57 protein-coding genes and 4 pseudogenes (1 of these 61 running past the window's edge) are annotated in these 57,671 nt (G+C 36.5%); 43 read left to right on the plus strand and 18 right to left on the minus strand.

What is annotated here, in order from left to right; all coding sequences use genetic code 11:
• Positions 1-78: 78 nt before the first annotated feature.
• A pseudogene (locus PV763_RS09180) lies at positions 79-1,485 on the plus strand (potassium transporter Kup); the annotation flags it as partial.
• 66 nt (positions 1,486-1,551) lie between these two features.
• Here the strand turns inward: PV763_RS09180 and PV763_RS09185 are convergent.
• Positions 1,552-1,749, minus strand: coding sequence for a hypothetical protein (locus PV763_RS09185; RefSeq protein ID WP_004282105.1), 198 nt, complete (start codon positions 1,747-1,749; stop codon positions 1,552-1,554).
• Positions 1,750-2,138: 389 nt separating this feature from the next.
• Between PV763_RS09185 and PV763_RS09190 the strand changes: the two genes are divergently transcribed.
• Entirely contained in the window at positions 2,139-2,426 is a 288-nt protein-coding gene (locus PV763_RS09190) for a BrnT family toxin (RefSeq protein ID WP_005006312.1), read from the plus strand.
• Complete coding sequence (locus PV763_RS09195; protein ID WP_004282216.1) at positions 2,413-2,727, plus strand: BrnA antitoxin family protein; 315 nt, start codon at positions 2,413-2,415, stop codon at positions 2,725-2,727. The genes PV763_RS09190 and PV763_RS09195 overlap by 14 nt, the downstream gene beginning before the upstream one ends.
• 92 nt (positions 2,728-2,819) lie before the next feature.
• Here the strand turns inward: PV763_RS09195 and PV763_RS09200 are convergent, their stop codons facing one another.
• Positions 2,820-3,155 carry a hypothetical protein gene (locus PV763_RS09200; protein ID WP_169031081.1) on the minus strand — a complete coding sequence of 112 codons (336 nt, stop codon included), beginning with the start codon at positions 3,153-3,155 and terminating at the stop codon, positions 2,820-2,822.
• A gap of 160 nt (positions 3,156-3,315) precedes the next feature.
• Here PV763_RS09200 and PV763_RS09205 point away from each other — a divergent pair, with 160 nt between their 5' ends.
• From PV763_RS09205 to PV763_RS09240, 8 genes and pseudogenes are all read left to right on the plus strand, one after another.
• Positions 3,316-4,194, plus strand: a complete 879-nt coding sequence (locus tag PV763_RS09205; protein WP_005006303.1) for an S-4TM family putative pore-forming effector — start codon at positions 3,316-3,318, stop codon at positions 4,192-4,194.
• A 20-nt stretch (positions 4,195-4,214) separates the two neighbouring features.
• Entirely contained in the window at positions 4,215-5,225 is a 1,011-nt protein-coding gene (locus PV763_RS09210) for a nucleotidyltransferase (protein WP_420937723.1), read from the plus strand.
• Between the two features lie 199 nt (positions 5,226-5,424).
• Positions 5,425-6,750 carry an ISNCY family transposase gene (locus PV763_RS09215; protein ID WP_420937752.1) on the plus strand — a complete coding sequence of 442 codons (1,326 nt, stop codon included), beginning with the start codon at positions 5,425-5,427 and terminating at the stop codon, positions 6,748-6,750.
• Between the two features lie 121 nt (positions 6,751-6,871).
• Positions 6,872-7,270: pseudogene (locus tag PV763_RS09220) on the plus strand (helix-turn-helix domain-containing protein); the annotation flags it as partial.
• A 252-nt stretch (positions 7,271-7,522) separates the two neighbouring features.
• Positions 7,523-8,104: a LexA family protein gene (locus PV763_RS09225; protein ID WP_420937724.1), complete on the plus strand. Its 582-nt coding sequence runs from the start codon at positions 7,523-7,525 to the stop codon at positions 8,102-8,104.
• Positions 8,105-8,128: 24 nt separating this feature from the next.
• Positions 8,129-9,424, plus strand: coding sequence for a Y-family DNA polymerase (locus PV763_RS09230; protein WP_262444846.1), 1,296 nt, complete (start codon positions 8,129-8,131; stop codon positions 9,422-9,424).
• Between the two features lie 65 nt (positions 9,425-9,489).
• Entirely contained in the window at positions 9,490-9,882 is a 393-nt protein-coding gene (locus PV763_RS09235; RefSeq protein ID WP_420198107.1) for a DUF192 domain-containing protein, read from the plus strand.
• Positions 9,883-9,927: 45 nt separating this feature from the next.
• Positions 9,928-10,710 (plus strand): hypothetical protein, encoded by a 783-nt coding sequence (locus PV763_RS09240; RefSeq protein ID WP_420937725.1) that lies wholly within the window; start codon positions 9,928-9,930, stop codon positions 10,708-10,710.
• Positions 10,711-10,795: 85 nt separating this feature from the next.
• Here PV763_RS09240 and PV763_RS09245 read toward each other — a convergent pair whose 3' ends face one another.
• The 8 genes from PV763_RS09245 to PV763_RS09280 form a co-directional block, all read right to left on the minus strand.
• A complete protein-coding gene (locus PV763_RS09245; RefSeq protein WP_420198109.1) occupies positions 10,796-11,869 on the minus strand; it encodes a relaxase/mobilization nuclease domain-containing protein in 1,074 nt (357 codons plus the stop codon).
• Complete coding sequence (locus PV763_RS09250) at positions 11,869-12,537, minus strand: plasmid mobilization relaxosome protein MobC (protein ID WP_015060290.1); 669 nt, start codon at positions 12,535-12,537, stop codon at positions 11,869-11,871. Before PV763_RS09250 ends, PV763_RS09245 begins: the two co-directional genes overlap by 1 nt.
• 240 nt (positions 12,538-12,777) lie before the next feature.
• On the minus strand, positions 12,778-13,815 hold the full coding sequence (locus tag PV763_RS09255) for a ParB/RepB/Spo0J family partition protein (protein WP_420937726.1): 1,038 nt from the start codon (positions 13,813-13,815) through the stop codon (positions 12,778-12,780).
• A 3-nt stretch (positions 13,816-13,818) separates the two neighbouring features.
• Positions 13,819-14,595, minus strand: a complete 777-nt coding sequence (locus tag PV763_RS09260) for a ParA family protein (protein WP_015060288.1) — start codon at positions 14,593-14,595, stop codon at positions 13,819-13,821.
• Between the two features lie 152 nt (positions 14,596-14,747).
• Positions 14,748-15,128, minus strand: coding sequence for a DUF6573 family protein (locus tag PV763_RS09265; protein WP_420937727.1), 381 nt, complete (start codon positions 15,126-15,128; stop codon positions 14,748-14,750).
• A gap of 361 nt (positions 15,129-15,489) precedes the next feature.
• Positions 15,490-15,804, minus strand: a complete 315-nt coding sequence (locus PV763_RS09270) for a hypothetical protein (RefSeq protein ID WP_420937728.1) — start codon at positions 15,802-15,804, stop codon at positions 15,490-15,492.
• A 116-nt stretch (positions 15,805-15,920) separates the two neighbouring features.
• A complete protein-coding gene (locus PV763_RS09275; RefSeq protein WP_420937729.1) occupies positions 15,921-16,439 on the minus strand; it encodes a molecular chaperone DnaJ in 519 nt (172 codons plus the stop codon).
• Positions 16,440-17,355: 916 nt separating this feature from the next.
• Positions 17,356-18,561 carry a replication initiation protein gene (locus tag PV763_RS09280; RefSeq protein ID WP_420937730.1) on the minus strand — a complete coding sequence of 402 codons (1,206 nt, stop codon included), beginning with the start codon at positions 18,559-18,561 and terminating at the stop codon, positions 17,356-17,358.
• Between the two features lie 1,188 nt (positions 18,562-19,749).
• Here PV763_RS09280 and PV763_RS09285 point away from each other — a divergent pair.
• The gene (locus PV763_RS09285; protein ID WP_420937731.1) at positions 19,750-20,022 is read left to right on the plus strand and encodes a hypothetical protein; all 273 of its coding nucleotides are present in this window, start codon (positions 19,750-19,752) and stop codon (positions 20,020-20,022) included.
• 11 nt (positions 20,023-20,033) lie between these two features.
• Positions 20,034-20,354, plus strand: coding sequence for a hypothetical protein (locus PV763_RS09290; RefSeq protein WP_420937732.1), 321 nt, complete (start codon positions 20,034-20,036; stop codon positions 20,352-20,354).
• 29 nt (positions 20,355-20,383) lie between these two features.
• On the opposite strand, the gene PV763_RS09295 is transcribed toward PV763_RS09290, so the two are convergent.
• Positions 20,384-20,638: a hypothetical protein gene (locus PV763_RS09295; protein ID WP_420198116.1), complete on the minus strand. Its 255-nt coding sequence runs from the start codon at positions 20,636-20,638 to the stop codon at positions 20,384-20,386.
• 534 nt (positions 20,639-21,172) lie between these two features.
• Here PV763_RS09295 and PV763_RS09300 point away from each other — a divergent pair.
• The 18 genes from PV763_RS09300 to PV763_RS09385 all read left to right on the plus strand — a co-directional run bounded on the left by PV763_RS09300 (position 21,173) and on the right by PV763_RS09385 (position 39,863).
• The gene (locus tag PV763_RS09300; RefSeq protein ID WP_005248732.1) at positions 21,173-21,451 is read left to right on the plus strand and encodes a hypothetical protein; all 279 of its coding nucleotides are present in this window, start codon (positions 21,173-21,175) and stop codon (positions 21,449-21,451) included.
• Between the two features lie 283 nt (positions 21,452-21,734).
• Positions 21,735-23,987, plus strand: coding sequence for a type I DNA topoisomerase (gene topA / locus PV763_RS09305; RefSeq protein ID WP_420937733.1), 2,253 nt, complete (start codon positions 21,735-21,737; stop codon positions 23,985-23,987).
• Entirely contained in the window at positions 23,987-24,664 is a 678-nt protein-coding gene (locus tag PV763_RS09310; RefSeq protein WP_420937734.1) for a lytic transglycosylase domain-containing protein, read from the plus strand. Before topA ends, PV763_RS09310 begins: the two co-directional genes overlap by 1 nt.
• Positions 24,665-24,798: 134 nt before the next feature.
• Positions 24,799-25,104 carry a TrbC/VirB2 family protein gene (locus PV763_RS09315; RefSeq protein ID WP_420937735.1) on the plus strand — a complete coding sequence of 102 codons (306 nt, stop codon included), beginning with the start codon at positions 24,799-24,801 and terminating at the stop codon, positions 25,102-25,104.
• Positions 25,104-25,430, plus strand: a complete 327-nt coding sequence (locus PV763_RS09320) for a type IV secretion system protein VirB3 (protein WP_005407440.1) — start codon at positions 25,104-25,106, stop codon at positions 25,428-25,430. The genes PV763_RS09315 and PV763_RS09320 overlap by 1 nt, the downstream gene beginning before the upstream one ends.
• A gap of 7 nt (positions 25,431-25,437) precedes the next feature.
• On the plus strand, positions 25,438-27,900 hold the full coding sequence (locus tag PV763_RS09325; RefSeq protein ID WP_420937736.1) for a VirB4 family type IV secretion/conjugal transfer ATPase: 2,463 nt from the start codon (positions 25,438-25,440) through the stop codon (positions 27,898-27,900).
• A 2-nt stretch (positions 27,901-27,902) separates the two neighbouring features.
• Positions 27,903-28,202, plus strand: a complete 300-nt coding sequence (locus tag PV763_RS09330) for a hypothetical protein (protein ID WP_015060281.1) — start codon at positions 27,903-27,905, stop codon at positions 28,200-28,202.
• Positions 28,203-28,225: 23 nt separating this feature from the next.
• On the plus strand, positions 28,226-29,251 hold the full coding sequence (locus PV763_RS09335; RefSeq protein WP_050049545.1) for a type IV secretion system protein: 1,026 nt from the start codon (positions 28,226-28,228) through the stop codon (positions 29,249-29,251).
• Positions 29,252-29,262: 11 nt separating this feature from the next.
• Positions 29,263-29,964 carry a P-type DNA transfer protein VirB5 gene (virB5, locus tag PV763_RS09340; protein ID WP_420937737.1) on the plus strand — a complete coding sequence of 234 codons (702 nt, stop codon included), beginning with the start codon at positions 29,263-29,265 and terminating at the stop codon, positions 29,962-29,964.
• Positions 29,965-30,117: 153 nt separating this feature from the next.
• A complete protein-coding gene (locus tag PV763_RS09345) occupies positions 30,118-30,933 on the plus strand; it encodes a virB8 family protein (protein ID WP_420937738.1) in 816 nt (271 codons plus the stop codon).
• Between the two features lie 11 nt (positions 30,934-30,944).
• Complete coding sequence (locus PV763_RS09350; RefSeq protein WP_050049542.1) at positions 30,945-31,835, plus strand: TrbG/VirB9 family P-type conjugative transfer protein; 891 nt, start codon at positions 30,945-30,947, stop codon at positions 31,833-31,835.
• Positions 31,835-33,256 (plus strand): type IV secretion system protein VirB10, encoded by a 1,422-nt coding sequence (gene virB10 / locus PV763_RS09355; RefSeq protein ID WP_420937739.1) that lies wholly within the window; start codon positions 31,835-31,837, stop codon positions 33,254-33,256. The genes PV763_RS09350 and virB10 overlap by 1 nt, the downstream gene beginning before the upstream one ends.
• Positions 33,237-34,349 carry a P-type DNA transfer ATPase VirB11 gene (gene virB11, locus PV763_RS09360; protein WP_420199465.1) on the plus strand — a complete coding sequence of 371 codons (1,113 nt, stop codon included), beginning with the start codon at positions 33,237-33,239 and terminating at the stop codon, positions 34,347-34,349. Before virB10 ends, virB11 begins: the two co-directional genes overlap by 20 nt.
• Positions 34,346-36,730 carry a type IV secretory system conjugative DNA transfer family protein gene (locus tag PV763_RS09365; RefSeq protein WP_420937740.1) on the plus strand — a complete coding sequence of 795 codons (2,385 nt, stop codon included), beginning with the start codon at positions 34,346-34,348 and terminating at the stop codon, positions 36,728-36,730. The genes virB11 and PV763_RS09365 overlap by 4 nt, the downstream gene beginning before the upstream one ends.
• A gap of 10 nt (positions 36,731-36,740) precedes the next feature.
• Positions 36,741-37,022, plus strand: coding sequence for a hypothetical protein (locus tag PV763_RS09370; protein ID WP_420937741.1), 282 nt, complete (start codon positions 36,741-36,743; stop codon positions 37,020-37,022).
• Positions 37,023-37,032: 10 nt separating this feature from the next.
• Positions 37,033-38,322: an LPD7 domain-containing protein gene (locus tag PV763_RS09375; protein ID WP_420937742.1), complete on the plus strand. Its 1,290-nt coding sequence runs from the start codon at positions 37,033-37,035 to the stop codon at positions 38,320-38,322.
• Positions 38,323-38,747: 425 nt separating this feature from the next.
• Positions 38,748-39,134 (plus strand): hypothetical protein, encoded by a 387-nt coding sequence (locus tag PV763_RS09380; protein WP_420198173.1) that lies wholly within the window; start codon positions 38,748-38,750, stop codon positions 39,132-39,134.
• 444 nt (positions 39,135-39,578) lie between these two features.
• Complete coding sequence (locus PV763_RS09385) at positions 39,579-39,863, plus strand: type II toxin-antitoxin system RelE family toxin (RefSeq protein ID WP_420937753.1); 285 nt, start codon at positions 39,579-39,581, stop codon at positions 39,861-39,863.
• A 34-nt stretch (positions 39,864-39,897) separates the two neighbouring features.
• On the opposite strand, the pseudogene PV763_RS09390 reads toward PV763_RS09385, so the two are convergent.
• A pseudogene (locus PV763_RS09390) lies at positions 39,898-40,008 on the minus strand (IS6 family transposase); the annotation flags it as partial.
• A gap of 199 nt (positions 40,009-40,207) precedes the next feature.
• Here PV763_RS09390 and PV763_RS09395 point away from each other — a divergent pair.
• The 10 genes from PV763_RS09395 to PV763_RS09440 all read left to right on the plus strand — a co-directional run bounded on the left by PV763_RS09395 (position 40,208) and on the right by PV763_RS09440 (position 51,758).
• Positions 40,208-40,660 (plus strand): hypothetical protein, encoded by a 453-nt coding sequence (locus PV763_RS09395; RefSeq protein ID WP_420937743.1) that lies wholly within the window; start codon positions 40,208-40,210, stop codon positions 40,658-40,660.
• Positions 40,661-40,707: 47 nt separating this feature from the next.
• Positions 40,708-41,907, plus strand: coding sequence for a TolC family protein (locus PV763_RS09400; RefSeq protein ID WP_420937744.1), 1,200 nt, complete (start codon positions 40,708-40,710; stop codon positions 41,905-41,907).
• An 11-nt stretch (positions 41,908-41,918) separates the two neighbouring features.
• Positions 41,919-43,391 (plus strand): efflux RND transporter periplasmic adaptor subunit, encoded by a 1,473-nt coding sequence (locus PV763_RS09405; RefSeq protein WP_420937745.1) that lies wholly within the window; start codon positions 41,919-41,921, stop codon positions 43,389-43,391.
• Between the two features lie 14 nt (positions 43,392-43,405).
• Complete coding sequence (locus tag PV763_RS09410) at positions 43,406-46,537, plus strand: efflux RND transporter permease subunit (RefSeq protein ID WP_016658591.1); 3,132 nt, start codon at positions 43,406-43,408, stop codon at positions 46,535-46,537.
• 395 nt (positions 46,538-46,932) lie between these two features.
• On the plus strand, positions 46,933-47,646 hold the full coding sequence (locus PV763_RS09415) for a HupE/UreJ family protein (protein WP_035363463.1): 714 nt from the start codon (positions 46,933-46,935) through the stop codon (positions 47,644-47,646).
• A 13-nt stretch (positions 47,647-47,659) separates the two neighbouring features.
• Positions 47,660-48,310 (plus strand): hypothetical protein, encoded by a 651-nt coding sequence (locus PV763_RS09420; RefSeq protein ID WP_016658593.1) that lies wholly within the window; start codon positions 47,660-47,662, stop codon positions 48,308-48,310.
• 81 nt (positions 48,311-48,391) lie between these two features.
• Complete coding sequence (locus PV763_RS09425; protein WP_213686869.1) at positions 48,392-49,699, plus strand: MFS transporter; 1,308 nt, start codon at positions 48,392-48,394, stop codon at positions 49,697-49,699.
• A 116-nt stretch (positions 49,700-49,815) separates the two neighbouring features.
• Positions 49,816-51,108 carry a histidinol dehydrogenase gene (gene hisD / locus PV763_RS09430; RefSeq protein ID WP_420937746.1) on the plus strand — a complete coding sequence of 431 codons (1,293 nt, stop codon included), beginning with the start codon at positions 49,816-49,818 and terminating at the stop codon, positions 51,106-51,108.
• 20 nt (positions 51,109-51,128) lie between these two features.
• Positions 51,129-51,563 (plus strand): YqaA family protein, encoded by a 435-nt coding sequence (locus PV763_RS09435; RefSeq protein ID WP_213686871.1) that lies wholly within the window; start codon positions 51,129-51,131, stop codon positions 51,561-51,563.
• A gap of 69 nt (positions 51,564-51,632) precedes the next feature.
• Positions 51,633-51,758, plus strand: a complete 126-nt coding sequence (locus tag PV763_RS09440; RefSeq protein WP_155757095.1) for a YHYH domain-containing protein — start codon at positions 51,633-51,635, stop codon at positions 51,756-51,758.
• Between the two features lie 49 nt (positions 51,759-51,807).
• On the opposite strand, the gene PV763_RS09445 is transcribed toward PV763_RS09440, so the two are convergent.
• Positions 51,808-52,077: a metal/formaldehyde-sensitive transcriptional repressor gene (locus PV763_RS09445; RefSeq protein ID WP_420937747.1), complete on the minus strand. Its 270-nt coding sequence runs from the start codon at positions 52,075-52,077 to the stop codon at positions 51,808-51,810.
• Positions 52,078-52,133: 56 nt separating this feature from the next.
• Between PV763_RS09445 and dmeF the strand changes: the two genes are divergently transcribed.
• Positions 52,134-53,084 (plus strand): CDF family Co(II)/Ni(II) efflux transporter DmeF, encoded by a 951-nt coding sequence (gene dmeF / locus PV763_RS09450; protein ID WP_420937748.1) that lies wholly within the window; start codon positions 52,134-52,136, stop codon positions 53,082-53,084.
• 46 nt (positions 53,085-53,130) lie between these two features.
• Here the strand turns inward: dmeF and chrA are convergent, their stop codons facing one another.
• From chrA to PV763_RS09475, 5 genes are all read right to left on the minus strand, one after another.
• Positions 53,131-54,477, minus strand: a complete 1,347-nt coding sequence (chrA, locus tag PV763_RS09455) for a chromate efflux transporter (protein WP_420937749.1) — start codon at positions 54,475-54,477, stop codon at positions 53,131-53,133.
• A complete protein-coding gene (locus PV763_RS09460; protein WP_420937750.1) occupies positions 54,474-55,400 on the minus strand; it encodes a chromate resistance protein ChrB domain-containing protein in 927 nt (308 codons plus the stop codon). Before PV763_RS09460 ends, chrA begins: the two co-directional genes overlap by 4 nt.
• Before the next feature lie 157 nt (positions 55,401-55,557).
• The gene (locus PV763_RS09465; RefSeq protein WP_420937751.1) at positions 55,558-56,124 is read right to left on the minus strand and encodes a recombinase family protein; all 567 of its coding nucleotides are present in this window, start codon (positions 56,122-56,124) and stop codon (positions 55,558-55,560) included.
• Positions 56,125-56,579: 455 nt separating this feature from the next.
• Positions 56,580-57,011 (minus strand): MarR family winged helix-turn-helix transcriptional regulator, encoded by a 432-nt coding sequence (locus PV763_RS09470; protein WP_004282098.1) that lies wholly within the window; start codon positions 57,009-57,011, stop codon positions 56,580-56,582.
• Between the two features lie 6 nt (positions 57,012-57,017).
• Positions 57,018-57,446 (minus strand): organic hydroperoxide resistance protein, encoded by a 429-nt coding sequence (locus tag PV763_RS09475; protein ID WP_004282100.1) that lies wholly within the window; start codon positions 57,444-57,446, stop codon positions 57,018-57,020.
• A 204-nt stretch (positions 57,447-57,650) separates the two neighbouring features.
• Here PV763_RS09475 and PV763_RS09480 point away from each other — a divergent pair.
• Positions 57,651-57,671: pseudogene (locus PV763_RS09480) on the plus strand (helix-turn-helix domain-containing protein) (its annotated part continues 114 nt past the right edge of the window); the annotation flags it as partial.

Below are 57,671 nucleotides of genomic sequence, written 5' to 3' on the forward strand. Positions count from 1 at the left end.
AAAACAAGCATTTCCCATGCTTATTGGGGAGTAGATTATCACTTATAGGCGTGGTCTAAAATCCTAGAACCACATCACTTTGCCGTTCAAAAACATGGGACTGCAATGATGGGGAAGTTTTTTGGTCCTATTACCCTGTTATGGTTCCTATCTATTGGTGCCATTGGCATTATAAGTATTATTCAAAGTCCATTTGTTCTTGCATTATTCAGCCCACACTGGGCTTTTTTATTCGTTATTAACAATCCTCTTATTTCATTTTTTGTAATGGGAGCTGTGGTTTTAACAGTAACAGGTGGTGAAGCCTTATATGCGGATATGGGACATTTTGGTATTTTACCGATCAAGTTAGGCTGGTTTTTAATTGTACTGCCATGTCTGATGCTGAATTATGCTGGACAAGGAGCGTTACTGTTAAGAGATCCTTCGGCTATCACCAATCCTTTTTACCTGCTTCTGCCTTCAGCCCTTCTATATCCTATGATTATTCTGGCTACTGCAGCTGCAGTGATTGCCTCACAGGCTTTAATCAGTGGGGTATTCTCTATGGCTAAACAGGCAATACAGTTGGGATATCTACCTAGGCTTACAGTTTTACATACCTCCGCTTCGGAAATTGGACAAATTTATATTCCATTACTGAACTGGCTCCTGTTTATCTCTATCACCATCTTGATCTTAATATTTGAAAGTAGCAGCAAGTTGGCAGGTGCTTATGGTCTGGCCGTCACTGTGACCATGTTCTGTGACACACTGTTAGTAGCTTTTCTGGCTTATAGTTACTGGAAATGGAAAACATGGAAAGTCTTACTGTTCATTATTCCATTCGCCTTTATTGATCTGGTTTTGCTGAGTTCAAACCTATTAAAAGTCCTGATTGGAGGCTGGGTACCAGTCGTTATTGCGGTTATTGTTTTTACCCTCATGATGACCTGGAAAAAAGGCAGAGAGATTCTTCAGGACAAACTGCAGAAGGACACGCTTCCACTGAATGTGTTTCTTGAGCACCTTGAACAGACAGGTCAGAAAGTGAGTGGAAATGCTGTATTTTTAACTGGAACGCCTCAAGTCGTACCCCATGCGCTTTTACATAATCTAAAGCATAATAAAGTTCTGCATGAACGTAATTTTTTGGTGACAATCAAGACTTCTGAAATCCCGTATGTTGATGAAGCTAAGCGAATCGTTACTGAAGTACTAGAGAATGGTTTTTTCAGAATAACGATCCATTATGGATTTAAAGAAGAGCCTAATGTGCCTCATTCATTGAAACAAGCTTTTTCAGTACTGGATCTTGAGTATGACTTAATGAATATCAGCTTCTTTGTTTCTAGAGAAAGATTAATTCCAAGTCTGTCCAGCAAGATGTCTACATGGCGTGAAAAGTTATTTGTCGCAATGCAAAAAAATACCAGCCCTGTCAGTGATTTTTATAAAATCCCTTCTAACCGGGTGGTAGAGCTAGGTAGTCAGATTGAAATTTAAGAATTTCTAAAATGAATAGGCACCTTTAAATAAGGGTGCCTATCTGATCAGAATAAATCTTTTACTTTAATTTTCCAATAGTTGACCAATCTCTAAAGCTGAATAACCACGTTCTTTAAAGATCAAAATAATTGCTTTTTTATAATCTTCAGAAGTAGAGGTCTTATATTTTGTTATAAGTTGAATTTCAGAATTAAGCTGAAGGTCATTTTTTATCGTCAACACTTCCGTAGAGACTTTATTAAAAATCTTGAAATTAAACATACAGGCGCTCTTTATCAATATTATAGCGGCCCGACTACAACAAATACCTGCCTTAGCTCAGCTAGACACCCTTGGCTGCAAGGATTACAAATTAGACAAGATTCTGCAAGTTTTGCTCCATTGAAAGTATGAATATTCAACTAAAGAAGGTTCCATTTAACATAATGGGCATTATACGAAATGCCTTTTTAAATAGTTCTATTTATCAAACACTTAATTCAATAAAACCAAAACCAAAAAGATCAAAAAACACACGCTTTAACAACTCGTGTGTTTTTTGATCAACTTTGTCATATTTTGCCACTAATTTTGACCAAAAATTACGCTTTTCAGCTTGAGTGATACAATTTTGTGATACATTATTGTATATACAAATTTGAATGTTTTTTATGGAACAGTATTTCGAATGGGATGAGGCAAAGAATCGAAAAAATCAAAAAAAACACGATGTCTCTTTCGAAACGGCAAGCCTTGTTTTTGAAGATCCATTGAGGATCTCAATCCAAGACAGACATACCGATGGCGAAGAACGTTGGCAAACCATTGGAAAAGTAAAAGGCGTACTAATGCTCTTAGTAGCTCATACCATCTTTGATGAAGATGACTGTGAAATCATACGAATCATTAGTGCAAGACAGGTAACCAAAACGGAGCGAGATAAATATGAGCATGGTTAGATACTCACGCAAAGAGCTGAATGAAAAATTCAGCGACAAGCAAGATGCTGAAATTGAACGCTTGCTTGCTAAAGGTACAGTTCCTGATGATCAGCTAGATCTATCAGATATTCCTGAAATTACTGATTGGAGTAATGCTGTACGCCATAATCAATTTTATCGCCCAGTGAAGCAACAAACTTCAATTCGGTTAGATGCTGATGTACTTGCTTGGTTCAAAGCACAAGGTAAAGGTTATCAAACACGAATGAATGAAATTTTGCGGGATGCCATGCTAAAAGAATTAAAAAATCATCAATAAAAAAGGGAGCCTAAGCTTCCTTTTTTGACTTCGCATAACGTGTATTATGTTAGTTTGAGGTAAATTAAATTATTCAGCTCTAATTACTAATTCTATTTTTCTTTATTACGATTGTATCTACTAGTAGGACATAGAATACTATTTTCTTTAGTGTGAACAACATTAATTAGCTTAGCTAGTTCGTCTGCTTTTTTTTCAAAAGTTTCTTTCCTGTCGAATTTTTGTCTTAATGTTAATGGAAATAGTCCCATTTTTATTAACCGTATTTCATTCTCTAAAGACCCCCAACTTGAGGAAACACTCCACGGATCATTAATATCAATAAATATTTTTTTTCCTTCAATATCATCAATTGCATACAGTTCATGACCATATTTTTCTGAATACTCTTCCTGTAGACGATCAAAGTACTGTTTATCACTATTCATTTCTTATTCCCCAATGCTAAGAATTTCATAAGTAACTAAAGATTACACCAGTAGTTTGAGTTATATAAAGAGAATCATTTTAGGATCTTGTTAATTATTTAAAACTTCATACTCGTTATTCTGTATAATATTATTAAAAATTAGAAACTTAGAGGTTAACTTGATTTCAAAGAAGCAAAATGATCTAGCCAATTTAGAATTACAAGCAGCTGTAAATACTTTATACAGTGACAGTAAATTTCTAATGACAATAAATTTTATCATTAGTGTATGTATGCCATTTACTCTTGGATTAATTGGTATTGTTAAGGATTATTCTATATTCATTTACTTAGCTATTTTTTGTAGCCTCAGTAGTATAGCTTTATCATGTTGGATAAAAAATATAAGAAGCTCAGCAGTACAGATGCAAGAACTATATGATCGCTCTATCTTTAACTTAAAGTGGAACAAACTTTATTTAGGAGAAAAACCCAACAACCGTCAAGTAACGTTATTATCTGAAAAATATAAGAAAAAGTATGGAGATTTTTCAGAATTTTTAAATTGGTATACATCCCCCGCAGCTACTTATCAATACCCTATGGCAATTATCCTATGCCAAAGCCAAAATTTATCTTGGGACATTCCCAACAGAGAAAGATATTACAAGACCGTATTAGCTTTTATTGTTTTACTGATTTTCGTATTTTTTGCGGTAAGTATCTATTATTTTGAAAATATTTCATTATTTATCAAAACACTAAGTGCCTCTATACCTATAGTAATATTTCTATTCTTTCTAGTCCTAGAACATAAAGAAACTGTTAAAGAAGGAAATCGTTTGAATAGTGAAATAGAAGATGCCTTAAACCAACTATCAAATAATAGTGCTACTGATCAAGATGTTATATCTCTTGCTGAAGAGGTACAAAATGCGGTTTATTCATATCGTAAATCTGCTAGACCTATTCCAAATAAATTACATAAATACTTTAAAAATCAAAATGAAACCTTATCTATAAGGAATATTCAAAGATACATAGACAACTATCTTTAATTAACTTTATTGAGATTTATATGGCAACAACAGTTATAAGTGCTTTTAATGACTTCCAGAAAAATATTGTAAATTTAGATTCAGCTACATCATCAAAGGCTCGAAATAGTCGAAATTGGTTATTAGATCAAATTTCAAACTTTCCAGAAAATAATGATAACTTTCCTAACTTATATCCAGAAATCGATATCGGCTTTGGTTCTTTTGCTCGAAAGACTAAAACTAGACCATTAGATGATATTGATCTAATGGTTGGTATCAAAGCCGATGGATGTACATATTATGAAAGATCTTGGGACGATATTGAGTTGAAATTTCCAGAAAACTACTCTGGAAAGTTAAAAAAATATGCGAAAACTCTTGATAGTTCAAGCTTAAGTTCAACACGTATTACCAATGCATTTAAATCAGAATTAAGTAAGGTCAGTCAATATTCATCAGCTGAAATCAAAAGGGATGGAGAAGCAGCAACTCTGAAGTTGAAAAGCTATACATGGAATTTCGATATTGTTCCTTGCTTTTTGACATCACCAGATAGCGATGGAAACTCTTATTATTTAATCCCAAATAGATCTGGAAGTTGGAAAAAAACGAATCCTAAGACTGATAGAGATAGATTATCAGCCGTCAATCAAAATCAATCTGGTAATGTTTTAAATGTAATTCGCATATTGAAGTACTGGAAACAAGAAAAAAGAGTGAACATCGGATCTTATTTATTAGAAGCTATGATCCTGTACTACTATGAAAGTAAACCGAATAATACATGTTCAGAGTATGTTGATTTGGAATTAGAGAACGTTTTTAACTACTTAGCGAATAGTATTATCAATACTGTGGCTGATCCTAAAAATATTCAAAGTAACATCAATGATATAGACTATTATAGTAGATACTCATTGAGCGAGAAATTTAAAACATTCGCCCAACTTTCAAGAGATGCTAGACAACTTGAAAATGAAGGAAAAGATAAAGAATCAATAAATACTTGGAAAAAAGTTTTTGGGTATAACTTCCCTGACTACGGTTAGGATTAATAACATGTCAACTAAAAAATCCTGACAGTGCGTTAGGACTTTTTTTATTTGTATTTAACATAAAATTTCTTATGCGAAATCACATATGTAAGCCCAAAGTAGAAATGTCCGGTTTCTCCAAAGTAAAAATGTCCGCTTTTAGAATATGCACTTTTGCAATTTCCTTAGCGGACGGTTTGATATGTTGGTGTCTATGTCGGATAAAGAACTTAAACGATTGTCGGTCTTGCAGGAAATCTGTGATCAACGCATAACCCTGTCCCAAGCTGCTCAGCTACTTCATATTTCAGAGCGTCAGATCAGGCGTTTATTGCAAAAATACAAAGCTCAAGGCCCAGCTGCATTAGCCCATGCCGGTCGTGGTCAAATCAGCAATTCCAGGCTTCCTGAAGAGCTCAGACTCAAGTGCCTCAATATTGTTTCTGATCAACTTCATGGTTTCGGACCCACTTTAGCGCATGAAAAGCTCACCACCGTTCATGGCTTTGATATTTCAGTGGAAACACTGCGTTCCTGGATGATTGCAGCCGATTTATGGATTTCTCGCGCCAAGCGTCTGAAACGCCCGTATCAGCCTCGTTATAACCGGGACTGTTATGGTGAACTGATCCAAATCGATGGCTCACACCATGACTGGTTTGAAGGTCGAGCCCCTAAATGCTGTCTGCTGGTATTTATCGATGATGCCACAGGCAAATTACAGCATTTACGCTTCTGTGAGTCGGAATCAACCTTTGACTATATGATTTCAACACGTTTGTATGTTGAGCAGCATGGTAAGCCTTTAGCCTTCTACAGCGATAAACATTCAGTCTTCAGGGTGAATCAAAGCAGTAAGAAAGACACCAAGATTACCCAGTTTGGGCGCGTACTCAGCACCCTGAATATCGATATTATCTTCGCTAATTCACCACAGGCCAAAGGCCGTGTAGAACGAGCCAATAGAACGCTTCAGGACCGTCTGATCAAAGAAATGCGTCTGGAAGGCATCAGTTCGATTGCCGAAGCCAATGCCTGGCTACCCTGCTTCATTGAGCAGTTCAATCAGAAGTTTGCCAAGATGGCCTTTAATCCCAAGAACTTACACCGGACTGTCACTGAAACAGCCGAAGAATTAGATGATATTTTTACCTGGCGTGAACCCCGCAGAATCACGAATAGCCTGACGATCACTTATGATAAATGCGTATATCTCCTGGAAAACACGGAAGAAAACCAAAGATTGATTGGCAAGTATCTTGAGTTTCTGGAATACCCGGATAGTACAGTCGCGATTGAATATCAGGGAAGAAAAATCAATTACAGCATCTTCGATAAATTAAGTCAGCTCAACCAGCGAGAGATTGTTGAAAATAAACGTTTGGGTTCTGTATTAGCCCATATTCAACAGCAGCATGAAGAACTAGAACAACAAAATAAACGCAATCGTTCTCAAAAGATGCCAAGCAGACGTGCACAGAAAACAGTAATCAAAGAACGAAATCTGAACCCTGTGCTTGACTTGGAAATGTCTGTATAGGACATTTCTACTTAGGAATAACACACATATGTTAAAACCCATTTAAAGTGTCTATATTCTCACCAATAAAAATGTCTAGTTTATGATGGTTTTCACCATCATGGACTGGATATAAATATAGATGCTGATCAATATGTCTGATAAAGAAATTCAACGTCTTGCAGTTCTGCAAGACGTTCGAGATCATCGTATTACTCAAGGCCGTGCTGCTGAAATCCTGAATCTTTCCACCCGTCAAATAACCCGATTATTGCAGAAGCTCAATCAAGACGGTGTTTCAGGTCTGGCGCATGCCAGTCGTGGTCAACCGGGCCATCACCGCCATGACGATTTATTAAAATCGCAATGTCTTTCCATTACTTCTGAACATCTGCTTGGATTTGGACCCACCTTGGCGCATGAAAAGCTCAGCAGCATATTTGACCTGAATATCCCGGTAGAAACGGTTCGGCGCTGGATGACGGCCAATGACCTGTGGATTCCTCGATCCAAGCGCCTGAAGCGTCCATACCAGCCCCGCTGATTTATGGGGCCATATCAAAATTTAGATATATAAAAAATAAAAAGGGAAGTTCTTATTTCCCTTTTTATGAGTCTTATATGTGTGACCAATAATTCTATCATCATAATTTTTATTCAATTTTTTTAGACTTCTAAAATTTTTCCAGATAATACAATTATAGAAATCTCTAGCTGTTCATCGAATTTATATTGTTTTTTTAATAGCTTAAGAAGTACTATTTGATTTTGTCACAAAATCAAAGGGGCTTGTATGAATTCGAATACAAAAGGTGGTTATAGGGAAGGTTCAGGAAGAAAGGCAATTTATAATGAACCAACTAAGACTATGCGTGTACCAGAATCGCGTATTGTAGAGATTAAAAATTTTTTAGCGGGCAATAAAAAGCCTACTTTCAATGATGTGGCTTCTATTACCTTAATTAATCCTACAACATTTAAACGTATTCCTTTGGCTTCTGAAAAAGTGGCTGCTGGTTTCCCCTCTCCCGCACAGGATTATATTGATAAAACTTTAGATATGAATGAACACCTTGTGAAAAATGAAGCGGCAACATTTGTTGTCAAAGTTGCTTCTCTTTCCATGCGTGACGCAGGCATTGAAATTGATGATGAGCTTCTAGTGGATCGTAGTCTTGAAGCTAAACACGAAGATATTGTTATTGCCTTAATTGACAATGAGTTCACCGTTAAGCGATTAATAGTTGAAGGTGAAAAGTGTTGGCTTAAAGCTGAAAATCCAGAGTATGACGACATTCACCTTAATGATTGCCAAGAATTATTAATATGGGGTGTAGTGACCTTTGTCATTAAGCCATTTAGGAAACATAAATAATCTAATCCTATTGGTCTAATCTACATGGAAAATCTAAATAAGATCTTTGCTTTGGTAGACATTAATAATTGTTATGTAAGTTGTGAACGTGTCTTTAATCCAAGCCTGAATAATAAGCCAGTAATCGTATTGTCTAATAATGACGGTTGTGCCGTGGCTCGTTCACAAGAAGCTAAAGACTTAGGCATAAAGATGGGTGTACCTTTTTTTCAACTCAAGGATCTTGTAGAGCAGCACAACATCACAGTCCTTTCGAGTAATTATGCTCTATATGCGGAAATGTCCCGTAGATTTATAAAAGTCCTAGCTGAATTTGTTACACCTCAAGAACAAGAAATTTATTCGATTGATGAATGCTTTTTAGATCTAACTGCTTATGCTTCAAATTATGATCTAACTGCTTATGCTCATTTAATTCTGGATCGGCTCACACGTTGGCTAGGTTTGCCGGCCTGTATTGGAATTGGTCGGACTAAAACAGAAGCAAAAATGGCTAATCATATCGCTAAAAAGAATAGTTATTTAAAAGGTGTATGTAACCTTGTTTCAATGGACTATTGTTCGATTGAGAGCTTATATCAGTCTATAGAAGTTAGTGAAGTATGGGGTATTGGTAGAAATCATACTAAAAAGCTGAATAGCCTAAGCATTAATACTGTTCTCGATTTTGTCTGTGCTTCCCCCTTAATGATTAGAGATCAATTCTCTGTAGTCATGCACAGAACATTATTAGAATTACAGGGAATTTCTTGCATTGAAATTGAACAAAGTCCTAAAGCAAAAAAACAAATAATAGCAAGCCGTTCCTTTGGCCAGAAAGTTTATAGCTGTGAGGATCTTAAAGAATCGATTACGCTTTATGTTCAGGATGCCGTAAGCCGTTTAAGAAGTGAAAATTTACTATGTGGATGTATTATTAGTTTTGTTCAATCTAATCCATTTGATACTTCTGAGCCTTTTTATAATAAATCTTTGTCTTATGCTTTACCCGATCCATCAGACAATAGTTTATTACTTTCTAAAATTGCTACCTCAATGGTTGATCAGCTATACCAGAAGAATATTGGATTTAAAAAATGTGGAGTTATCCTCACTTGTCTTGAACCTAAAGCTACTCATATTTATGACCTATTCACGGACATGAACAAGATAGAATCAAGTAATAAACTTATGGATTCACTCGATGATATACAGAATAAATTTGGTAAGAGAAAAATAGGATTAGGTGCCAGTATGCTACCTGATAGAAATTGGAATATGTCACGTAATAAGCTGTCTCCCAATTACTTTAAATGGGATCAACTTATGAGTGTTAAATAATTAGTCATGACTAAGATAATTTTTTTGCATGTGACTTGCCACCTGGCTAAAAGGAATAACAGGAATTGAAATTAAAATATGCAGCGTTTATAGCTCTTTTAATAGTAGTGTCTGTTATGGCCTTTAAACAGGTTTATAACCCTTACTTTGATCAAGATAAAGAAGTAAAGACGTTTAGCTTTAATGGAAAAAAATTAACGGCTCTATACCTCTATAGGGAACGTGATCAAGAAATAGGTTTTAAAGAAAATCCTTCATTAAAGCCTTTAGTCTTTACATGGAAAAAGCCGATTTATACCTGTTTTAATATGGTCAATGTACCTTATGACTTAGAGATATTTTTCTTTAATGCAGATACAAGAATTATTGGGTCGGCTGTAATGGAAAAATTTTCCAAAAAACAATATTGCCCAAAAGAAAATATTTTATATGCGCTAGAAGTAGTAAAAAATAAATAGCCATTTTTATAATGTATAAAAGTTTTTTTATTATTAAGGATTCAAATGAGCAATAATAATTTTCAACAGCTATTGTTAGATATGAGAAATTTTTTACAACCTATTGCAGATAAATTTGAAGAAATACAAAAGAATCCTGAAACATCGAAATTTATTCAGAATGTTGATTACTTAGTTAAAAGCCATGAAAGAACATCTCCTTTCATGAAAAAATTATTATCAAAAATGGAAGGAAACTCTAACTTATCAGAAGCACTGGAAACTATTCCTTATAGACAAATTTTTAGACTACTCGCCAATAGTGAGCAAATTGAAAGTGTAAGTATTCTGCACCTTATCAATGATGATCTTTTTCAAATGGGAATATTGGAATGCTTTGATGAGATCCAGATAGGAAATCATTTTAAAAGAAGAAAACAACTGATTGCAGAAGCATTTAAACTTTATGAATTAGAATATTTTTCAGGGTGTCTTTGTCTTATTCACTCACAGTTAGAAGGGATCATTACTGATTACTTAATATTTAAGAATATTATTAGAAAAGAGATAGCTAGCGGTAAAACTAAATTCATCTGCAATTCGGATGGAAAAAATGTAGTTGGACTAGCTAAAAAAATTGAGTTAGCTAAAGATATAAATGAAAATTTTTTAAGATTGGAAAGTTTCCAGTTTGATAATGATCAAAATAAAAAATTTCACAATGAAAGAAATGATCTTCTGCATGGTTCAAATATTGATAACTTCAACGCTGAACGGTGCTTTATTGTCTTTATCTGGATAGATTCAATACTTGGATCAATATATAGAAATGAAGTGATATTAAATTGAATTGATTATATAAAAGGATACACCTAAATATGCTTATCCTTAGTCATGACTAAAAAATAAGGCACATTATTTGTGCCTTATCTTGTTATCTATCTTGTTCTTTCCCCTTGCTCTTTCCCTGTTGAGGATCTGGCTTATTAGATTGAATCTGTGGCTGTGGCGTTGGTTTTTTCACTTCTACCTGTTTCCGTAAATAGTCCACTAGATCAACTGCTAGTTTTCTATCTTGCGGATCTGGTGACTGTGATAGAGCTTTAGTAATTTCCTTGTAATGCGTCAATGCTTCTTTTTCTTGCTGTTTAGCTTTCTGGACACGTTCTGGACTGGCCTTATTTTTACCATATCGCTTAAACGATTTGCCCTGCTCTTTCATTTGTTTAACTGACTGCTTATCACTTCTATTTTTTTGAAGCCTAGCTATACGTTTTGTCGCATTCGCTTCAATCCCTCTGGATCTTAATTTTTCAGCAAAACTTTCTCGCCATTTCTGAAGGTCAGCCTTCCTGATATTTAACCGATCACCTTTTTCAGAAACAGCTTTAACAACAACATGCACATGCGGGTTTTCACTTGGATCTTTTGAAGGGTCATTGGTAAAGGTATGCTGCACCATCATATATTTATGGTCTTTAAAATGTTCCTCTGCAAATTCTTTTGCAGCATCATAAACGCCTTTTTCATCCGTACCTTTCGGCATAGATAACACAATATTAAAAGCCTGCTTATATTTAGATTCTTCATCAGAAATAGGTGTACCTGACATTTGCCAATCTTCAGCAGTATCTTCTATATCATCCTTACCATTAACTTTATTTCCGTCCTGATCAATTCCCTCTAATTGTCCATTCCGTGTGATATATCCCATGTGGGCTTTCACTTTCCCCATAGAATTACCTCCACCAGTAACCTTGACCATTACTTCAGGGGTCTTTTTACTAATTCTATCTAAAGTTGCTTTAACGCTATTTGGAGATGATTTAGGGGCTGATTTAGCTGAATGGCCAGATCCATTTTTAGGCTTAGACAGGTCATTTAAAAAAGTATCTAAACTTTGGGTCTGATTAACACGCCTAACTTTAGATCCATTAAGTAGCTGCTCACCATGAGCAAGCAAGGTGCTTTGCACTTCTCTGGTAGTCTTACTGCTTCCGTTAGCCATTATTCCCATCTCTTTTTATTGCGCTCTAATAGAGTGAAAACATGCCTAACTTGAGCTTTTACTAGCTGATGTACTCGCTCGACAAATTCTCTATCGTAAGATTCATAAATACCCTGATTCATATTCTTAGCCATTTGGTTTAGGTTTCTACCAATCGCCAAAAGCTGACTATTTGATTCGCCAAGTTTAAGAGCTTCTTCCTGGCTAAAGAATATTGAATCTTTTGTGACATTAGCTGTTAAAACCGAAATGATATATTGATTCGGTTTCATGCCGATCTGTGCTGCTTTCTCATTAATGGCTTTCATCAAACTTGGTTTAAGCCTTAATTCTTTGCGTGATGTTTTTTCAAATACATCTATAACGTCTTGCGTTTTTTCTATTTCAGATAACTTTTCCTTGATCATTTTTTTGATCAAGTCGTCTGGATCTACTTCTTCAAACTTAGCTAACTGATAGATTTTTTCGGTTAAGTCCTTTTCCAGATTCAATGAAAAATCTTGTCCTGAATAATTAGGATCATTTTCTTTTTTATAGGCGTTTTCTAAAGCCTTCTGGAAAGGCTCACCTTTCTTGATTCCTTGCTTCTCACACTTAGCTTGCCACCAGTCATAAACAGCATTGCTAACCCTAAATTTTAAAACTTGATCCAAGTTTGATTTCGTCATGATTCCAGTACCTTTATCGAAACTAATATTTTCGATAGCTATTCTGAAAGAATAGTATAACCTTAATTTGTGACACAAATTAAGGTTTTTAACGGCTGCTGCCTATCCTGCCCTAGATTATATCCCTTTATTTTTCCCTCTTTTCTCCTTAGTCATGACTAAGGGTAATCAAGCTAGGTGGTCGGGATAACCCGCCAAAAAAAAACCTTGCATAAGCAAGGTCTTTTTCCATTGGTAGGTTTAGGCTTCTTGTAAATACTCGATTTCAAGGCTGCTGCAATCTACAGATACCTCTGTTCCATCTTCGTATTTGATCCATGCAAAACCCAAAGAAGAAGGCTTTTTATTAAGCATCAGGTTCGCTTGTCGGCCGTCATGAATAACAACTAAAAGCGGTTTTTTGATTTTGTCTGGATCTTCTTCTTTAGCTTCTGGCTGCTCTTTCTGGTTTGATTGATCCATCAGTTTTTTAACTTCAGGTTCTTCAGTCGCTTCAGATTGATCATCCCCATCAAAATTGAAAGATTCATTATCATCAATAATGGCGGTTTGTTCTTGGCTTTCTTGCGCCTGTGGTTCTGATTCTGGATCTGCTTCAGTCGCTTCAGCTTGCTTAGATTCTTTTAACTTTTTAGATAGAGCCTGTACTCTCGATCTGATAATGTCTTGACCATTCTCTAAAGATTCATCTACCCAAGCGTTTACTTCTTCAGGGAATGATTCCCAAAGTTTGCGTAAGTCATACAAAGTCTTTGGAGATTTAAAACCTGCATCATAAGCCTTAGATAAGCACTCTGGCATATCTACTAAAGCTAAGTGAGTTGAAATAAAAACAGGATCTTCATTTAACTTTTTAGCGATTACGTTTTTCTTCTCGCCTTGCTTAATTTTCTTTTGAATGAAAAGTGCAAGCTCAATAGGTGAATGGTTTAGGCGTTCTTTATTCTCCATGACTTGATCATAATCATCATGATCATTATCAACAAAAGCAGGGATAGTTTCCTTGCCAGCCATCACTGAAGCTCTAAAACGTCTAGCTCCATAATTGATGATCCACTTGCCTTGTTCTTTTGGGTGGGGTTTAACACTAATAGGTGTTTTAACTCCACGAGCCTTGATTGATTCGACCATTTTTTGCATCTGATCTTCTGGAAACTCAACACGCGGCTGATCTGGATCTTCAAGAATATCTATAAGTGGAATCTGTTTAGGTGTTCCGTCTGCTACTGGTGCAGGATTACCTAGATCAATACCTTCCAAAGCTGATAAATCTAACATTCCTTAAATCTCCATAAACTTGTTAATGCTTTCAAAAACTGTTTTTAATTCAGCCCATGCGGTAAAACCGCTAGTTTTACCCAATTTATTTGTAGGTATGCCTTGCGCTTGCGCTTCAGCGATTGCAGTCGTTTTTTTAACGAAAGCATAGCTACCATCTGAGTTTTTGATCAGGTACTTTGAAAAATGCTGAACAATAGCTTTTAGGTTGTCTTTCTGGAATGGAGTTGGTTCAACAATATTCGGAAGGATGCCGATTAATTTTAAATTTGGGTTTAGCTTTTGATTAATCGCTTGGATCTGCTTGAGTAATCCACCGATGCCGTCAATAGCTTCCTGATTCAACTGAATTGGACTTAAAACATAGTCACTAACAATTAATGAAGCTACTTGGCGAATATCGGGGTTTGGATTGGTATCAATCAGGCAAACATCAAATAAAGAATCAACTGATTTTAAAAACTTCTGGTAATTGGTGGCAAAGTTGTTATGCAAAGTGCCATTTTTTTCAATAGCTGTTAATTCTGGTGTTGCTTGTACCAAAGTAAAGGCTTCAGGATTTGAAATAGTTTGATCTTCTTTGGTCAGCATGTCGAAAGCGGATACATTAGCTACAGTCACAGCCCCGCCAGTAATCAATGCTTTTGTAGTGTTTTTCTGGTGGTCTAGATCAATGACTAATACACGCAAGCCCAAAGAATTTAAATAGTGTGCATACTGGCAAATGATTGCAGATTTACCCACACCGCCCTTTTGATTTGAAGCAACAACTTTTTTCATATTTCACCTAGTTTAATGGCTTATTAAGGGTCGCCCTATTGCGTCCTTATGCTGTATATTCTAACGTCCACCTGTGGACTTTGCAAGCATTTTCTTAGTCATGACTAAGTTTTTTATCATAAAAAAATCCTCCCATAAAGGGAGGACGTAAATTAAAAATCTTCAGGATAACCGATTGTTATGACTGGCTCTCCTTGATCTCCACCATGTACGTGCAATTCTAAAATATGATTTCTCTTGCGACCTGCGCCTGTGATAATCACAGTAAAACGTACCACACTTGGGCTTAGGTGTGTCTTATATGCTCGGCTCATCCATAAAATGTCATGAATAACGCCCTCTAAGTCATTAAGCCATTTTTCATTTTTTACAGCCTTATCAACTACCGTCCAAAGCGCAGAAGTGAAGCAGATAGGATGCTTATAATGTTCTTTTGCAAGTCCATCTAATTTAGAACTAAGAGAATTGATTGCAACTAGAAAACCATCTTCAATGGCTTGCTGACGTGTATAAACTGAAATATATTGTTCCATGATTTTTAACCTGTTTTATTTCAGGTCGCCCGATGCGTCCTGATAAAATCATTATATCAGTCCACCTGTGGACATTCAAACAAAAACTTAGTCATAACTAATTTTTTATAGGGAAAATTGAGTAGAAAAATATCCGTTTTAATACCTGGCTAAACTGCTTTTTAGATGCTCTTATTTGCGATTCTTTGTCTACTGACAGCCTTTTTTATATATAAAGCTAGGGTTTCCCAGCACCAACCTAAACAGGCTAAAATAAGCGTATATAAAGCAGAACAGATAGACAATTTTTTATGTTTTTTTAGGCAAGCTAAAAACCAAAAAAATCGCCACAAAAAAAACCTCCCATTGTGGGAGGTCTAGCTTAAACGGCTAAGTTATAAGTAATTCTGTAATCTTCAAAGTAACCTTTTTCATTATCTCCCCTTCTGATTCTTTCAATATGAGTAACATTGTGAGCTACTCGGCAATTAATCATGATTTTTTCAATTTCTTGGAATAGTGTTTTTTCATCAAAGATTGGAAACCAAATATTATTATTAGATCCAGTTAAAACCTCATGCCCGCAAAAATGAACCAGTTTACCTGTAGGATAGTTTGTAAAGATTGCAACTATTGAAGCTCGCATAATTAATACCTGTTTTATTTCAGGTCGCCCGATGCGTCCTGATAAAATCATTATATCAGTCCACCTGTGGACAATCAAGCAAAAGATTAGTCATGACTAAGAATAATAAGGCTTGGTTATGACTAAAAATATTGATAAAAAAAAGCCCCCTTTCGGGGACTCATTCATTAAGCGGTTAAAAGTTGTCTTTCTTCTGACATTCTGGTTTTTTTAACTTTCTGGCTGCCGTGTAACTCTCGCATTTGATCTAAAGTCATTCTGCCTCGACCATTTGATTTTTTACCAATGAAAACCCATTTACATTGCACTCGATTCCAGACAAAACCCGCTTCTTTTAATTTTTCTTTGTGCTGCTTAGTATCACCAGAAACCCAAACCCAAACGCCAATAATTTCAATATCTAAACCATCCAGATTAATAATTGCATCAATAGCCTGTTTTACTTTTTTCTCAACTTCAGAGTGTTCTGAACGGCTTGACCAGAAACCACGCCCATTTTCGGAACTATCTTGATACTGATCTTTTGATGCTTCATTAATAATGCGATTTAAAAGCTGTTCATATTCGCTATTAATCTCCTGCATAACTTCGGTTTTACCGCCACGATCAGGATGATTTTTGAAAGCTAGTTTTTTGTATTGAAGTTTTAACTCGTCTAATGATGTAACTGATGAAAAATGTTTCATGTTTAAATACCTGTTTTATTTCAGGTCGCCCGATGCGTCCTGATAAAATCATTATATCAGTCCACCTGTGGACATTCAAGCAAAAAAATTAGTCATGACTAATTTTTTAAATGATATAAATCTATAAAAAATAGCTAGTTAAGTATTCTGTCTGGTCTGCTTTTCTAATGCTTATATTTGCGTTTCTTAGGCTGCTGATAGCCTTTTTTCCACCTTATGTTTAACTACCCCACATCAAACTCACAAACACGCTAGAATGAGCTTAAACACACAAGATGAACAATCGTTTTTCCCTTAGTCATGACTAAGAAATAAAACAATGTTTAGTTAAGATCCCTAGAAGGTAGATCAGAGCAAAGTGTCTACTTTGCGAACTGGCGTAATCAGTTAAATTTTCCCTTCCCTGATTACCGTTGCAAGGGGCAAGTGAAGCCGACAAAATCTGTGATTTTGTCGAGCTGACCGCAGCACCGCAACTGCTCCCATTTGTTCCAGTAGCGGTATATACAAAGCTATCCCGCAGGGTAGCGACCAGATAGCATAAAGATTTTAAAAATAGAGGTTAATAAGAAATAAACTTAATACTTAAACAACAGTTAAATTAAATTTTATTGGCAAAATATAACATTGGTCACAGCAGGGTGGCCAGCTCCTGGATAACATTAAGGTATTGCTTTTATTAAATAGACACTTTTTTAAAATTGGCAAAATATTCCACTTAGGCTAAACGTACATATTTAGTCATGACTAAGGTATCAACTGGCTAATTATTAAATTTTACTATTTGGATGCGAACAGAAAAGATACTTTTTATATAGATTAATAATAATTTTTGAAGGTTTTAAATTGAACCACCATATTGTCTTAAATTAGCGAAGTCTGTTTAAGACAATATGGTGGGTATGCTTTTTAGATATTAATCCTGATCGTCCGTGTCCTGATCGTCTTTCTTATCATTATTGCTATTAGTGATAATACCTCGTTTTGCCTGTAACCAGAAGTAATAATCCATATCTATCGGCTTATGAGCATTAAGCTTATCTAACTTTTCAGTTAATAGAGTTCTCATGATTACCTTAGAAGTATCCTCGTCTAAATTACCTAAGAAATATCCGTAATCCAGTAAAAATTCTTTGCAATTTACTAAGGTGCTGATTTGTTTTGGAGATACCTTTACTGGTGGCTTGAAATGCTTAATTCGATCAGGTGATTTAAAGTGTGAACCATCATCACTAAACGGAATTGCAGCAGCCAGATAGCCCTTTTTCATTTTATCTATAAATTTGATGTGTCCTTGCTCTTTATATTCAGTTTTCAAGTTAAAAATGAACTTAATAGCAACTACTTCCTTTCCATTTTTTACGTTCTCAAAACTGACATTAATATTGCTAAGTTCGTTAATTTCCTCCTGAGCCACATTCAAAACACGGCTTTTAAAATTGGCCAATTCTTTATATTTATCCTCACATTCAAGCATCCATCTTAATTCTTCCAGATCAATAGTGACCTCTGATGTACGCCACATATAGCTCATTAAGATCCGATACAAACGAAGGGAATAGCTCGAATTAAATAAGATAATATGCTTCAGTTCATGGCTACTAAATGACTTAGTTTTTTCATCTACTTTCTTAACTAGATCATAGAAATACTCAAAAAATTCTTTTGCGAATCTAACCTTAATACATTTAGTTGCTTTGTCATAATGGCAATAAGTCATCATTGGAACTTTAGCAGGTTCGTCAGATTCCCCATCTTTAACCAACATAGTTGGGTTATCAAATTTTGTATAAATACGTTTTAAAGCAGTTTCAGCATTTCTCTGAATTTCACGTTTATCTGTTGCTGTAAGCACTTCCTTTCTGGCCATTGGGGAAGTCAATTCTCCAAAGTTTTCGCTGCTCACATAAATGAAGTCGTCATGAGTAATTGAGGTCTTATTTTTAAGCTCATTCTTTCTCACGATGATCATTGCACAGTACATAAGCTTCTCAAGATTGAGATCAATGCTATATCTGGCAGTAGGAAAATCATTGCGGGTCACAACTAAATCGGTCAATTTTGCCCTTGTATTAGATTGTGTATAGTTCTCTAAGCCTTGTGAGCCAATAATTTTCTGCATTTTTTTTGTAAATCCGTTATTCCTTTCGAAATCATTATAACTATACAAGTATATTTATCAAGTATAGTTATTAAATAAGTTTATAAATTATTGTTTTTAAAAAATATATTTATTAAGAATCAGTAAAATTACTTTATACCCCTGTAGTAGTATAAGAAAAATAAATGTTTTTCCTTTTTAAGTATTTTGTTTTATTTCAATTAGTTACGTTGCGACAAAACGTATGGCTATTTTTAACACAAAAACCAGATAAAAAATATTCAATTTTGAATATTTATAACTATTATATAAATATCAATTACTTATGTTGCGACAAAACGTATAGTTATGATTTTAAGCCTATACAAATATCTTTTTTAGCACCAAAAAATAAAAATCGCTCATAAATATAATTATTTATATAAAACAATAACTTAATTGATTAACAAGAATCTAGTTAATTCCTGAAAAATATATATAATCGTATCCAGTACGCATATTCGAAGGTTTGCGACAAAACGTATAGTTATGCGGGGAAGTTGCGACAAAACGTATAGTTTTGAGAGTGCAGCATAGTTTAAGGCTAAAAAATACGCAAAAATATAATTAATTAGAGTTAAACACCTAATTAATTACTGATTTTTAAGAAAAATTTAGCCACCTTTCCTTTGTTGTTGATAAGTCTGCGGATTATTTGCGACAAAACGTATAGGTATGTGACAAAACGTATAGTTATAGCGACAAAACGTATAGTTATAGCGACAAAACGTATAGTTATAGCGACAAAACGTATAGTTGTAGCGACAAAACGTATAGTTATAGGCTTGTAAACTTATGTTTTACAAAAATAAATTAAGGCTCTTAAACTGTTCTAAACACTCCTAAACTCTATCTAAACTCTTTTTAAACCCGATTCTAGTTTTTTTTAAAAAGTTTTTAGAAATGTTTAGAAGATTATTAAAGTGATATTTACATGACAAAAAGGGAAGGGATCTAAAAAAAATATGAGCTTTGATATATACAAACTTTTTACAAAAGTTTTAAATGTTTCATTAAAGTTTTAAACTTTTTGATATATATTAAAAGCGTTTAAAAAAATTGATGTTTTTGTGTCTTTTACACACAGTTACACTTCAGTTACATTTTTAAATTAATTATATTTTGTAAGAGTCCGCACTTCACTTTTAAAAAACTAGGAATCTTGCAGAAATGGCTTTAACGATGAATGACTTGAAAACAGTCGATGACTTCAACGCAAATAACTATGGTGTTGAAATTGGTATGAACGAACAGTTCCAATATTTTGTGACTGTTAAAGTAAATGATGTTGATCACGTCATTCATACCGCATCAGGAAAAATTCGATTCACACGGAATTTACCCTTCTTGATTCAAGAGATCTGTTCAATGTGCAGCAATGCCAAAACAATATCTCTAAACTTTGAAGGCAAGTTATTCGTACTGGAAAACTCATCTAAATAGAGTGACTACTTGTGTATAAAAAATTTATTTTAGGTTTAACTTTAGCTAGTACATCTGCCTTAGTTGCAGCTAAAGATGAAAATTATGGCTGTCGTGCTTTTATGTGCTTTGCTGGCGGTCTTAATGTTTCTGAATGTCAGTCTACAATTAGTGATGTAAAAAAAGATCTGGCTAAAGGTAAAGGCTTTCCTCACTGTTCTTTTGTCAGCAGTAATCAAGACGGATCTGTTGGAGGTGGAGAAGGACAACCTAAAATTTCATCTTATACACATAATAGAAGAGTTTATCTTTATGTAGATGACAAGTTAGTCACTACAGTTAAAAAGTCCTAAGTTTTTGCAAGAAAAAAAGCCTGATTAAATCAGGCTTTTTTTTCTTGTAATTGTTTATAGAAAACTCTTAAAACTTCTTTGACTGCTACACTTTTTCCTTGCTTTTCCCCGCCATAAATATCTTTTAAGTATTCTAAGGCTTCCAGTGCTTCAACATCTTCAGGAACATCCATATTGAAATAAACTGAAAGTGGAGTTTTGGTAGTAGGCTTTTTTCTATATCTTTTTCTGCGATCTAATATCTTTCCTTGTGTTTCTATTTCTGTTCCTAGTTCTTCAGTCATAACTTATCCAATTTAATAAATGTCCACAGGTGGATATTAAGTCCTTTTTAAATAATTTACTACTTATATCGGGTCGCCATTTATGAGAAGTAGCATTGCAATAGTATGTTTTAACGTGGGGTTATAACCCTTTTAATAACCTCATATTATGTACTATTTAAAACCCGCTACTAGATCAAATAGGAGCAGTTTATTTTCTGCGGTCGCCATTTAAAAAGCACAGCTTTTTAAAGCTCACTTGAAAATCAACGGTAATCAGGGAAGGGAAAATTTAACTGATTGCGTCAGTTCGCAAAGTAGACACTTTGCTCTGATATATGTGCTATGGATCTGGATTAGATAGGTAATATAGATGCCTGGATAAACGCTGCAGCTTGCAGCTTTTATCCAAGCATCGAAGTTTTTAGTCATGACTAAAGTAGAATTCAGCTAAAATATTTAAAATTTCTTTAAATTTTTTAAAAAAACTTTACCAAGATTACCTAAATTGATGATAATGCACCATTGTTATGGGTGCTTTAAAAGGTTTTATGGATGACTGATTTTATAAATATTGATCCTGATTTTTCTATTTCAGAGGTGGTGCTAGAGGAATCTAATAAACAAGGATTTATTAAAGAGTTAATTATTAATGAATTTGAGGGTGGATTTTTTATCACAGCAAAACTGGCATGGTCAGGCCAAAAGGTTTGGACTTTAACAACAAGACGAGAAAAAGATAAAGCTAGGATCTTTAAGGATCTGACTAGGCTTAATGATTTCTTGAAAGAAAAAATTTATACAGAAGAAGTAAAAATAATAAGAATCAAGTAAAAAAATACAAAAGCCATTTCCAATATGGTATATTTTGGATTATATACTTTAAAGCTCTAAGATGGGATTTAAGAAAATGGCTATAAGTTTAAATAAATATGGAAATTTTTTAAAATTTTTTCTAGTTATTTCATGTGTTTATCTTGTGTGCTTCATGCCACAAGATGCACTACTTTTAGAAATCCTTGTAGATTTCACTAAATTTCAGGTAGTTGCTTTCTTATATTCATCTTTTCTTTGTGGGCTTTCGAGTTTCCTAAATTTCACAATTTGGAAATAACCCATGAATCTTGTAATCGTTGAATCTCCTAACAAATGTTCAAAAATTGGAAGTTATTTAGGATCTGATTTTAAAGTTGTGGCCAGTGTTGGCCATGTTCGGGATCTACCAAGAAAAGGCTTAGGTATTGATATAGCCAATGATTTTGCAATGGAATATTCATTTCTTCCTGATGCCAAAGTTAATGACAGAACTTTTGACGGTGGCGAAAAACGTATTGAAAAAATAAAAGCCTTTTTGAATAAAGCAGACAAGATTTATTTAGCTACCGATCCAGACAGGGAAGGTGAAGCTATTTCATGGCATTTAAAAGAATGTTTAGGTCTGGAAGATGGTCAATTTGAACGAATAGAATTTAATGAAATTTCAGAAAAAGCTATTAAAGAAGCCATTAATAATGGGCGTGGTTTAGATTATCAGCTTGTATATGCTCAAGAAGCACGTAGGGCTTTAGATCGTCTGGTGGGCTATCTAGTTTCCCCTATTGCATCTAATCTTATGGGGCAGCCTTCATCTGCGGGGCGGGTACAATCTCCTGCTGTTTTAATCGTTGTCCTTAGAGAAATCGAAATCCAGAAATTCAAAGTTACTAACCACTTTGGCGTTAATTTGAGTTTTGATAAAGAGCCTAAAAAATGGATCTCGCAATGGGTTACAACGGAATTTGTAACTGAGGATCAGCCTTATGTTTTAGATCGTTCCTTAGCTGAAGAAGTTGCAAAAACTAAGAAAGTTAAAGTTTTAAACTGCACTGAAAAAACAGAGTATTCAAATGCTCCTTCTCCTTTCTCTACAGCCCTACTTTTACAAGCTGCTAGTGTAGCGTTAGGCTTTAGCCCTCAACAAACAACCAAAGCAGCACAGGCATTATTTGAACAAGGGGCAATTACTTACATTCGGACTGACGGCCTAAACATAGCTGATGAAAGTATAGAAGAAATCTTTGCTTATGCTAATGAACATCAATTTTCTTTACCTGAAAAGCCTAATAAGTTTAAGGAAAAAGATGGGGCGCAAAACGCCCATGAAGCAATCCGACCTGTTCACATAACTGATAACGATCTAGGAAAGTCACCAGAACAAAAAGCTTTATATCAATTGATTTGGGAACGTACTATTTCAAGTCAATTGGCCAAAGCTGAATATAAAGCCGTTACTTTGGAATTACTGTCTGAAGATGGAAAATATAAGTTCCATGCTAAAAGCCGTGAGCTAATAAAAAAAGGGTGGAGGGTTTTTGGTAAAGACTGCCTGAATGAAGATGAAAACGAGCCTTCAGGCGTGGTGCCGGTCTTAGAAGTTGGTTCTGTAGTTGATGTTGAAAGCGGTGAAGTTATTGCAAAACAAACTAAGCCACCAAAACGCTATACAGAAGCTTCACTAATTAAAAAATTGGAAAGCTGCGGGATTGGTCGCCCTTCTACTTATTCATCAATCATGGCCAATATTCTGAATAAGGGCTTTCTGGAGGTAGAAAAGAAAGTCTTAAAACCAACTAAATTAGGGAATGATCTAATTGGTAGTCTGTTAAAAGCTAAGTTTAGCTTTCTGGATCTGCACTATTCAAAAGAGATGGAGTTGCAGCTAGATAAAATTGCATCTGGTGAAACTTCATATAATTCGGTTGTTTCTGCCTTATACACTCAACTTGCTCAAGAGCTAAGTACAGCTTCAAAACTGACAGCTATAAACGCAATACCTTGTCCAAAGTGTAAAAGCCAGTTGAAAAAATTTAAGAATACTAAAACCAATCAATTTTTTTGGATTTGTAGCAATGAGGACTGTAAGCACTCGATGAATGACGACAAGGGTAAACCAGTCGAAAAAGTTATTCATTCATGCCCTAAATGTAAAATAGGTCGCTTAAATAAATTCCAAAATTCGCAAACTAAAGAATTTTTTTGGATCTGTAATGATCAGGAATGTAAGCACTCGATGGATGACAAGAAAGGTCAGCCAGTAGAGAAAATCAAATATCCTTGCCCTAAATGCTCAACGCCATTATTCAGATCCAAAAAAGAAGGTAAAGATCCGATCTGGTTCTGTCCTAATCGAGAAACAGATTGCAAAGTCTTTTTGCCTGAAGTTAATAAAAAGCCACTTCTTGAAGTCTATTCATGTCCTCAATGTGCCAGTGATTTAAGACGGATCAAGGGGGCAAATGGCTATTTTTGGGGGTGTACCAACTATAAAAATGGGTGCTCCGCTACTTATCCAGATCAAAAAGGTAAGCCAAAATTTGAGGTGAAAAAGTAATGATTGATTTCGTAGTTTTGGCACAACAATGTGCGCCACAAGTTGATGTAAATATTGCGTCTGCAATTGTTAAATCTGAATCCTCATTTAATCCTTTTGCGATAGGGGTTAATCGTGCCGCAGGTCTTAAAAAACAGCCGACTAGCTATGAAGAAGCTGTAACTGTGGCCAAAAGATTAATTAGCCAGGGACGAAATATTGATGTTGGTTTTGCTCAAATTAATAGTGCTAATTTCAAAAGACTAAATCTTAGTGTCGAGCAAGTTTTTGATCCCTGCACTAATCTAAGCGCAATGCAATTTATCTTTAATGACTGCCGAAATAGGGCAAAAGGCAAAGATATTTATAAAGCTATGTCTTGCTATAACACTGGCAACCATTCATCAGGATTTAGAAATGGGTATGTAGCGAAAGTATCAAGAAATTTGAATTATTTTGCTAATGGTTCACTCAATACCATGCCTGTAAAATTCAATCCTCCCTCACCTCCTATGAATAGCTCGGAACAGCTTGCATATTTTGCTACTAATGCAGATATGCCTAACTCCAGTGGATATACCGAAAATACAGAACTTCAAAGCCTTCCAGTAGTGGAGAAACGGCCTTCATTTTTCTTAACTAATGGCATATATTTTAAAGAAAAAGAAAAAATTTTAAAATCTTCTATGATCTTTTAAAATATTTTCAAAAAGTTTAAAACTTAGTGTAATATATTAAATATACAGTGCCAATAAACAATATTTGATTTTCCAAAAATATTGTTCTTGGTACTTAATGCGCTAGGTCTTAATTGCTTCACTTGGAGAAAATAATGAAAGCAAATCAAACGCAAATAACAACGACTAAAACGACTGGTATCAAAGCAAGCGTATTGATGTTGTTCATGACGTTAATCTCAAGCCCTGCTTTTGCTCAAATCTCAAAAGTTAATACGGTTATGTCAAATGTTCAGTCAGTCTTAGCGGGTGTGGCTGTAACTATATTTACCATCACTATCATGTGGGCTGGCTTTAAATTGGCTTGGCAACAAGCAAAGTGGTCAGACATTTCTAACATCGTTATCGGGGGCATTTTGGTAGGTGGTGCTGCGGGTATCGCTGCTTGGCTGATTAACTAATGTCGAATTTTTCTGATCCAATTTTCAGGGGTTGCACTCGTCCTGCCATGCTTTTTGGCGTTCCAATGTTGCCTTTTTTGTTGGTGACGGGGGTAGCAATTCTTTTAGCGGGTTGGTCTTTTTATCTACTTAGTGCCTATGTGACTTTATTTATAGCAGCTATTTATGTGCCTATTTACTTCTGGATGCGGGCAATAACAAAAGTAGATGACCAACGATTAAAGCAAGTATTGATGCGGTGGCGCATAAGAGGGAAACAGATCCAGAACCATCAAAAATGGGGGGCAATCTCATTTTCGCCACTTAAATTAAAGAAAAGGAAATAACAATATCATGCGTTCAAAACAGCAAGTTAAAGATAGCGCAAATGCTGAAGTCCCAATTTCAGACTATCTGCCGTTTGGTAATCATGTTTCCAACAATGTTATTAAGCTTAAAAATGGTGAATACATTGCTACATGGAAATTAGAAGGCATTTCGTTTGAAACAGTTGAAGCCGATATTATTAGAATCCGTAAAGAAGGATTAAATAATTTTTATCGTGCTTTAGGTGGCGGTCACTTTGCTGTTTGGACGCATAAGATTCGTAGGGGAGTTAATGAACGTCTAAATGGCGTTTATGAAAATGATTTTATTGCTGATTTTAATGAAAGATATTATCAGCAGTTTCAGGGTGAAAAGAATAAACAGATGGCTACTGAATTGTATTTAACAATTCTTTATCGTCCTGAAATTTCCAGATTAACAAAGATTTTTAAGAGTAAAGCTAGTCGTGATCCAGTAGCCCTGAAAAAGCAGATTAAGCGGGATCTGGATATTTTGGATGATGTAGCAAAACAGGTTGAAGCAAGTCTATATCACTACAATCCAGAACGTCTGGCGACCTATACCAAGAAAGGTTTTGTCTACTCCGAAATGTGTAATCTGCTTGGTTTTTTAACTAATGGAGTTTGGGAAGAAATCCCTTTAAGACAAGCTAATCTTGATCAATATATTCCAAGTAGTCGCTTGTTCTTTGGTGACAAAAACGGCTATTTACAGATCAAACATCCTGAAGCGCAAAAATATGTAGGCTTTCTGGATATTCAAGAATTTCCACGTTTATCAGAATCAGGAATGTGCAATTCCATCCTGTATGGAAACTATGAATACATTGAAACTCAAAGTTTCACGGTTTATGGCAAGCGTGATGCTGTAGATAAATTGAAAACAATTAAAGGCCAACTAAATTCTGTAGAGGACGTTTCAGATCAAGAGATTCGTGATATTGATCTGGCTATGAGTGAAGCTAATAGCGGTAATTTCCAGTTAGGCGAATATCACTATACGCTTGCGATTTTTGGTGATTCACCAAATCAAGTTGCTCTAAATGTTTCGAGTGCCAGAACTGCTTTATCAGATGAAGCAGGGTTCAAAATGGCTGTAATTGATACTGTTCCTGAATGTGCATGGTTCTCGCAATTAGCGGGTAACTTTAATATGCGTCCAAGAGAAGCATATCTCACAAGCCTAAATTTTTCTGCTTTAAGCCCTTTTCATAACTTCGCAAGAGGTAAGCGTGACGGCAATCCTTGGGGTGAAGCACTAGCTTTATTTAAAACTCCAAGTGGCCAACCATTTTACTTTAATCATCATGTCAGCCCTGATAAGCAAGATTCTACAGATGACAAGATGCCAGGTAATACGTGTGTCATTGGAACAACTGGTGTGGGGAAAACAACCCTAGTCATGGCCATGATGATGTTTGCTTGTAAGTATAAAAATCTGAAGGGTGTTTTCTTTGATAAAGATAGGGGCGCAGAAATTGGGATTAGACGGATTGGGGGGCAATACTATGCCTTAGAGCGTGGTGTACCAACTGGCTTTAATCCGTTGCAGCTACCACCGACTGAAACAAATATTCAGTTTGTAGAAAAGCTTGTAAAAATTCTGGTAGGTGGCGTTCGTAATGCTGCCGAAGATCTGGAAATCAGTCAGGCTGTTCGTACCATTATGCGTGATGATATGCCGTTAGAACTCCGCAGACTTTCAGCTTTATATATGAATTTGAAAGTAAATGGCGGGGGCGATTCGCTTCAGGATCGTTTAGCGAAGTGGTGTAACACTGCTGATCATGACGGAAATTTATCTTGGGTCTTTGATAATCCATACGATACTCAAGACTTTTCTAAAGCCAAAATGCCAATCTTTGGTTATGACTACACGGAATTTTTAGATGATCCTGAAGTCCGTACACCAATCATGGCTTATCTATTACACATCACAGATTCATTGATTGATGGTAGTCCGTTTATTTACTGGATGGATGAGTTTTGGAAGCCATTAACAGATGAATATTTCAAAGATTTTGCCAAAGATAAGCAGAAAACTATTCGTAAATTGAATGGTCTAGGTGTCTTTATGACGCAATCCCCAAGTGACGTTTTAGATTCTGACATTGGTAAAACAATGGTTGAACAAAGCGTTACTCAAATCTTTTTACCTAATCCTCGTGCTGATTACGATGACTATGTAAACGGCTTTAAGGTCACTCCGCAAGAATTTGAAATTATTAAAGAGCTAGAAGAAAACTCACGCATGTTCTTAGTTAAGCAGGGTAGTCGTTCCGCACTCTGCAAAATGGATCTAGGCGAAATGCGTGACGTTTTACAGATTATTTCAGGCTCTAAGGACAATGTAGAACTTCTCGAAAATCTCATGAATGAAGTTGGTGAAGATCCTAACGATTGGGGCGAACTTTTATTACAACGGATCGCAGAACGTAAAAAATTAATTTCAGAAAAAGGAGTTGCTTAGTCATGACTAAGTTTTTAGCACTATCAAGTTTGTTGGTTATTTCTACTTTAACAACTGCATGTTCTGATGATAAGGAACAGGTTAAGCAGTTAAAAGAAGAAGTGAAGGCTGCACAACAATTAAAACCTCAAGACTTAACTGCTGAACAGCAAGAAGAACTGAAGCAGCGCAAGGCTAGAGCATCCCAAAAGGGCAATATTCTTGATGAATATGATCCTTCTGCACCTCAAAAACCAGTAAAAGCAGAAACCAAAAAAGGATCTGGAAATATCCTTGATGGATATAACCCAGATTCAAAATAATTAAGGATTTATAGGGGATTGCAATGGCAATTATTACTACATTAGAAACAAAAATTGATTCTCTATTAGCAAGTTACGTGACAGGTGTTAGTAGTAATATCGCTTCTGCAATTGTTCCTATAGCTTTGACTGCTGCAACAATTTATATCCTGATCATTGGCTACAATATTGCGACTGGTGCACAAGAAGATTCTATTTATACCGCTTTATGGAAGTTTTTTAAGATCGCTTTTGTTGGTGGAATTGCTTTAAGTGCTGGAGTCTATCAATCCTTTGTTGTTGAAGCTATTAACGGATTGGCTATCGGTTTAATTCAGATTGTTAGTCCAGGTGGTGAAACTTCGTTAGGAGCTTTACTGGATCAAGTGAGCGTTCCGTGGGGTGAATTAATCCAAAAATTAGGTGAGGAAGCTGAATCAGCTTCTGGCGTTTTCCCTGATATTGGCTTGTATTTATCTGCTGCTGTTGTTTCTGTCGCTCAATTCCTATTGTTCTTCATTGGTACTGGCCTATATTTACTGGCAAAAATCAGTCTGCAACTTTGTTTAGGCGTTGGTCCCATATTCATTCTGTGTGCAATGTTTCCTGCTACACAAAAATATTTTGAAAGTTGGCTTTCTCAAACATTGAGCTATGTTTTCACCATAGGCTTTATCACCGCAATTATCAGTATGCTCTTTGCTTTCGTTTCAGGCATGTGTACGCAAATCGCTAATAACTTTGATGCGGGTGACATTCTTACTTCTGTAGTTTCCCTCTGTATTGTTGCGGGAACTATTGTAGTGATCATGTGGAACATTCCAACGATGGCTTCAGCTATAACAGGTGGGGCGGGTGTTCAAGGTGTCGGTCGTGCTGTAGCTCAAGCAATTACTAAAGGTCGTGGCGGTAATAATTCAAAATCTGATAGTGCTTCAGCTACTCCTACCACTGGGGGAAGTGTTCAAGGGAATTCTAGCAGCTCTAATAATTCCAATAGCTCGAATGCAGGAGGATCTAAGCCGTTATATCAACGACACACTCTCTCTAACCTCAAAAGAAACAAATAGGAATTTTTCTAATGAAAAAAAAATTGTTAGCTTTGGGTTTAGGTTCATCTTTGTTTATTAGTGGTCAAGCCAATGCTACAGGTATTCCTGTCATTGACGGTGCTAACCTTGTTCAAGCTGTTCAAAATATGGCGGCTTGGGGTGAGCAATACAATCAGATGGTGAACCAGATCCAACAGGCAAAACAGCAATACGATTCCATTACTGGTATTCGTGGTTTCGGTGATGCTGTCAATAATCCATATCTTAAAGACGTGATTCCAAGTGATGTTGCTGACATTTATAAAGGCATCCAACAAGGCGGTGTCAATGGTATGACTTCAGCAGCTAGAAACATTCGTGATGCCACAATGGTTTATGACTGTGCTTCAAGAACTGGCCAGAACTATAAAGCCTGTCAAGCTGCATTAAATAACAATGCACAAACACAGGCTTTAAATCAGCAAGCGTTAGGCGTTGCGGATCTGCGTACTGAACAGATTGATAATCTGCGTAAACAGATCAATAACACTACTGATGCTAAAGCTATCGCTGAGTTACAGGCTAGGATTCAAGCGGAACAGTCACAAGTTGCTAATGATGCAAACCGAATTGCTTTGATGCAGGCGCAGGCGCAAGCTCAAAAAGATGCAGCACAACAGCTTGAAATTGAAGGCCGATTAAAACGTGCTGCCCAAAAAGGCAACATTCTTGACGGCTACTCTGGTAACTAAACTTTTAAAAAAAAGCCCATTTCTTTTGAAATGGGTATTTTTTTTGCAATTTTTCAGAAAACATTGAACTTATAAAACCAAAATATATTATTTTGGTTTACGATTTTTATATTTTTTGGCATACTTAGAGAAATAACTCTAATAGGGTCTATCATGAACAAACTTAAAAAAGTATCTGCTGCTGAAGAAGCTAAAAGCTATGAAAAAGCTATGGATTGGGAAGCAGATCTTATTGCGATGCGGGCTAAGTCAGAACGTAAAGCTTGGACTATTGCAAAAGTCGCGGTGGGCGTGGCCGTCTTAGAAGCCATTGGATTAGTGACATTAGCTCCAATGCGCCAGACTGTACCTGTTGTTTTCACAGTAGATAAAGCTCAAGGAAATGTTGAATACGTGGGCGTTGTTGATGATCAGCAAGTAAAAGGCAAACAAGAATTAATTGATAAAAATAACATTACTCGTTATGTAACCGCCCGTGAGAGTTATTTCTATCCGTTATTACAGCCAGATTATGATTTAGTCATGACTATGAGTAGTAATCAGGTCGGTAATGACTTTGCTTCACTCTATGAAGGTGATAGTGCAAGAGATAAAAAATACGGTAAAAAATATGAATTAAAAGTTGATGTGATTTCTGTCCAGACTAATCAGGATGAAACAGGTTTTACTGCTAGTGTCCGCTTCACTAAGACTTTGCATTCAGTCGAAGCTAATCGTGATGAACAGCCACAATATTATATTGCAAGTATTCGATATGAATATGCTCCGAACAATCTAAATAAACTGGTAGAAAAAGATCTAATTAAAAACCCATTCGGCTTTAAGGTCGTGGGCTATCGTGTCGATCCTGAACTATCTCCTAACAGACCTGTAGCGCAAGCTGCGGTTGTTGAACCTAGTCATCAAGTCTATGTTCCGATTCAACAAGGCGGGGCTGCTGTTCAGCCACAAGCTCAACAAGGAATGTAAAGGATCATTACATGAAAAAATTAATTCTTGCTTTGGGTTTGGCGGTGCATGGGATCTCTTATGCAGCAATTACGCCTAAAGCTTTGCCTACCGATTCACGTATTAGAACAATCAATTATGTTCCTAATGATGTTTTTCGAATTACTGTCAAAAAAGGCACTGTAACCCGCATTGTATTAGGTGAAGGTGAAAGAATTTTAGAGCGTGGTGCTGCTACTGGATACCCTTCAGACTGTGAAAAGGATGACACCAATTGGTGTATTTTTGCTGATACTGGATCAAATTTAGTATGGGTGAAGCCAAAGGATAAGGCTACTCGGAATAACTTAGAGTTACGCACTAATAAGCGTGATTATAGTTTTGATTTTCAAGTTCTAAATAATGCCAAAGAAAAACCGATGTATCGTGTTGTCTTTAAATACCCACAAGAAGAAGAAAAACGGAAGCAGGAAGAAGCTCAACGCTATAACGCTTATGCAGCACAATTAAAAGAAGAAAGCCAACTTACTGAATTTTTGGTTTTACAGCATCGTTTAGCCAATGCTGCGCCTGTCCCTAAAAACTGGAATTATCGTCAAGCTGCAAACAGCAAAGGGAAGCATTTTGTTCCTGAAATGCTATTTGATGACGGTCGTTTTACCTATATGCGATTTAAAGGAAATACTGATATTCCAGTCGTATTTATTGAAGGTACGGAAGGGGAAGAAAAAGTTAATTTCCATATCAGTAAAGAAGATCCAAAACTTTTAATTGTTGAAGCTCTAGCTAAAAAATTTGTTTTACGTCAAGGAAAAGGCGTAGTGAGCATTTTCAATGAATCTTATGATCCTGTCGGTGTTGCTCCTCAAGATGGCACTACTGTAGAGGGTGTTAAACGTGTCATTACTGGGGATATGAACTAATGAATATTAATGATCAAAAACCATTAGATGATCAACAAGCTCCTGATGAAGAATTTAACGAATCAGAAAATGGCATTGTGTCTGTCAATGAACGTGGGGATCAGGAAGATGGAAAAGGTAAAAAAATAGCGTTTATTGCAGTTATGGCGGTACTTTTTGCTGTTATAGCGGTCTTTGCCTATAACTTCTTTTCAGATAGTAGTGATGCTGAAGAAGCAGCCCAATTAAAAGAAAATCAGATAGATCCAAGCCTAGATGCTTCAGCTAAAAGAAGGGATTTTACTAATACTGATCCTATGCCAATGGATGCGGGTCAAAATGCTCAATTTCAAAGCCTAAATGCCTGTCAGGATCAAAGTATTCCTAGACAGCTAACAGACAATAACGGCAATGCTTTAACTTATAAAGGCATGTTGGTTTTTCAATGCCAAAATGGTCAGCAGATTTTAAGACAGCCTGAAGCTGCGCCAGTAGTTGAACAGCAAGCAGCAAATCAACAACCTGTAGTAATTCAGCCACAGCCACAACAACAAGCTCAATATGTACCTTTAAATAATGGAAGCCGTTACGGTGGCGGGATCTTTGTTAATCCTTCACAACAAGGCGGGGCGGTTGGCCAGCCGTCAAGCATGAATCATCAAGCAGCTTATAACCAAGTAACAGGCATGATGAAACAGTTTGAACAGGATCAGAATAGTAATAGCCGTTCTGGTAATTTCTCTGGATCTGGTTTGATGTCTTTAGCGCATGATGATGAACCTATGCAGCAGCATCAGCCACAACAAGCTACAACTAACATGGCTAGTCATTCCTCTAATAAAGTCCAGGCTAGGTTTATTGGGGATCGAAATTACTTAATTGCTAAAGGTCGTGTAATCCGTTGCAACCTGTCAGTTAAAGTCGTTTCAGAAATTGGCGGTATGGCTTCATGTGTCCTTCCACAACCTGTTTATTCTGATAATGGTCGTGTAGTCCTTGCTGAAGCGGGATCTGAAGTCATTGGAGAATACAAAAGTATTGCAGCACAAGGTCAAAGACGTTTAGGTATCATCTGGTCACGCTTAAAAACTCCGCATGGTGTTATTGTCGATATTGATTCTCCCGCAGCAGACCATTTAGGAACAGGTGGTTTAAGTGGTCGAGTAGATAACCGTTGGGGCGCACGTATCGGTGCAGCGTTTATGCTTTCTTTAGTTCAAGACGCTATTGCTTACGGTATTTCTAAAGAAACAGGCGGGAACAATAGCACTCCTTATATGCTTCAAAACACTTCAGACATGGGTAAATCAATGGCTGAAACAGTGTTGAATGAAACAATCAATATCAAGCCAACAATTTATAAAAATCAGGGTGATGTAGCTTCAATTTACGTGGCCAAAGATATTGATTTCAGAGGTGTGTATGAACTCCGCGCAAAATAATGTTTTAAGCAAGGATGTAATGGTTAGACAGCTATTACTTCCATTAGAAAAATTCTTAAAAACTAAAGGGGTGACTGAAATTGCAATTAACGCACCTAACGAAGTTTGGACGGAATCTAATAAAGGATGGGAAAAGCATTCTATAAATCTGGAAATTGCGCAAATAACAGCTTTAGCTAATGTTATTGCTACCTATACCAATCAACGGATTGGCCAAGAAAACCCTATATTATCTGCTCAATTGCCTGATGGAGAGCGTATTCAGATTGTTCTACCGCCAGCCATTGAAAATGGAACGGTATCAATGACAATCCGTATTCCTGACGAGTCAAACCGATCATTTCAGGAATATAAAGATCAAGGCTTTTTTGACCACTTCAGATATGGGAAATCTAAAGAGTTTGAGCAGTTTAAACCTGTATTACGTACTGAAGATATTAAGCTAGTCCAGTTTTTAGAAAACAAAGATCTTGAGGGATTTTTTAAATTCGCTGTTCAATGTAAGAAAAATATTGCAGTTGTTGGTGATACTGGTTCGGGTAAAACTACTTTCATGAAGGCAATTTGTCAGTACATTCCTAAAGATGAACGTCTTGTTACTATTGAAGATGTACGTGAACTTTTTGTTCCACATGAAAACAAGGTTCACCTACTTTATTCTAAAGGTGGTCAGGGTAAAGCTAAGGTAACTCCATCTGATCTGATCGCTAGTAATATGCGTATGAAGCCAGACCGTGTATTACTTGCTGAATTACGTGGTGGAGAAGCTTTTGACTTTCTGAAACTGCTTACAACTGGTCACAGTGGATCTATTACAAGTTATCACGCTGAAAGCTGTTCACTGGCTTATGATCGCTACGTCTTTATGTGCAAAGAACATGAACAAGCAAATATCTACGATGCCACTACACTAAAGGAATTAGTTGCTTTAACCATTGATATTATTGTTCATGTTGAAGTGAAGAAAAAATACGATGATGAAAGTAATTTAATAGGTAAAGAACGCTTTATTTCTGAAATCAAATTTGATCCTGTTTCTAAAGTTAAGGCTCAATTTGGTGATGCTGAAATTATTGTAGGGGATAGGGCGTGAATAAAAAAATCCTGATCCTACTCCTTGCAATTTTTCTAGCGGTCGTTGGTTTCTTTATTACTAAATATCTGGCCGGTGTTCTTTATTACTTAGCTAATAAGACCAATCCATTTCCTGAAGTGAATCTGACAACATGGGGATATTATTGGGATTTATATGCACACAATGTACCTGCACAAAAGAAAAAGCTGCAAGGTGCCTTGATCGCTTCACTATTTATCACTTTTGTTCTCCCTGCTTTAGTCATTGCTAGTCTGTTTAATAAAAAACAGTCGTTACACGGTGATGCCAGATTTGCCACAACAAAAGAAATTCAGAAATCTGGATTGATGGGAAATAAGGGAATTTTAGTAGGGAAATATCATAATAAATATTTAATGCTTGGCGGTCAGCAATTTGTACTTCTGGCTGCTCCGACACGAAGCGGTAAAGGTGTAGCGATTGTTATTCCTAACCTTCTAAACTATTCGGATAGTGTAGTTGTACTAGATTTGAAGCTTGAAAACTTCCTATTAACTTCTAAATTTCGTGCTAAGAATGGCCAGAAAGTCTATCTATTCAGCCCATTTTCTGAAGATCTAAAATCTCACAAATGGAATCCATTTGATACCGTTAGTCATGACGAAAATTTTAGAGTAGGTGAAATTCTTGCTATTGGTCGAAGTTTCTACCCTGTGACTGGTGATGCTAAAACCGATTTCTGGAATGACAATGCTAATAACTTATTTCTTGGCCTAGCCCTATATCTATTTGAAACTGAAGATCTGCTTGTAACTATGGGCGAGGTTTTAAGACAGAGTTCAGGTAAAGGTAAGCCAATTCAGGATCATATTAGATCTATTATTGATGAAAGAGCGCAAAGTGATAAACCGCTTAGTGATACTTGCCTAGATGCTTTAAACCGTTTTTTAAGTTCACCAGACAATACGCTCGGTAACATCATTTCTACTTTTACCTCACCTTTAACGATTTTTGCGAACCCGATTGTGGACGCTGCAACTTCATCAAGTGACTTTAAACTTGAAGATGTACGCAGACAAAGAATGTCTATTTATTTTGGTGTTCAACCTAACCGCTTAGGGGATGCTAAGAACTTAATTAATCTGTTTTATTCACTCTTAATTGATGTGAATCTAAAAACACTGCCACAACAAGATTCATCTTTGAAATACCAGTGCCTAGTCGTGAATGATGAAGCAACGGCTGTCGGTAAAGTAGCGAAAATTGCAGACGCTAACTCATTTATTGCGGGTTATAACATTCGTTTATTAACAATTATTCAGTCTATTGGCCAGTTAGAGGACGTTTATAAAACTCAAACTAGGGGGCTTGTAACTAACCATGCTTTGCAGATCGTTTACCCGCCTAGAGAACAACGAGATGCTAATGAATATAGTGAAATGCTTGGCTATTTCACTTTTAAAGCAAAATCTAAAGGCCAAAGCCGTTCTATGGCATGGGGGCAAGGTGGCTCTAATTCAGAAAATGAATCAGATCAAAGACGAGCTTTAATGCTCCCTCAAGAGTTAAAAGAATTGTCGCAAGATAAAGAAATTATCTTTATGGAAAATACAAAACCTATCATGTGTGAAAAGGCTAAGTATTTTAATGACAGTGCTTTTGTGGATCGCCTAAAGTCCGTTTCTCCTAGCATGAAAGCAATTAAAGGTTTTCCAACTCACAAGCAATTAGAAAAAATTGCCTTTGAGGATCTGGAACTTTCAATTCCTATTCCTGATTTAGACGTAAAGCTGCATAAGGCAAAAATTGAAAAACGTATAACTGAAATTACTACAGTAGAACAGGCTGAACAGATAGATATTTCTAGCTTAGTTATCCCTGAATTTAAGTTAGATAAAACAGTTTTTGAAGATCCTGAAAATCCACAACCTGAAGAATGTCTACAAGTGGTCGATCAATTCTTTGGGGCTGTTGAATGGGAAGAAGATACTGAAGCGCAAAATATTGTCGATGACTTCTTTAGCCAGGTGGAAGCTAGTGCTGAAAATCCAATAGAAAACCTAGTTGCAGTAGATGAACCAGAACAAACGGAAAACCTTATTGCAGTTGATGACACTGAATTTAGTCATGACGAAATGGAAAATCTGGTTGCAGCAGATGAATCAGATCCTCTGGCCATGATTGCAGAAATGGAAAATCTGATTGCAGTAGATGAACCAGAACAAGCGGAAAATCTAGTTGCAGCCGATGAATCAGATCCTCTAGCCATGATTGCAAAAATGGAAAATCTGATTGCAGTAGATGAACCAGAACAAGCGGAAAATCTAGTTGCAGTCGATGAAGGTCAAAACGGAGCTATAGAAAATTCAGATATTGATGACGTTTATCAGGCGTTTTCAGACCAAGTTAATTCTAAATAAGGAAACTATCATGAAAAAAATCTCTCTTACATTAATCAGCCTTGCCCTATCTTTTTCAGTTGTGGGCTGTACTTCAAATAAAGCCGTGACCAGTCCTAATGGCTTTTCATCTAAAGCGGTTAATCAGCCTGACACTGTAAAAAACTATATGCAAAGCATAGCTGTATATCAGCAAAATAAAGATTTAAGCACTGAAACTGAAAGAAAAATTGAACTTCTAACAGACAAATATATTCAAACCAAAATGATTATTGACGAAGCAGCACGTCGCCAAAATATTTCTAATCAATAAGGACTTGATCATGACTGAAGCAAACAAGGTCGATAAACCTAGTTTTAATAAAGAACAAACAGGCTATACCAAACTTGGCCAGACGTTAGAAACAAATCAAGCTGAAGTCAATTCGATTGAAAAAGCTGAAAATATAGATATTTCAAAAAGTACAAAAGGTATTAATCAAGATCCTGAAGAAACTAAGGTAACTGATACCAAAAAGCTAAAAGCTGATGACAGTAAAGAATCTAGTGAAGAAGGCATACCTAAAGCATTGCTCAATAAATATTATGTGGTAGATGACAAATATCACTTTAAAAGTAATCCTGAAAAAGTAGCTTTTGAAGATTCTGGAAAAGCTTTAAAAACCACAATTGATGATAAACATATTGCTGCTTCAATGGTGGAGGTAGCAAAAGCTAAAAAATGGGAAACAATACAGGTTAAAGGCTCTGAAGAATTTAAACGGAATGTATGGCTGGAAGCTTCAATGAAGGGCATGACAGTAAAGGGTTATGAACCTCGTGATATTGATCTAGCCTTGCTCAATGATATGAAAAAAGAACAAGGTAAAGAGGTAGTTCACAATACTATTGAAAAGGGTAATGAACGCCAGAAAGAGAAGCCTTTAAATGAGAAGGATAAAGTAGATCCTGCACAGGAACGGAAGGAAAAAATTAATAACCTGTCAGAACAGGAAAAAGCTTTACTGACAGTTTTTGATAAAAAAATGAAAGCTGACGGTTTCACAGAAAAGCAGCGCACAGCCAGTATAGACGTTGCGGTTGAACAGCTTAATCAGAAAAAAATGCACGTTGGAAAATTGGTAGATCATGGTGAAGCACCTTATAAGCATGATCCTAAAAATAACAGTAGCTACTACGCCACTATTGAAAATAGTAAAGGTGAAAAAAGTACAATCTGGGCGAAGGATCTGGAACGTACTTTGAAAGAACAAAATATCATTAAGAATGATGATATTGTCCTGACCTATAAAGGGTCTAACAAAGTCGAAGTGAATACTAAAGAAATTGATCCTAAAACTGGACTGCCAACAGGCGCAAGAGTTCAAACATTGGCAAATAAAGGGAAGTGGGAAGCTCAAAGCTTGAGTAAATTGAAAGAAACAACTGAAAAAGCTTTAACCAAAAATGATAAAACTAAGCTTCAGATTCAACATAATGCCGATATTCAAAATCAGAAATTTCATCAGCCAAAATTAACGGCTTATGATGCCAATGCTCCAAAACAGCAGCCAGTACAGCAGCCACAAGTTAAAACTCAAGAGAGAAATAAAAATAAAGATATATCTCGATAATCTAGGCCACGAAAACACCCATTACGGATGTTTTTTTATATCTCGCTAATAGATCAAATGGGAGTAGTTCATTTTCTGCGGTCGCTATTTAAAAAGCACAGCTTTTTAAAGCTCACTGGAAAATTAACGGTAATCAGGGAAGGGGAAATTTAACTGATTGCGTCAGTTCGCAAAGTAGACACTTTGCTCTGATATGTCTGCTATGGATCTCCAATAGATAGGTAGAATAGATGCCTGGACAATAGCTGCAGCTTGCAGCAATTGTCCAAGCATCGGGATTAGACGTTTTAGAGATTATGGACCAGACAATAACATTGGCAGTCCATGATCTACTAAACCAATAGAAGGTTAAACTTTGGATATCGCTTGTATTGTCCACCTGTGGACTATATAATCAAATTTAATCTGATTAAGGACGGTAAATAATGACAAATGCAGATTTTAAACTGCTAGTTGAATCATTGGGGTTCTATAATGCTGAAGCAGTAAGGGATTATTTCAAAGCTATAGGCTTTAATGAATCTATTAACGTCCGACCAATCCAATATTGGTTAAATGGTAAGAGTGTAGCTCTCAATATGCCGATTCCAGACGATGTGGTTGAGCATTTTAAGCAGCTTGAACAAATGAAAATTGAATTATCTAGCCAAGAAAAATTTAAGAGAAATAGCTTTCTCTACAAAGATAAATATTTAATGTGGGAAAAATTCCCTGAATTAAATGGATTGCCTTGCACATACCTTAACCAATTAATGGTTCTGGTGAATATGCTTCATGGTTATAGAGAAATGCAGTATTGCTCAAGCTACTAAGGATCATGGAATGAAAAATCAGGATCTTTCTATTGTCGAGTTAATTAACAAATGCAATAAAATTGTCTATACGATCTGCGGATTATTAGTCTCACTAACTGCCTTATCTTTTGCCAGATAATTTCTGAATTTTAGTATCCTTTATCTTTTAATCTTACTTATTCCATTCTTTGCACTTATGTACTGGATGATAAAAATTACCGAGGAAATAAAAATGAGAAAATTTTAAAAGAATCTTCTTAAGAAATGAGTAAATCGTATAACTCATGATCTAGTCTAGGAGAGTGGTGGTAGTCCACTATGTGAGTTAATAAGATTTTAAGTAGTCATCATCGATTTATAAGATATTGAATATCGCTCTCAGAGCAGCAATTTATTCGTAATTAAGTATAATGACGAACTCAATTACCCTCATTGCTATAAGCTCCAGATCTCAAGTCACGCATACATAAATCACATTATTACTTTACAGCAGAATGGGAAAAACTCCCTAGCGCTATACGAGATCAATTTAAAAAGAAACTAGCCAAAGTCATAGAGCAGCCCCATATTCCAAAGAATATGCTTAGAGGCGATCTTGTAGGCTGCTACAAAATTAAATTATTAAAGGCTGGAGTTCGATTAGTTTATCAAGTCAAAGATGATCAAGTAGTTATCCTACTTATCACTGTTGGAAAACGAGCTGACAGCATAGTTTATGACGAAGCAAAAAAGCGTATTAAAGACTAAAAATGGGAGCTAGTACACTCGGAAAAATTCTGAACTCAGCTAACATTTCCTGAAGTTCACGATCGCTAATGCCATATTTACAATACCAGCGCACAGCCCAAAGAATGATTCCGCCCTGAAAATGCCGACCATAGAAGGGATTCATACACTGAAACTTTAGCTAAAACAGTCTTCAGCTTACCATTCGTGGTTATTTGCAACAGTGCCATAAAAATTATAAAATTCAATTTTTTACTCTTATTTCTTTGTAAAAAGAATACAATTAAATTTTTTTCTTACGGAAAGATTTACTTTTAAAGTTCTATTCAGTATGCTTTTTGCGAATCTTGAGATGATTTTTTCGTATGCCAAATAATAAGTTTTCAAAACTTATTCTTGTGTTTGTCCTGTTTTTGTTTGCTATAACAACGACGGGGATTTACACTTGGGCGCCAGTTTTGGTTAAAAATCTCGATCATCATCATGAAGTGGTTATTTCAGCCGATACTGCTGCAGACTCTAGCCAATGGTCATTAGCCCATGTTGATGAACAGCCAGCTATAGCGCAAGAAGATACAAAAAATCACAGCTGGAAAAGTTATGATGAACCGCAATTTCATCATACGGTAAAACCGATTCAAGCAGTTGATCAGGTCTCTATAGATCCTGTTTTCCTCATTAGCTTTCTGCTACCTCTTATCCTGTTTTTCCTGCATTATTTTGAACGTTTGATTCGAATATTTGATGTCAGAAAGAGACTAGGTTTTTTATGTAATTCTTACACATATTCAAAGTCATTAATCGTCCTTAGAAATTGATTTTCCTATACAAAAAATAATTTTCATTTTTTTGTATAGGTAGAATTATGTCTAAAAAAACACAGCTTTTTATAGCCTGTGGTCTAGCAGTAGCATCGATATACGCAAATTCAGCGTCAAATTATGCACAGCTTCAACAACAGGTCATTGCAAATGACTCTATATTAAAGAGTTTGCAAAATTCCCAAACTGCTTTTGACGTGAATCAAAAGTTTGCTGGCAAATTGAATAATCCAATATTCAATGCCGAATTGGATAATCTTGGAAATTCCAAGTTGAAGGAATTAGATGGTCCTTCAACCATGATTGGCTTATCTCAAGAGATTCCACTCAATAACAAACGTGCATTACGTCAGCAGGTTGCAGGTCTTCAAGGCACTACCAACGAATACGAAATTGTAAAACGACAGGCTGCCTTAAAAGCTGATTTACGCATTTGCATGTCAAATTGGTTTGTCGCATCGCAACGTGCGCAGATATATGCGACAGAAAGCAAACTCAATGCACGTCAAGCAAATGTATTGAATGAAAAATTGAAATTCGGCCGAGTCATTCCATCCGAAGTTCAACTCAGTGCAGCATTGTCTTCTGAGTCTAAATTGCGTCATTCCAATGAGCTAAAAAAGATTCAGTATCAAAAAAATTTATGTTCTAAATTCATCCCAGATTTACCTAGCCAAGCCGTTGAAGTTCCTTTAACAATTAACTTTTCTGACAAAACCAGTTTAAGCGAGCGTGAAGCAAGTTTAAAAAGTCAGCTTGCAAAATCTCAATTTGAGTTAGCAAAAAAAGAAGCTGTACCTGATATCACGGTAGGTGTTGGCGTTCGTAACTATCAAGAAACCAATGACAAGGTATTTCTAGTATCAACGTCCATACCACTTCCCGTGTTTAACCGTAATAACGGCAAAATCGCTATTGCTCAAGCAGAGCAAAATTATGCGGAGACACGTTCAGTACTCACTGCACGAAACACAAAAATTGAATTAGAAAATAAACAAATTCAGATTTCAAATCTGATTGATGCCATACATCAGTATGACAAAACCTTGCTTCCTGCGACCAATGAAAGTCTTCGTATTGCTGAAATGGGTTATCAGGCAGGGAAAATTTCACTGCTTGAATTTAATAGCATTAAACAAATTTGGCTGGATAAGCATTTGGCACGTTATGACCTGTGGTTGGCTTTGCAAAATGAAATTGCCGAAGTTGAACGCAATTATGTCACTGACTTGGCGAAGGAATAAGGGGAAATACAATGAATCAGCCTAAGAATACATTGATCGCTTCAGGGGCAATTGCATTACTGGTCGTGCTTTGTGCGATCGCTTGGTACAAAACATCAAACAAGCCTGTGACATCTGGGCATGGGGAGGCTGTCGAAGAAAAAGTGGCAGTTCCTGGAGATGAAAAAGGGCCTCATGGCGGTCGCTTATACCGTGATGGTGATTTTGCGGCAGAGGTGAAAATTTTTGAAGAAGGTGTAGAGCCTCACTTGCGTGTGTATGGTTATTTCAAGGATGAACCATTAAAGCCATCTGAGCTCCAAGCCAATATTTATATTAAACGTTTAGATGCCGAGCAAAACATCAGTTTTACACCGGAAGGTGATTACTTGATTGGCAATGAAATTGTCTATGAACCACATTCATTTCTAATGGTCGTTAATGTGAGTTATCAAGGCAAAAAACATAGCTGGAAATGGGATACCAAAGAAGGCCGTGTCACGATGCCAGACTCAAGCTTAAAAAGCAGTGGATTAGAGGTGCTGAAGGTTCAGCCGATGCAATTTGAAACTGCGTTGGAGCTTAAAGGTGAATTGAAGTTTCCAGATAATTTTGAAAGCCTTGTGACACCAAAGGCAAGTGGCACATTGCTGAAAACCTATCGCTCGATTGGAGATAAAGTCAATCAAGGTGATTTGCTAGCAGTGGTGCAAAGTCAGGAACTGATTCGTATCTCTGCAGAACAAAAAATTGCGCAAGATAATTTACAATTTGCCCGAAAAAAAATGGAGCAGGAGCGAAGCTTGTGGCAAAAACGTGTTTCACCAGAAGTTGACTATATCAATGCGAAGCGTGAATACGATGATGCACTTGTCCGTGTGAATGAACAAAACAGTTTAATTCGTTCTTATGGCGGGGCAGGAAACGGTACGATTGAAGTACGTGCTGCTATGTCGGGTACAGTCCTAGAAGTTCTTGGAGCTGTGGGGGCAAATGTGAACCCATCAACACCACTTTTCAAGATAGCCAATACATCTCAGCTTTTGGCTGTTGTCAATGTGCCAGCAGATAAACTGAATTTGATAAACCCAAATAACAAAGTAACAGTAAAAGCTGAAGCACCGAATACGGAAGAAGCGCTAGGACGTATTAAATATATTAGTGATGTTATTGATCCTAAAACTCGTACTGCACAAATCTTTGTCGAAATTCCGAATCAGTTTAAATGGCGTTCAGGTCAGTTGATTAGCGCTCATATTTTTGAAAAAGAAAGTATGAAAGCCATGGTGATTCGTGAAGATGCTTTACAGAACTTCCGGGATTGGGATGTGGTGTTTATTCGTGTAGGGAATGATTTCGAAGCTCGTCCACTAGAGTTGGGGGATAAATTTAATGGTTTCATCGAGGTGAAATCAGGTTTAAAACCTGGACAACTTTATGCAGCAGGCAATTCTTATTTACTAAAAGCTGAGCTAGGTAAATCTGGCGCTTCTCATGATCACTGATAAGGGGAGCGACTATGTTTGATCAAATTGTAAAATTCTCGATAAGAAGTCGATGGTTTGTACTTTTGACCTTCTTGTTGATTGGTGCATTAGGCGTTTATAACTACTTTAAACTGCCTATTGATGCCGTACCTGATATTACCAATGTTCAGGTTCAGATTAACAGTGAGGCAAAAGGGTTATCTCCACTTGAGATGGAAACTCAAGTAACTTATCCAATTGAGACAGCCTTGGCTGGTATTCCAAATCTTGATTACACGCGTTCAGTGTCTCGATATGGTTTATCGCAAGTTACTGCAATCTTTGATGAAGGCACTGATATTTATTTTGCACGCCAATTGGTGAATGAAAAACTACAAGGTGTAACTGCAAGTTTACCGGGTGGTATTTCTACATCGATGGGTCCTGTGTCTACAGGTCTTGGCGAAATTTTCATGTATACCGTGGAAAACAGTAAAGATAGTCCAAATCCTTTATCGCCAACAGAACTTCGTACTCTTCAAGATTGGGTGATTAAACCACAATTACGAAATGTCGAAGGTGTCAATGAAATCAACACCATTGGTGGATATCTTAAGCAATTTGTCGTGCGCCCTAACTATGCTTATATCCGTAGCATTGGTTTAGATCAGCAAGATATTGTGGAAGCGATTTCTAAGAATAGCTCAAACAAAGGTTCAGGCTATATCGAAAAAAATGGTGAACAGTATTTAATTCGTTCAGACTCGCAAATCAATTCTATCGAGCAAATTAAGAATATCCCAGTAACTACAAGTAATGGTTATATCCTACGCTTGAGTGATGTTGCTGAAATTTCGATTGGTCATGAACTTCGTACTGGTGCAGCAACTAAAGATGGTCAAGAAGTTGTGCTTGGCACAGCCTTTATGCTTATTGGTGAAAACTCGAGAAATGTTGCACATGCTGTTGATGAAAAGTTAAAAGAAGTCCAAAAATCACTACCAGAAGGTGTAGAAGCATCTGCTGTTTATAACCGTACTACTCTGGTTGATGCCACCATTGAAACAGTGAAAAAGAACCTTCTAGAAGGTGCAATTCTCGTTATCGTAGTCCTGTTTATTTTCCTTGGACATTTCCGTGCTGCATTAATTACTGCCATGGTTATTCCGTTGTCTATGCTCATGACTATTACAGGGATGGTAAACCAAAAGATCAGTGCCAACTTGATGAGCTTGGGGGCTTTGGACTTCGGTATTATTGTAGATGGTGCAGTTGTTATTGTTGAAGCATCATTGGCGAAACTTGCGCTAAAACAAAAAGAGTTGGGTCGAGTTCTAACGCGTCAAGAACGCTTTGCCACAGTGTTCGAAGCTACACGTGAATCACGCAAAGCAATTTTGTACGGTCAACTGATCATTATCATGGTGTATTTGCCGATCATGACGCTGTCTGGTGTTGAAGGTAAGATGTTTACCCCTATGGCGTTGACTGTGGTAATGGCGCTCTTGGCTGCTATGATTCTTTCAATCACATTTGTACCAGCTATGGTTGCTTTGGTGACTTCAGGTAAAGTGAAAGATGAGGAATCCAAAATTGTACACTGGATCAAAAACTTCTATAACCCAATCCTTGATTGGTCTTTAAATCACCGCTATAAGCTGATTGCTTTTGTCGCTATCTTCTTTGTTTTTAGTGCAAGTTTATCGACACGCTTAGGTTCTGAATTTATTCCATCTTTAGATGAAGGTGATGTTGCGTTACATGCCCTACGTATTCCTGGTACTTCTTTAACTCAAGCGATTGAAATGCAGTATGCACTTGAAAAAGAAATTAAGGAAATTCCTGAGGTTAAAACTATTTTTGCCAAAGTTGGTACGGCTGAAATTGCAACAGATCCAGTTCCACCAAACGTGGCAGATAATTTCGTTATTCTAAAACCTCGAGATCAATGGCCTGATCCTGATAAAGAGAAATCAGAAGTCGTTGCCGAAATTGAGCGTGTATCCAAAGCTGTTTACGGTAATAACTATGAATTTACTCAACCGATTCAGATGCGTTTTAACGAGCTAATCTCAGGTGTGCGTACGGATGTGGCTGTCAAAATTTCTGGTGATGATCTTGATCAGCTCCTTGAATTAGGTGAAGAAGTTGCTGAAATTTTAGAAGGCGTTAATGGTACTGCTGATCTCAAAGTTGAGCAGATGACAGGTTTGCCTATGGTCTCAGTTGAATTAAAACGAGACATGATTGCGAATTATGGATTAGATGCTGAAGATGTTCAAAACCAAGTTGCGAGTCTAATTACTGGACAGACAGCAGGTCTTGTTTTTGAGGGTGATAAAAAATTCGATATTGTTGTACGGATGGATGAAAGTTCAGTAACAGATTTAGAAAAGCTATACCAAGTGCCGATGAATTTGCCAAATGGAACCAGCGTATTGCTATCTGAACTGATTGAACTAAAGACCATTCAAGGTCCAAACCAAATCTCTCGTGAGAATGGTAAGCGTCGAATTGTAATCACAGCCAATGTCCGTGGTACTGACATTGGTAGCTACATTGCTGAAGCACAAGCAAAGATTGATGAAGGTTTCAAGCTGCCAGAAGGTTATTGGCTTTCATGGGGGGGTACGTTTGAACAAATGGAGTCTGCAACCAATCGCCTAATGATTGTCGTGCCAATCGCATTACTGATGATTTTTGTAATGATTTACATGGCACTTGGTAACATTCGTAATAGTGTATTGGTATTTACAGGTGTTCCATTTTCATTGACAGGCGGTGTGATTGCACTTGCATTGCGCGATATTCCTTTATCGATCTCTGCTGTAGTTGGTTTTATTGCGTTGTCAGGGGTCGCTGTTTTAAATGGGTTGGTTCTGGTTTCAGCCATTCAAAGACGACTTGAACAAGGTCAAGAACTTATCTCTGCAGTTAAAACAGGGGCATTGGAGCGATTACGTCCAGTCTTAATTACAGCTTTAGTTGCATCTCTAGGCTTTATCCCAATGGCTTTAAACGTCGGGATTGGCTCAGAAGTTCAGCGTCCAATCGCTACTGTGGTCATCGGTGGGATTATATCTTCGACCTTATTAACCTTGATTATTCTGCCAACACTTTATGTCTGGTTTAATCAAAAGCGAAGACCAAAAGAACCTACTCAACCTATTCCATATTCAGAATAATCGTTTTCAGGAATAGACCCATGATGAGTATAGTGCGAGATCAAAATCTGAAAATTGTCAAAATCTGGCTGGCCTGTATTTTGAGTCTCGTGCTGTGCTTGCATTTTAATCAGCATGCTTCAGAAATAAGTGTAATTGAACATTATTCAAATCTTGATGTAGCTCATGCACATCAGCATGAATCTGTGCAAATGCATATGCATACCGATAACCTCTATGAGCATGTCGTGGGATATGCTGCTATAAAACTTCTTGCACTAATATTGCTGCTTTCTACAGGGAAAATACGCGATCGTATTCAGCGTTATATCTTTTTGATGGCCAGTCGAATTTTTAAACCACCAAAAACATTAAAGGTTTTTTCGATTCTTTTATTTTTTTTGGAGTTTAAATTGATGACGAATTATTTTTCACAATATGTGAAGAACAAAATCGGCTTGAAACTATTTGTGGTATTGAGTTTGATTTTATTCAGTCCTGTCTTATTGGCACATGGTGTTGCCGAAGGGGATAAGGGCTATATCCAAGAAATATATGGTGTCCATGTGATTCCATTTATTTACTTGGGCGCTAAACACATGGTGACTGGCTATGACCATTTACTTTTTTTGGTTGGGATTATCTTTTTCCTTTATCGAATGAAGGATATTGGCCTGTATGTCAGCCTGTTTGCCATTGGGCATTCAATCACCATGCTGGTTGGTGTGTATTACAACATTTCGATGAATGCTTACATTATTGATGCCATTATTGGTTTTTCTATTGTTTACAAGGCTTTGGATAACCTTGGTGCATACCAGCGCTGGTTTGGTTTTCAACCGAATACAAAGATTGCGACGCTAATCTTTGGTTTGATCCATGGTTTTGGTTTGGCCGTGAAAATTCAAGAATATGAAGTGCCTGAAGATGGGTTATTAGCCAACTTAATCTCATTCAACATTGGTGTTGAATTAGGTCAATTTATGGCGCTCTGTATCATTTTATTGTTAATGACCATGTGGAGAAAGACCTCTTTTTTCTTCAAAACGGCATATCAGAGTAACGTATTTCTCATGTTCCTTGGTTTTCTATTGGTGGGTCTTCAGCTCACTGGATACTTCACTCAATAAAAGGTTTTAAGCAATGTATAACAATGAAATTCCAAAAGATGTTGAACTTCCATCATCTAAAAAGTTAATTAAATCTACCATTATTGCAGCTGTGAGCGCAGTCGTGGTTCTCGTGACCTGTGTAATGCCAGCAGAATATGCCATTGATCCTACCGGTATAGGTAAAGTACTTGGTTTAACCAATATGGGTGAGATTAAGCAGTCACTTGCAGAAGAGTCTGAAAATGGTATGGGTGTGACAGAAAGCTCATCAACTGATGGAACTGTAGATTCTAATGCTCAAGTGGTAAGTCCAGTTGAAGAAGATATTGTTGCTCAGACAGCGGTTATGCCCGGAATTATGAAAGACTCAATTAGTATTGAACTTAAACCTGGTCAAGCAACTGAAGTCAAAGTAAAAATGCCTGAAGGTGCCAGCGTGAATTTTGATTGGAAAACTAATGGTGGTGGCTTGAATTACGATTCTCACGGTGATCCTGTAAATGCACCTAAAGATTTTTACCATGGTTATGGAAAAGGTCGTAATGAAACAGCACAACAAGGTACTTTAACAGCAGCATTTGATGGCTCTCATGGTTGGTTCTGGCGCAATCGTACAGAGCAGAACGTGACGGTAACACTGAATGTTGAAGGTCAGTTTAGCGAGATGAAAAAAGTTTTTTAAGTTTGAAATAATCTCCTTGGACTAGTCCAAGGAGATCTTAATTGGCATAAATGGTTAGGTTCTGAATAAGGAGTCTCTAAAATGCTTGAAGTATTAAAAAACACAACCTATAGACATTTGTTCTTGGCCCAAGTGATCGCACTTGTTGGTACAGGGTTGATTACGATTGCACTTGCATTACAAGCCTATGATATTGCCAAAGGTCAAGCCGCAGAGGTTTTAGGCATCGCCTTAGCCATTAAGATGATTGCCTATATTGGAGTTGCACCAATTGCATCTGCTTTTGCAGAACGTTTGCCACGTAAAAAAGTACTTGTTACTCTGGATATTATTCGGGCTTGTACAGCATTGTGTTTACCTTTCGTGACGCAAATTTGGCAAATTTATGTGCTTATTTTTATTTTGCAATCAGCTTCAGCAGCATTTACCCCGACTTTTCAAGCCATGATTCCTGATGTACTGCCAGAAGAAAAAGAATATACCAATGCCTTGTCATTATCTCGCTTAGCTTATGATTTAGAAAATATTATTAGCCCAATGCTGGCTGCATTTTTATTGACCTACATCAGTTATCACAATTTATTCTTAGGAACTGTAATTGGATTTATTGGTTCAGCATTATTTGTCGTGAGTGCCAAACTTCCTAGGGCTAAAGTTCCTGAATTTAAAGGCGTGTATTACCGTATTAAGCAAGGGGCAAAAATTTATTTAAATACCCCACGCTTGAAAGCTCTCTTGGCACTCAATCTTGCTATTGCATCAGCAAGCGCGCTGGTCATTGTAAATACTGTGGTATTGGTACAATCCACTTTTAAATTAACAGAACATGCAACTACATTAGCATTTGGTTTGTTTGGCTTGGGTTCAATGCTTTCAGCTTTCATCCTACCCCAAATTATAGATAAATTTGCAGACCGCAAAGTAATGCTTGCAGGTACTGCTATCCTTGTGATTGGCTTATTTATGGGCTATTTCATTGGCAATTTTAATAACTTATTGGTGCTGTGGTTTATTTTAGGTATTGGCTATTCAGTTGCACAAACACCGACAGGACGTTTAATTCGTAAATCTGCAGACAGTGAAAACCGCACTGCATTATTCGCAGCTCAATTTGCATTTTCTCATGCTTGCTGGCTGATTACCTATCCTTTGGTGGGCTGGCTCAGTACCAACTTTGGAACATTATTTACCTTTATTCCAATGGCCATTATTGCTGTTCTTGCATTCATTGCAGCAAGCTTACTTTGGTCAGCAAGAGATGATGAGGTGAAAGAACATCATCATGCAGATTTACCACCAGATCATGCACATCTCCTCGAACATAATAAGGATGGTAAACATGAACATGAATTCATGGTCGATCATTACCATCAGCATTGGCCGAAATAAGCTAAGCTTATTGAATAGATTAAAAGATAGAAAATGTGCTTTGAATAAAAAATACAATTCTTATTTTGCATTCTAGTTCAAGTACTCAAATATGCTCCTGTTAGAGAGATACAGTGATGAAAATTTTAAAATCAACAGATCAAAGTTTCGAAAATTCACTTTCAGAATTACTCAGTTTTGAAACCGTTACCGATGCTCAATTGGTCACTACCGTAGATCAGATTATCCAGGCAGTCCGAGTGGGAGGTGATGATCAGTTATTAAAATATACGCAGCAATTTGATCAGCATCCGGCACTTGAGTTTTCAGAACTGGTTTTGTCACCAGAGATGCTAAAAAATGCATTTGATGAATTGGGGGATGAGGTCAAAAATGCGTTGGAATTTGCTGCTCAACGCATTAGAAAATTTCATGAAGCACAACTACAGTCAGGTTGGACGATTGAAGATCAATTTGGTAATACCTTGGGACAAAAGGTGACTCCTTTAGATCGTGTTGGGATTTATGTACCCGGAGGTTTAGCATCATATCCTTCATCAGTGCTGATGAATGCGATTCCTGCAATGGTTGCTGGTGTTAGTGAAATCATTATGGTTGTACCTGCACCTAAAAGAAAACTGAATCAATTGGTATTGGCGGCGGCCTATCTTGCAGGTGTTGATCAGGTCTTTACTATAGGCGGTGCACAAGCCGTAGCGGCTCTAGCGTATGGCACTGAAAGTATTCCTCGTGTAGATAAAATTACCGGGCCGGGCAATAAATATGTAGCTGCTGCAAAACGAGCTGTATTTGGGCAGGTGGGGATAGATATGATTGCAGGACCCTCTGAAATTGCGGTTTATGCTGAATCGGACTGTAATCCAGAATGGCTTGCCATGGATTTGCTATCCCAAGCAGAGCATGATCCTGTAGCACAGGCCATTTTTATTACTGATGATGAACAGGTATTGCAACAGGTTCATACTGCTTTACATCAGCATTTAGAAGTACTGCCTAGAGGAGATATCGCACGAGAATCGATTAATAATCGTGGAGCAATGATTCTTGTTCGGGATCGAGCAGAGGGCATTGATGTGATTAATCGAATTGCTCCTGAGCATCTCCAGCTCTGTGTTGAGCAACAAATTGCGCAAGATATGACGACGGGTATTCGTCATGCGGGGGCTATTTTCATTGGAAAGTATACTGTCGAAGCCGTTGGTGATTACTGCGCTGGACCGAACCATGTTTTGCCGACTTCAGGAACTGCACGGTTTTCATCACCTTTGGGAGTATATGATTTTCAAAAGAGATCCAGTTTGATCATGTGTTCTGAGCAAGGTGTTAAACCACTGGCACACGTCGCTGACATTCTCGCTCAACAGGAAAATTTAGATGCCCATGCACGTTCGGCCCGTTATCGTACTTAATCAATTTATTTAATTAGAAAATGTTGGTTTATATCGGTTTATTTCTGAGTGCATTTGGTGCAGCGACTTTGCTACCTTTACAGTCAGAAGCAGTCCTAGTCGGACTGTTTTCTATGAAAACATATTCAGTGGGCTTTCTATTAATGGTCGCTACCTTTGGTAATGTTCTAGGTTCATGTGTAAATTGGTGGTTAGGTTTAAAAATTGAAATGCATAAGGATAAGAGTTGGTTTCCTGTAAAAAGGGAACAGATTATTCATGCTCAAGCACTATATGCAAAATATGGATCATGGACTTTATTATTGAGCTGGGTTCCTATCGTTGGTGATCCAGCAACATTGGTCAGTGGAATTTTGAAGGAAAAATTTATTCGGTTTTTAATTATAGTTACGATAGCTAAAGGTGGGCGGTATTTCGTCATTTATCTCATTTATTATAATATTTTTGCTATTTAACTTTTTATCTTGGTTAAATTGTGTACAATTTAAATTCTAATTTTAAGTCATTTAACGGGGATAATACTAATGAAAAAGATCTTAATACTTTGCTTATTAACATCATTGACCACAATAGTTAGCGCACACTCTGGTGGTACTAACTCTCAAGGCTGTCATACCAATAGTAAAACTGGTGATTATCATTGTCATTAAAAATTTGATCAGCCTTAGCACTTCAAAAAGAAGTGCTAAGGCTTGTGTCTTATAAATAGCGTTTTATTAATTTTAAAAACTCCTGTAATTCATCTTCATTGACATGTTCATGTTGATTGGCCAAAACATGTTCACGTAAATGCTGTTCTATAAGTTCATTCATCAAACCATTGATTGCGCCTTTAATCGCTGCAACTTGCTGTAATACCTCAATACAAGAATTTTCAGGCTTTAAAAGATTCTGTTCAAGAGAATTGGTTTGACCTTGGATTCGTCTAATCCGATTTAAAATTTTTTTGTTTTGATTTAAGTGAGACATACTATTCAACCTAAAAAAAATATACTATGGGGGAGTATTAATTGTGGTGCAATAAAATGCAATATCTAACTAATGTTAAAAGTAACCATTCTCATCAATTTGACCAAGGAAATCCTTTGGCTCAAAAGAAAATTTTGATCGCAACCATTCTTACAGGTGTAATGATGGTATTTGAAATTTTTGGAGGCTGGTTCTTTAATTCCATGGCTTTATTGGCTGATGGATGGCATATGAGTTCTCATATGTTGGCATTAGGCTTAGCTTATTTTGCTTATAAAATGGCTAGAAAATATGCTCGTGATCAGAGATTTTGTTTTGGTACATGGAAAATAGAAATCTTAGCTGGATATTCGAGTGCCATTTTATTGATGGTTGTTGCTGTATTCATGGGTGTTCAATCTATAGAACGTTTATTCAATCCTGTGAATATTCACTACAATGAAGCAATTTCAATTGCGATTGTCGGCTTGCTAGTTAATTTTCTTTGTGCCTGGTTACTACGTGAAGATGGTCACCACCACGATCATCATCACTCTCATGCTGAACATGATCATGAGGACCATGACTTAAACCAGAAAGCAGCTTTTCTTCATGTAGTAGCAGATGCGGTAACTTCTGTATTAGCGATTATTGCACTTTTCGCGGGGAAGTATTTTGGATGGGATTTTTTAGATGCAGTGCTCGGTATCGTAGGTGCATTGCTTGTAGCACAATGGTCTTGGGGATTGATCAAAGAAACAGGTAAAACTCTTCTGGATGCAGAAATGGAACATCCCATAGTAATAGAGATTCAAGAAGTTATTGAAGAATTAGATAGCCAAATTACGATTACTGATCTCCATGTATGGAAAGTAGGTAAAGGTAAATTTTCATGCATTCTTTCTCTAGAATTGCACAATGTTAATTTAACAGCAAATGATGTTCGAAAAGCACTCTCTATACATGAAGAAATCGTTCATATATCTGTAGAGATTCATTACAAATCTGATCTTCTCGCTGCGGTTTAAATATTCTCACTAGATGAGCAGGTCATTAGACCTGCTCATCTATGTATTACAAACTGAATTTAATAATCAGTCCTAAAATAGCGGCTACGCCAATAACTCTCAATACGCTTTGATTAAATTTAAATAATGCGATACATGCTGCTAAGGTAATCACTGCGGCTATGTAGTCAAATTGTCCATCAAAGCCTTTTGGCCACAGTACGTGATAAGCAAAGAACAAAGCCAGATTTAGTATTACACCTACTACCGCAGCTGTAATAGCAGCCAGTGGGGCTGTAAACTTAATTTGGTTGTGGGTAGATTCTATAATTGGAGCCCCTGCTAAAATAAACAAGAATGAAAAAATGAAGGTGAACCAAGTAACGATGATTGCTCCTAAAGCCCCAGCAATAAATTGGTAATCTACCCCTAGTAAATCATTACTATAGGCACCAATGAACCCAACAAAAGCTACCACCATAATTAATGGACCGGGGGTGCTTTCACCTAATGCCAAACCATCAATCATTTGTGTCGGACTTAACCAGTGATAGTAATTTACTGCACCTTGATAAACATAGGGTAAAACAGCATAGGCTCCACCAAAGGTCATTAATGCAGCTTTAGTAAAGAACCATGCCATTTGGGTATATGCATGATCCCATCCAAAGATATAGAACAAACTTAATAATGGAATGAACCATAAAAAGGTAGCAATAGTAATAATTTTAGCAAGGCGTGACCACTTAAATAGCGCATGTTCAGGCGTAGGCGTATCATCATCAATAATAGCTTTACCATATGATTTACCATTCGATTGATGCACATTACTGGAAAAAAATTCAGGATATTTTTTACTAGTGAAATAGCCAGTTAAAGCTGCCAGTAAAACAATTAAAGGGAATGGAGCGTTAAATACAAAAATGGCGATAAATGCAAAAAGGGCAATCAACCAAAGAAATCTATTTTTAAGAGATTTACTCCCAATACGGTAGGTCGCATGGAAGACAATAGCTGTTACAGCAGGCTTGATGCCGTAAAACAACCCAGAAATGATAGGAACATCGGCAAATTTGACATAGATCCAAGACAAAGCGATTAAAATAAATAGAGAGGGTAAGACAAAAAGAATGCCAGCAATTAACCCCCCTTTAGTTTTATGCATTAGCCAGCCAATATATGTGGCTAATTGTTGGGCTTCAGGGCCAGGTAATAACATGCAGTAATTTAAAGCATGCATAAAACGCTTTTCAGAAATCCATTTCTTTTCTTCTACGAGCTCCTGATGCATCACAGCAATTTGTCCAGCCGGACCACCAAAACTTATAAATCCTAATTTCAACCAAAACAGAATTGCTTCTTTAAAGCTAATTTCAGTAGTGATTTCTACTACATTATCTTCAAGTTTATTCATGTTTTTTCACCACTGAAATTAGTAAACAGACCATCAAAGATTTGATTTGAAAGCTGTACAAGCTGATCGTCATCCTGAATGCTGGATCTTAAACCTTGCATAATTTTCTCAAAGCCAATAGCTTCAGGTGGTTCATTGCCTCCTATATCTAAGTAATGTACGATTTCTGCAACTTTTTTTAATGCGGGTGTTTCTAGGTTAAAGCTGTGTAATAGAACCTCGAATGAAACTAAATCATTGATGTGGGTAAAGGTAGCCCCATCAAAGTCGAAACCGATCGCTTCAGGAGGACAGTCATTAATATTATTTAGCCAAAGAAATGTAGGGTTATGATCAATAAATTTCTGAATGAGCCAAGCACAAGCTAAGCGATCTATCCAGGGACGTTTGCGTGTAACCCAGACTTTATTTTGGAATGTGTGCTTAGATAAGGTTTGAATTTGATCGTGTTGCACATTCGGTTCATCAATTTCACCTAAATGTGCAATCTTTAGTTCTAATCTGCTTAAATTGTTGAGAGCAGTGTGTTGAAGCTCATTTGGAAAGAAGTCAATTTCGATAAGCGCAGTTAAACTTTTTCTCAATTTTCTAATAGTTTTTAAATGTTCATTTTTTTGATTTACATCAAGATTTTTTTCTAATGCTTTAAGCTGAACTAAAAATTCATCGTATTCAAATTTACGATCAAACAATTGTATTAAATTTAGATTTTCTGGGCAATCTGCATGGAAAACATATGCACTGCCATCAGCCGTGATGTGCTCTTCAATAATTGTGTCGAATTTTGAACTGTATTTGAATGGTAGTAAGTAAACGCCATCCCTAAGCATTACTGCACCACAACTTTTTATGGAGCGCCAGATTCTCATTCTGACAGTGGCACTTTGTGATGAGAGGCTAGAAATTAGAATTGAAATTTTCATGTAATAAACTCTACTTTATATGTAAAGAATATTACAATTAATTTTATTTTAAGTATAGTTGTTTGTTTTCCGGTCTTCTATAATTTATATTTTTTATTTAAAATCATATATTTGTAAAATATTTATAAATTAAATATAGTCGCCAATTTCAATTGAGTTATTCACTGGCTTTTAAATAGCGGTATACCGCTTGGCGACTAATTCCAAATGCCTGACCTAATGCCATTTTTGAAGGGTACTTCCCTTCCTTCCATGCTTGTCGTAAAGCTTCAGCCTGGTCAGGATTCAATTTATGTACCCGGCCTTTGTACTTTCCTTGAGCAGAGGCTAGTTTAATTCCTTCTTTTTGCCTCTCTAGAATGATCTCACGTTCGAACTGTGCAAAAGCACCCATCAATTGCAGCATCAAATTATCCATCGGGGTGGCTTGGGCAGTGAATGTAATATTTTCTTTTACAAACTGGATAGCGATCCCTCGTTTAACCAATTTATCTACTTCAGTGACCAAATCTTTTAGGCTTCGTGCAAAACGATCCATGGAATGTACAATCACCCTGTCCCCTTCCCGAACATAGTTCATCATCTCTTGAAATTTTGGTCGGTCGGTATTTTTACCAGAAGCACGGTCAACAAAAATCCGGTCAACTTCAATTCCCTCAAGTTGACGTCCAGTATTTTGCTCGACTGAACTGACCCGGACATACCCTACTTTTTGACCTTTCACTCTTTCATGCCCCAATTGGATAAAAATGAACAATTTCGTAAATTATAAACCTTTAATATCAATGTTACATGTTACTTATGATTAAAAATCATTTAAATGATACAAGTTTTTACGAACTTTTAAAGTGTTACTTTGGGGTATACTCTAAATATACACATCTGAATAAAGAGTTTTTTCTTATTCATCAGAGATTGAAAAAGTAATTAGTCAATTAATTTCGATTAAGCAGTGGAACTAATGAAAGTTGTGGAACATTGATCAAATAGTAAGCGTGGAACATGAAAAATCATAAAAAAAGCCCGAACAGGGATGTTCGGGCTATAAAATAGAAACTACAGCATTGATTTCTATAGATAATTATAACACATTTCGTATAAGGTGTATTATGTTAATTTTAGAAAAACTAATTGATTCTTGAAAGTAAACAGGCTTCCATTATCAGATATTAAGAGGTCTCAAATTCTTTCTGATAATAGATTAACTAATACTTTTAATTCATCTCGTAATTGATTTAAGTTATCAAACTCAATGTTCTTGGTAAGCTCTTTAGGAATCTTTTCTGCTTCAGCAGATAAGTCTCGCCCTTTATCTTTTAATGAAATAAAAACTCGTCTTTCATCATTAGGATCACGTGATCGATTAATTAGACCAGATGTCTCCATTCTTTTTAATAGTGGGGTTAATGTTCCACTATCAAGATGTAAAATTTGTCCAAGATCACCCACACTTACACATTCTTTTTCCCACAAAACCAACATCACTAAATATTGAGGATAAGTGAGTCCGAGAGGTGTAAGAAAAGGGCGATAAGCTTTTACGATTAAATTAGATGCAGCATAAATAGGAAAACATAGTTGCTCATCTAAGCAAAGCTGATTCTTGGACATAGCTTTTTATTTGGTATAGACAGTGGTAGACACCTGTATATTACCTCGAATAGCATTGGAATAAGGACATACTTGATGCGTTTGTTCCACGATTTTCTCTGCCTCAGCTTGTGAAATACCTGAAAGCGTGACATCTAAGTGTACTGTCAAGGCAAATCCACCATTGCCATTAGCAACCATTCCAACAGTACTCAGGACCTCTACATCGTTATCACGGATTTTATATTCTTTATTGCTACGAGTTACATGGATCACTGCATTTCCAAAGCATGCAGCATAGCCAGCTGCAAATAATTGTTCAGGATTCGTTGCATCACCTTTACCACCTAATTCTTTTGGCAAAGCCAATTTTAGTTCTAAGATACCATCTTCACTACGAATATTTCCTGAACGTCCACCGATTGCTTTAACCTGGGTAGAATAAAGATTACTCATTTTGATTACCTTTAAATAAATACATTGTGTGCAATATAATTGCACACAATGTATTTATGTCAACTGTTTTTTATATTCCATTTAACATAATGGCGGTTATACGAAATTAGTATGTTAGAACCCATTTAAAGTGTCTATATTCTCACCAATAAAAATGTCTAGTTTATGATGGTTTTCACCATCATGGACTGGATATAAATATAGATGCTGATCACTATGTCTGAT

Source organism: Acinetobacter sp. AS5 (assembly GCF_048957595.1).
GTDB lineage: Bacteria > Pseudomonadota > Gammaproteobacteria > Pseudomonadales > Moraxellaceae > Acinetobacter.

Excerpts from the sequence above, each read along its gene's own strand:
- PV763_RS09185 (WP_004282105.1), bottom strand. The coding sequence starts at position 1,749 with ATGTTTAATTTCAAGATTTTTAATAAAGTCTCTACGGAAGTGTTGACG.
- PV763_RS09190 (WP_005006312.1), top strand. The coding sequence starts at position 2,139 with ATGGAACAGTATTTCGAATGGGATGAGGCAAAGAATCGAAAAAATCAA.
- PV763_RS09195 (WP_004282216.1), top strand. The coding sequence starts at position 2,413 with ATGAGCATGGTTAGATACTCACGCAAAGAGCTGAATGAAAAATTCAGC.
- PV763_RS09200 (WP_169031081.1), bottom strand. The coding sequence starts at position 3,155 with ATGAATAGTGATAAACAGTACTTTGATCGTCTACAGGAAGAGTATTCA.
- PV763_RS09210 (WP_420937723.1), top strand. The coding sequence starts at position 4,215 with ATGGCAACAACAGTTATAAGTGCTTTTAATGACTTCCAGAAAAATATT.
- PV763_RS09215 (WP_420937752.1), top strand. The coding sequence starts at position 5,425 with ATGTCGGATAAAGAACTTAAACGATTGTCGGTCTTGCAGGAAATCTGT.
- PV763_RS09225 (WP_420937724.1), top strand. The coding sequence starts at position 7,523 with ATGAATTCGAATACAAAAGGTGGTTATAGGGAAGGTTCAGGAAGAAAG.
- PV763_RS09230 (WP_262444846.1), top strand. The coding sequence starts at position 8,129 with ATGGAAAATCTAAATAAGATCTTTGCTTTGGTAGACATTAATAATTGT.
- PV763_RS09240 (WP_420937725.1), top strand. The coding sequence starts at position 9,928 with ATGAGCAATAATAATTTTCAACAGCTATTGTTAGATATGAGAAATTTT.
- PV763_RS09245 (WP_420198109.1), bottom strand. The coding sequence starts at position 11,869 with ATGGCTAACGGAAGCAGTAAGACTACCAGAGAAGTGCAAAGCACCTTG.
- PV763_RS09250 (WP_015060290.1), bottom strand. The coding sequence starts at position 12,537 with ATGACGAAATCAAACTTGGATCAAGTTTTAAAATTTAGGGTTAGCAAT.
- PV763_RS09255 (WP_420937726.1), bottom strand. The coding sequence starts at position 13,815 with ATGTTAGATTTATCAGCTTTGGAAGGTATTGATCTAGGTAATCCTGCA.
- PV763_RS09260 (WP_015060288.1), bottom strand. The coding sequence starts at position 14,595 with ATGAAAAAAGTTGTTGCTTCAAATCAAAAGGGCGGTGTGGGTAAATCT.
- PV763_RS09265 (WP_420937727.1), bottom strand. The coding sequence starts at position 15,128 with ATGGAACAATATATTTCAGTTTATACACGTCAGCAAGCCATTGAAGAT.
- PV763_RS09270 (WP_420937728.1), bottom strand. The coding sequence starts at position 15,804 with ATGATTTTATCAGGACGCATCGGGCGACCTGAAATAAAACAGGTATTA.
- PV763_RS09275 (WP_420937729.1), bottom strand. The coding sequence starts at position 16,439 with ATGAAACATTTTTCATCAGTTACATCATTAGACGAGTTAAAACTTCAA.
- PV763_RS09280 (WP_420937730.1), bottom strand. The coding sequence starts at position 18,561 with ATGCAGAAAATTATTGGCTCACAAGGCTTAGAGAACTATACACAATCT.
- PV763_RS09285 (WP_420937731.1), top strand. The coding sequence starts at position 19,750 with ATGGCTTTAACGATGAATGACTTGAAAACAGTCGATGACTTCAACGCA.
- PV763_RS09295 (WP_420198116.1), bottom strand. The coding sequence starts at position 20,638 with ATGACTGAAGAACTAGGAACAGAAATAGAAACACAAGGAAAGATATTA.
- PV763_RS09300 (WP_005248732.1), top strand. The coding sequence starts at position 21,173 with ATGACTGATTTTATAAATATTGATCCTGATTTTTCTATTTCAGAGGTG.
- topA (WP_420937733.1), top strand. The coding sequence starts at position 21,735 with ATGAATCTTGTAATCGTTGAATCTCCTAACAAATGTTCAAAAATTGGA.
- PV763_RS09310 (WP_420937734.1), top strand. The coding sequence starts at position 23,987 with ATGATTGATTTCGTAGTTTTGGCACAACAATGTGCGCCACAAGTTGAT.
- PV763_RS09315 (WP_420937735.1), top strand. The coding sequence starts at position 24,799 with ATGAAAGCAAATCAAACGCAAATAACAACGACTAAAACGACTGGTATC.
- PV763_RS09320 (WP_005407440.1), top strand. The coding sequence starts at position 25,104 with ATGTCGAATTTTTCTGATCCAATTTTCAGGGGTTGCACTCGTCCTGCC.
- PV763_RS09325 (WP_420937736.1), top strand. The coding sequence starts at position 25,438 with ATGCGTTCAAAACAGCAAGTTAAAGATAGCGCAAATGCTGAAGTCCCA.
- PV763_RS09330 (WP_015060281.1), top strand. The coding sequence starts at position 27,903 with ATGACTAAGTTTTTAGCACTATCAAGTTTGTTGGTTATTTCTACTTTA.
- PV763_RS09335 (WP_050049545.1), top strand. The coding sequence starts at position 28,226 with ATGGCAATTATTACTACATTAGAAACAAAAATTGATTCTCTATTAGCA.
- virB5 (WP_420937737.1), top strand. The coding sequence starts at position 29,263 with ATGAAAAAAAAATTGTTAGCTTTGGGTTTAGGTTCATCTTTGTTTATT.
- PV763_RS09345 (WP_420937738.1), top strand. The coding sequence starts at position 30,118 with ATGAACAAACTTAAAAAAGTATCTGCTGCTGAAGAAGCTAAAAGCTAT.
- PV763_RS09350 (WP_050049542.1), top strand. The coding sequence starts at position 30,945 with ATGAAAAAATTAATTCTTGCTTTGGGTTTGGCGGTGCATGGGATCTCT.
- virB10 (WP_420937739.1), top strand. The coding sequence starts at position 31,835 with ATGAATATTAATGATCAAAAACCATTAGATGATCAACAAGCTCCTGAT.
- virB11 (WP_420199465.1), top strand. The coding sequence starts at position 33,237 with ATGAACTCCGCGCAAAATAATGTTTTAAGCAAGGATGTAATGGTTAGA.
- PV763_RS09370 (WP_420937741.1), top strand. The coding sequence starts at position 36,741 with ATGAAAAAAATCTCTCTTACATTAATCAGCCTTGCCCTATCTTTTTCA.
- PV763_RS09375 (WP_420937742.1), top strand. The coding sequence starts at position 37,033 with ATGACTGAAGCAAACAAGGTCGATAAACCTAGTTTTAATAAAGAACAA.
- PV763_RS09380 (WP_420198173.1), top strand. The coding sequence starts at position 38,748 with ATGACAAATGCAGATTTTAAACTGCTAGTTGAATCATTGGGGTTCTAT.
- PV763_RS09395 (WP_420937743.1), top strand. The coding sequence starts at position 40,208 with ATGCCAAATAATAAGTTTTCAAAACTTATTCTTGTGTTTGTCCTGTTT.
- PV763_RS09400 (WP_420937744.1), top strand. The coding sequence starts at position 40,708 with ATGTCTAAAAAAACACAGCTTTTTATAGCCTGTGGTCTAGCAGTAGCA.
- PV763_RS09405 (WP_420937745.1), top strand. The coding sequence starts at position 41,919 with ATGAATCAGCCTAAGAATACATTGATCGCTTCAGGGGCAATTGCATTA.
- PV763_RS09410 (WP_016658591.1), top strand. The coding sequence starts at position 43,406 with ATGTTTGATCAAATTGTAAAATTCTCGATAAGAAGTCGATGGTTTGTA.
- PV763_RS09415 (WP_035363463.1), top strand. The coding sequence starts at position 46,933 with ATGACGAATTATTTTTCACAATATGTGAAGAACAAAATCGGCTTGAAA.
- PV763_RS09420 (WP_016658593.1), top strand. The coding sequence starts at position 47,660 with ATGTATAACAATGAAATTCCAAAAGATGTTGAACTTCCATCATCTAAA.
- PV763_RS09425 (WP_213686869.1), top strand. The coding sequence starts at position 48,392 with ATGCTTGAAGTATTAAAAAACACAACCTATAGACATTTGTTCTTGGCC.
- hisD (WP_420937746.1), top strand. The coding sequence starts at position 49,816 with ATGAAAATTTTAAAATCAACAGATCAAAGTTTCGAAAATTCACTTTCA.
- PV763_RS09435 (WP_213686871.1), top strand. The coding sequence starts at position 51,129 with ATGTTGGTTTATATCGGTTTATTTCTGAGTGCATTTGGTGCAGCGACT.
- PV763_RS09440 (WP_155757095.1), top strand. The coding sequence starts at position 51,633 with ATGAAAAAGATCTTAATACTTTGCTTATTAACATCATTGACCACAATA.
- PV763_RS09445 (WP_420937747.1), bottom strand. The coding sequence starts at position 52,077 with ATGTCTCACTTAAATCAAAACAAAAAAATTTTAAATCGGATTAGACGA.
- dmeF (WP_420937748.1), top strand. The coding sequence starts at position 52,134 with ATGCAATATCTAACTAATGTTAAAAGTAACCATTCTCATCAATTTGAC.
- chrA (WP_420937749.1), bottom strand. The coding sequence starts at position 54,477 with ATGAATAAACTTGAAGATAATGTAGTAGAAATCACTACTGAAATTAGC.
- PV763_RS09460 (WP_420937750.1), bottom strand. The coding sequence starts at position 55,400 with ATGAAAATTTCAATTCTAATTTCTAGCCTCTCATCACAAAGTGCCACT.
- PV763_RS09470 (WP_004282098.1), bottom strand. The coding sequence starts at position 57,011 with ATGTCCAAGAATCAGCTTTGCTTAGATGAGCAACTATGTTTTCCTATT.
- PV763_RS09475 (WP_004282100.1), bottom strand. The coding sequence starts at position 57,446 with ATGAGTAATCTTTATTCTACCCAGGTTAAAGCAATCGGTGGACGTTCA.